Raw genomic sequence first — 57,671 nt, 5'->3', positions numbered from 1 at the left:
AATTACAATTTTTGTATCTAAGATTTCTAAAGTATCCACTTTTTTAAAATAATCGATCAGTAAATTTCTCAACTTATAATCTAAATCATATTTGAGGTTACTATCTCTAAAAAAAGTCATATTGTCACCACCGTTAGAAAGATAATCAGAAGTGGCAACATTGTATATTTTAGTATCTTCAATAGTTTTTCCTTTGATTTCAACTTTAGTAACTTCGTTAGTTGATTTTGTATAAAATATCTGAATTCCATACATAGGATGTGGTTTTTTTTCAGTAAGAATGTAGTTGGCAAGTTGTTTTACCTCTAAACCAGTTAGCGCAACTACAATTAAACTGTTTTCAAAAGGCATTACATTATAAGCAGTTCTTGAAGTTACATTGCCTTTTGGAATTATGGAGCGAATTCCACCATGATTTAGTAAAACCATGTCTATTGTTTTTTGTTCTCTCTTTTCAAAAACAGGATTTCCTAAATCATAAGTGACTTTAGCCATTAATAAACCAATATTAGTTTCCCATTTTCCTGAAGATTTTTCCAAATTAATTGGAGAAATGGCTAAAACACTATCTAAATCTTTGGTAATATGATTTCGATAAGGAGCAATGTATTGGTCAATTTTTTCGTCAGAAGTGTAAGTTTGATTTACATTAATCTTCTTACCTTCGATTTTATAATTGTAGTACTTTTTTGATTGACATGAGACTAAACTTATAAATGTTAATAATATAACAAAATAAATAGAATTTGCGTTTTTCTTTTTTACTTTTACGCTCATAATGCGAGTGGAATAATTAAATTTGTACTTTGTAAAAATACTATGTTTTATAGAACTATTAAGCGTTTTTTTCTAAAAAAATACATTAAAAAAAGGTTAAGCCAGGGTTTGACTGATGTTAATCAAGATTCCATAAAAACAATTGGGGTTTTAGTTGATGAAACTGTTTTTTTTGAAACTGAAAAATTGATTCAAGAATTTAAAAAATATAGTGCAGGTCAGTTTAAAATTAACTTGTTAGTTTACAGAAAAAAACCAAAAAAAAATGAGAAAGTAAATCATGCTTTCTACACTTTTTCAAATGTTAGTTTAAGTGGTGAAATTAGAAAGACTGAAGTAGATAATTTTGTTAATTTTCCTTTTGATATGCTTGTGAGTTACTACTATTTTAGTAATTCAGATCTAGAGTTGGTTACATTAAAATCAAAAGCTAAGTTTAAAGTTGGTTTTGAAAATATAAACAACCAACTAAATCATTTTTTTATAAAAACACAAGTTGAAAAGTATGTTGAATTTATAGAAGTACTTTTTAATTATTTAAAAATTTTAAAGAAAATATAATATGCAAATGTTTGTAGGAACTGGTGTTGCATTAGTAACTCCATTTAAAAAAGATTTTTCTGTAGATACAGAAGCTTTAACTAAAATAGTCAATTTTAACATTGAAGGAGGAGTTGAATATTTAGTAGTTTTAGGAACAACTGCCGAATCGGCTACTTTGTCTTCAGCTGAAAAAGAATTAGTTATAGAAACAATTAAAACAGCCAATGCTGGACGATTGCCATTGGTTTTAGGTGTTGGAGGAAACAATACAGCTAAAGTAATTGAAGAACTTCAAACTAGAGATTTTACTGGTTTTTCGGCAATATTATCAGTTTCTCCATATTACAATAAGCCTACTCAGGAAGGGATTTATCAGCATTTTAAAGCTATTTCGCAAGCATCACCATTGCCTATTATTTTGTACAATGTTCCAGGAAGAACTGCAAGTAACATGCTGCCTTCAACGGTAGTTCGTTTGGCAAATGAGTGTAAAAACGTAATTGCAATTAAAGAAGCAGCAGGTGATATTGTTCAAGCTATGAAGTTAATTCAGCACAAGCCAAGTGATTTTTTAGTGATTTCAGGTGATGATATGGTTACTTTACCCATGGTTTTAGCTGGTGGAGCAGGAGTTATTTCTGTAATTGGTGAAGGATTTCCTAAAGAATTTTCTGAAATGGTTCGTTTTGGTTTGCAAAGAAAAATCAACGAAGCCTACCAATTGCACTACCAATTAGCAGATGCAATTGATATGATATTCGAGCAAGGTAATCCTGCAGGAATCAAAGAAGTCTTTAAATCAAGAGGTTTAGCTGAAAACACAGTACGCTTACCATTAGTAAATGTAAATGAGGATTTAGCCAATCGATTAGAAAAGTTCACAAAAAACTTATCTTAAAAAAGATTTTCAAACTAGATAAATAATGTCTAAATTTGCCGACTACTTTTTAAGGTCTATGAATTTAGAATTTAATAAGTTAAAATATATTTGATGAATAAAATAGTTTACATATTTTTAGTACTAATTACAATAGTTTCTTGTAGTCCATACCAAAAAGCACTTAAAAGTGATGATTCTTCTGAAAAGCTAAAAGAAGCAATGGCATTATACGAAAAAGGAAAATTTGCTAAAGCAATTACCCTTTTTGAACAAATTGCTCCAGCTTATAAAGGAAGACCTCAAGGTGAGCGTATGTTTTATTTTTATGCCATGTCAAATTATAATTTAGGTAAAAAAGTTTCTGCCTATTATGTAACAGCAGCTTATCAATTTGAGAGTTTTGCTGCTGGTTATCCTTTAAGCGATAAAAGAGAAGAAGCCCGATTTTTAGCAGGTGAAAGTTTGTATTATTTGGCCCCAGTGTACTCTTTAGATCAAAATGGAACTAACAAAGCCATTGATAAATTACAACAATTTATTGACAGCTATCCCAAATCAGATTACTTGCCAAAAGCCAATCAATACGTTAAAGATTTAAGAGAGCGTTTAGAAAAGAAGGCTTTTGAAAACGCAAAACAGTTTAATACCATTGCCGAATGGGCTGGTGATTTTAAAGCCCCATTAAAAGCATTAGATAATTTTCTTTCTGATTATCCGGGAACACCTTACAAAGAAGATGCTTTGTTTTATAAATTAGATACAGTTTATAAATATGCAATAAATAGTATTGAATCAAAAAAAGAAGAAAGACTACTGAGTGCTAAAGTCGCTTATGATGCTTTAATAAAATTTAACAGCGAATCTAAATACAAAGAACAAGCTGAAAAAATGTTAAAAAATATAGATAAAGAATTAACGCAATTTTCAAAATAAAATGGATTTAAAGAAAACAACCGCTCCTGTTAATACAATCACTTACAACAAAAATGTAATTGAAGAGCCAACCGGAAATGTGTATGAAGCTATCACAATTATAGCAAAAAGAGCTAATCAAATTAATGCTGATATTAAAAAAGAATTAATTGAAAAGTTAGAAGAATTTGCTACACACAATGATAGTTTAGAAGAAATTTTTGAAAATAAAGAGCAAATCGAAGTTTCAAAATTCTATGAAAAATTACCTAAAGCACATGCTTTAGCTGTTCAAGAATGGCTAGAAGGTAAGATTTATCACAGAGATTCAAATAAATAATAATTAAAATGTCTGTACTAAACGGTAAAAAAGTTTTACTAGGTGTTTCTGGTGGAATTGCCGCTTATAAAACAGCTTCTTTAGTTAGATCTCTCATCAAAGCAGGTGCACATGTACAAGTAGTCATGACACCTGCTTCTAAGGATTTTGTAACTCCATTAACATTATCCACTTTATCCAAAAATCCTGTTTTTTCTGAGTTTTATAATAAAGACGACGAAAATGAACAATGGAATAATCACGTTGAATTAGCTCTTTGGGCTGATTATATTCTAATCGCTCCTGCTACTGCAAATACATTGTCAAAAATGGCTAACGGAGTTTGTGACAACCTTCTTTTAGCTACTTATCTATCTGCAAAATGTCCTGTTTATTTTGCTCCTGCAATGGATTTAGATATGTACAAACACCCAACAACTTTAGACAATTTTAAAAAATTAGAAAGTTATAAAAACATTATGATTCCTGCGGAAAGTGGAGAATTGGCTAGTGGTTTATCTGGAGAAGGAAGAATGGCTGAACCCGAAAATATAGTTTCTTTTCTTGAAAAACATATTTTAGAGGCTTTACCACTTTACGGAAAAAAAATTCTAATTACAGCTGGTCCAACTTATGAAGCCATTGATCCTGTTAGGTTTATAGGAAATCACTCTACTGGAAAAATGGGTTATGATATAGCCAATGAAGCTGCAAATTTAGGTGCAAAAGTGTATTTAGTTTCTGGTCCATCGCATCAAAAAGTTAACAATCGCAGTATTGAATTGATAAAAGTTACTTCTGCTGAAGAAATGTATCAAGCTTGTCATGAAAAATATGCTTTAGTTGATGTAGCTATTGCTGCTGCTGCTGTTGCAGATTATAAACCAAAAAATGTAGCACAACAGAAAATAAAAAAGAGTGATGCTGCGTTCTCTATAGAATTGGAAAAAACAAAAGATATTTTACAGTCTTTAGGAACACAAAAGAAAAATCAATTCTTAATAGGATTTGCTTTAGAAACTGAAAATGAAATTGAAAATGCTAAATTGAAAATTCAGAAAAAAAACCTAAATTTGATTGTTCTAAATTCATTAAATGACAAAGGAGCTGGTTTTGGTCAACCTACCAATAAAGTAACTTTTATTGATAATAATTTTCAAATTGAACCAAAAGAATTGAAATCTAAAGAAGATGTCGCTGTTGATATTGTTGAAAAAATAATATCGCATTTTAAAAATAAATAAAATATGATCAAGAAAATTGCCTTTCTGTTTATTGTTTTTTTATCACTTAACACAAGTATTGCTCAAGAGTTGAATTGTACAGTCACTATTAATTCTGATCGAGTTACCAATGTGAATAAGCAAATATTCATTACCTTACAAAATCAGGTAAGTGATTTTTTGAATAATACCAAATGGACCGATAAAGAGTACAAGCAAAACGAAAAGATAGACTGTTCTTTCTTTTTAAATATTTCAAGTTTTGATTCTAATGATTTTGCTGGAACCTTGCAAATACTATCTTCTAGGACGATTTTTAATTCTAATTATGCTACACCAGTTTTAAACTTAAATGATAATGAAATTGGATTTAGATATATCGAATATGAAAACTTTATTTATGACCCAAACAGTTATACATCCAATTTAGTCTCAATTTTGTCTTTTTATGCCAATCTAATTATTGGAGTTGATAATGATACTTTTCAAGAATTAGGAGGAACAAAACAACTCCAAATAGCCTCTAATATTGTAAATTTTGCTCAATCTGGTGGATATGCTGGTTGGAATCAAACAGGTGTGAAAAATAATAATCGTTATTTTTTGGTTTCAGATATGATTTCCAACACTTTTGAACCTTATAGAAAAGCTATGTACCAATATCATTTAGGTGGATTGGATTTAATGTCTGATGACTTAAAAGCGGCAAAAGAAAAAGTAACACTTGCTATAAAAACACTTTCACAATTGAATAATATACGTCCAAATGCATTATTAACTAGAACTTTTTTTGATGCCAAATCAGATGAAATTGTAAGTATATTTAGTGGTGGACCTGCAACTTCAAACTCAGAATTAATTGCTATTCTTAGCAAAATTTCACCGCTAAATTCTGCCAAATGGGAGAATATTCGTTAGCCTTTTTTTTATCAGTTCTTTTGACTAATTTTGAGGGACTTTAAAAACTCAAATGCTACAATCGCTACACATTAAAAATTTTGCACTTATTGAATCTTTAGAAATTAATTTTTCTTCGGATTTTTCTATTATTACTGGTGAAACTGGTGCCGGAAAATCAATACTTTTAGGCGCTTTAGGGTTGGTTTTGGGTAACAGAGCCGATTTGTCTTCACTAAAAGATAAGGAACAAAAATGCATCATCGAAGCTGTTTTTTCTATTGAAAATTATGCGCTTCAGTCACTTTTTGAAACTTTAGATTTCGATTACGAATCCAAAACCATCATCAGACGTGAAATACTTCCTTCTGGAAAATCAAGAGCTTTTGTAAATGATAGTCCAGTGAACTTGAGTGAATTGCAACAATTAGGTAATTATTTACTGGACATACATTCGCAATACCAAACCAGAGATTTGATTAATGAGGAATATCAAATTGAAATTTTGGATAAAGTAGCACAAAATTCAACCTTAATTTTAGCTTATAAGTCTGAATTAAAAAATTATAAAAAATTACAATCTGATTACAAAAAGATACTTTTAGAAAAAGAAACTTTAGCCAAAGAGCAAGAATATAACTTGTATTTATACAACGAATTAGAAAACGCAAAACTACAACCTGGTATTCAGTTGGAATGGGAGGAAGAAGTTGAAAAGCTTAGTAATATTGAATTTTTGAAAGAAAATTTGAGTAAAATTATTACCGTTTCTAATCAAGAGGAATTGGGTTTGTTTGCTAATTTGAATGAAATTAAAAGCAGTCTTCAAAAGTTAGCAGCTATTTCTCAAGATTTTAAAAACCTTAATGAAAGAATAAATATTAGTATTTTAGAAATTGAAGATATAATCTCTGAAAATGAAAAATTAGCCGAAAATCTGATTGATGATCCAGAAAAATTAGAAAAGTTAAATAATAAATTGCAAACTATTTATGATTTGCAAAAAAAGCATCAAGTAAATTCAGTAGAAGATTTGATTCAGATACAGAATGATTTGGAGCAAAAAGTCATCAAGTTTGATGATATTGACACATTAATTAATAATATGGAAGTATTGATTAATGAATCAAAAAATATTTTGGATGCAAAAGCCAATGAAATCCATATTTCTAGAGTCAAAGCATCGGAAGTATTTATAAATGAAATTACTGAAATTATAATTCAATTAGGAATGCCAAATGTTCAGTTTTTATTTCAAATTGACGCTACCGAAAATTATTTTACCTCTGGAAAAGATATGGTAAGTTTATTGTTTTCTGCAAACAAAGGATCCAATTTAGAGCCCATTAAAAAAGTAGCTTCAGGTGGAGAGATGTCACGCATTATGTTGGCTATTAAATCGGTTTTAACACAATATTCTAAATTGCCTACTATACTTTTTGATGAGATAGATACTGGTGTTTCAGGAGAAATAGCCTTAAAAATGGCAGAAATCATGAAACTTATGAGTAAAAAGATGCAAGTTTTTGCTATAACGCATTTGCCTCAAATTGCTTCCAAAGGCAACAATCATTTTAAAGTGTTTAAGACCTCTTCCGATAATGATACTATCTCAGAAATTGTGCTTCTATCAGAAGAAGAGCGTATTATTGAAATTGCAGAAATGTTATCAGGTAAAAATATTTCAGAATCAGCCATCAATCATGCAAAGGCTTTGTTGAACTAATTTTTACTACTATATTTGTTAATCTAAACTAAAAATAAAATCAATTTTAAATCAAACTAAAATGATAATAGAACCAAGAATGCGAGGATTTATTTGTTTAACAGCTCATCCAAAAGGTTGTGAACAAAGTGTAAAAAATCAAATAGAATACGTAAAATCCAAAGGAAAAATAGAAGGTGCCAAAAAAGTTTTAGTCATTGGCTCTTCTACAGGTTTTGGCTTGGCTTCAAGAATAACAAGTGCTTTTGGATGTGATGCAGCAACAATAGGAGTTTTCTTTGAAAAACCACCGCAAGAAGGAAAAACAGCTTCTCCAGGTTGGTACAATTCAGCTGCTTTTGAACAAGAAGCAACAAAGGCGGGTTTATATGCAAAAAGTATCAATGGAGATGCTTTTTCAAATGAAGTGAAACAACAAACTTTAGATTTAATTAAAGCCGATTTAGGCAAGATAGATTTAGTAATTTATAGTCTAGCTTCCCCAGTTAGAATGCATCCTGAAACTGGAGTTTTGCATCGTTCAACTTTAAAACCTATTGGAGCTACTTTCACTAATAAAACAGTAGATTTTCATACAGGTAAAGTTTCACAAGTAACAATAGAACCTGCTAATCAAGAAGATATTGATAACACTGTTGTGGTTATGGGTGGAGAGGATTGGGCCATGTGGATGGAAGCTTTGAAAAAAGAAAATTTATTAGCCGATAATGCCATGACTTTAGCTTATTCGTACATAGGACCAGCAGTTACTGAGCCCGTTTATAGAAAAGGAACTATTGGTAGAGCCAAAGATCATTTAGAAGCAACAGCTTTTTCTATTACAGATAGTTTAAAAGAAATAGGAGGTAAGGCCTATGTTTCGGTTAATAAAGCATTAGTTACTCAAGCAAGTTCAGCAATTCCTGTAATACCTTTATATATATCTTTATTATACAAAATCATGAAAGCAGAAGGAATTCATGAAGGATGTATTGAACAAATGCAACGTTTGTATAGTGAACGACTTTATAATGATTCAGAAATTCCTTTAGATGATAAGGGTAGAATTAGAATAGATGATTGGGAAATGCGTGCCGATGTTCAAGAAAAAATCGCCAAACTTTGGGAAGAATCTACCACAGAAAATTTAATTGAATTAGGAGATTTAGAAGGTTATAAACAAGATTTCCTAAATTTATTTGGTTTCGGATTTAAAGAAGTAGATTATTTAACTGACACTAATGAAATGATTGGTGTACCAAGTATATAAATTGAACAAAAAATCATATTTGTAAGAAGAAGCGTATTAACGCTTCTTTTTTTTGTTACAAATGCAACATTTATGTAATTAAGTGTGATATATTGATTATGTTAAAAAAATATTAATATTTAATTAAATTATTTGTAATATATTTATCATCACAAACATTAAAAAACTATTTAAATGAAAAAAATTACTTTATTAATTTTACTTTTATTTTCTGTTTTTGAGCTGAATGCTCAAATCTGGACAATAAATTCGTGTTCTAACCTTGGTTCCACAACTTATGGACCAATGTACAGCACAGCTACTGCAAATGCAAACAATAGGACTGCAGTTATTTATCCATCAAGTCAATTAGTTACTTTGGCAGGACAAACTTTAAATTCTATTTATTTTAATAGAACTAGTACAACTGGTACAATGGCTGGAACTCCCAATTTTAAAGTCTACATGAAAGAAGTTTCTGAAACTGACTTTGGATCAACCGCTTTAGATTGGACTACTGGAATTACAGGTGCTACACTTGTTTACGATTCCAATCCAGCTGCAGCAGTTGGAACAGATGTAGGTTGGAAAGAATTTGAATTTACTACCAACTTTTTGTATTCTGGAACTCAAAATTTAGCAGTTTTTTATGAGTATGTAAATACAACTGCAAGTTCATCAATTTCTTGGAGTTATGAGTATACGGCTCCATGTTCGGATATTTCAAATAGTAATACAACTAAATACAATAACAATACTACAGGTACTTTAGCAGCTTCTTTATCAAGTACCAATTATAGAAGACCATTAATTGGCTTTGATTTTGTAGTAACATGTCCAGCACCTTTAGCGTTAACAGTTTCAAACATTACTACAAATAGTGCAAATGTAAGTTGGTCTCAAGGTGGTACAGAAACCGCATGGGAATATGCTATTCAACCAGCAGGAACAGGTATTCCTTCAAGTCCAATTTCTACAACATCTACTACTGTAAATCCAACTACTTTAATGTCTAACACCAATTACGAAATTTATGTTAGATCCAATTGTGGTGGTACTGATGGAGATAGTTATTGGATAGGTCCAGTGAATTTTAAAACATTATGTGATGATGTGGCAGCATTTGTAGAAAATTTTGATGCTTGGCCAACAGGTTCAGCAGCTGGTATGCCAGACTGTTGGAGTAAATTAGGAACTGGAAATACTTATTTAACTACAGCCAGTAACACACCAATGTCAGCACCCAATAGATTGTATATGAATATTTCTGCAACAACAGATGTGTATGCAGTAATGCCTCCAGTATCTAACTTACAAGCAAATACGCATAGGTTGAGATTTAAGGTTTATTGTACAACAGCAAATAAAACATTAAGAGTAGGGTATTTTACCGATGCTACGGATTCTTCAACTTTTGTAGAATTACAAAGTTTTACTATGCCAAGTACAACTTTAGCAAGTACTTTAGAATTTGAAGTTGTACCTACAACTGTTCCATCAGGAGTAAATCAATTAGTATTTAGTATAACACCAGGTACTTCAACAACTGCGTATATTGATGATGTTAAATGGGAATTAAATTCATCATGTGTAGAACCAAACACTTTAACTGCTTCTTTTATTACTAACAACTCTGCTACATTAGGTTGGACTCCAGGTGGGACAGAAACATTATGGGATATTCAATATGGAGAGCCTAATTTTGCTTTAGGGTCTGGTACATTTGTTAATGATGTTAATTCAAATCCATATTTACTAAGTGGTTTATTAGGCAATACGTCTTACCAGTATTATGTTAGAACGAAATGTTCTGGAAGTAACAGTTCTTGGTCTGGTCCTTATACATTTAAAACCCAATGTGATTATGTTACAGAATTCGTAGAAAATTTTGATAGTTATCCAACGGGAACAACAAGTTTGCCTGATTGTTGGGCTAGAGGTGGTACTTCAACATCAACGTATATCACTACAGGTGGAGCAGCTCCTATGTCTCCTGCAAATAGATTATATATGTTTGCTAGCGGAACAACACCTACTGAAGGGTATGCAATATTACCTGGTGTTTCAAATTTAGCAGCAAATACACACAGATTAAAATTTAAAGCATATGCAACTGTAGCAGGTAGAACTTTAGAGGTTGGGTATTTAACCGATCCATCTGATGTTGCAACATTTATTCAATTGCAAGAAATAACACTACCTGGAACTGCCTTAGCTTCTACTGAGGAATTTACAATAGTACCTGGTGCTTTACCAGCTGGGATTTATCATTTGTGTATCAAAAACCCAGGATTTCCATCAGCATCTACAACTGCATATATTGATGATGTAAAATGGGAAGCTATTCCAACTTGTGTGGAACCTAATACTTTAACTTCAAATTTAATAACAAATAATACTGCTCAAATTAATTGGGTAGAAGGGAACACTGCAACTGCATGGGAAATTGAATATGGACCTGTTGGTTTCGTACAGGGTTCTGTTGATGGAACTATTGTTGCTGCTCCAACAAATCCTTTTACATTAACAACTTTACTAGCAAATACTAGTTATGATTATTATGTAAGAGCAGTTTGTAGTACTTCAGATTCTAGTCCATGGACGGGTCCATCAACATTTAAAACATTATGTGATGATGTAACAGAATTTTATGAACCTTTTGAAGGATATGCAACAGGATCAGCAAATCCTTTAGCGGACTGTTGGAATAAAGGTGGAAATGGATTAGTTTATTTAACAACGGGTTCAGTAGCACCAATGTCACCTACAATACGTTTATATATGACTGCAAGTGGAACAGCTACTGTACCAACTCAGTCTTATGCAATTTTACCTTCAGTATCTAATTTACAAGCGAACACACATAGACTTAAGTTTTTTGCCTATGCCACTGCAATAGATAGAACTTTAGAAGTGGGTTATTTGACTGATGCATCAGATGTTAATACTTTTGTACAGTTACAAGAAATTAATTTACCTAGTACTGTTGCTGCTAATGCAATTGAATTTACTATTGTTCCTGGAGCCTTACCTGCTGGTGTTAAAAATTTATGTATTAAAAATCCTGGATTTCCAACAGGTTCAACTACAGCATATTTAGATGATTTTAGATGGGAAGCTATACCAGCATGTCCTGAACCTATTTCATTAGTGGCTGGAAATGTATTAACTTCAAGTGTTGATTTGAGTTGGACAGAATTAGGTACAGCAACTGCATGGAATATTGAATATGGTTTACCTGGATTTATCCAAGGTTCAGGTACTTTAGTTTCAGGAGTTACTACAAATAACCCTTACACGTTATCAAGTTTAACACCTGCTACAACATATGAAGTTTACGTTCAATCTGATTGTGGAGGTATTTCAGGTACAAGTCCGTGGATTGGACCTATCACTTTTACAACTAGTTGTGTTGCATTTGTGGCTCCATACACTGAAAATTTTGATAGTTTAGCATTAGTTTCTCCTTATACAGATTTACCTAACTGTTGGGAATCACAAGTTGGTCCTGATTTTTGGGACGTAACAAATGATGCAATAAATACAGGGCATACCTATTTACCTAATTATGGTGATCATACAACAGGAACTGCAAATTACATGTGGATTGATTCTTCATCGGATATTTTAGCAAACGAAATGGTTACTCCATTAATTGATATGAGTGCTTTAACAAATCCAGTTGCGGGATTCTGGTTTGCTTCAAATAATGTAACCAATACAATAAATCATTCTATTGCTTTAGACGTTTGGGATGGTGCTGCATGGTTAAATATTCAAACCCTTACTGGAAACTTTACTGGATGGGTTAAAGTTTCTGCTTCTGTTCCTTCGACTGTGCCAACTATTACTAAATTCAGAATTTATGCTATTGCAAATCCAAATGGTACTACTTCAGATTATTTTTATAATGATTTAGGTGTAGACGATTTCTTTGTTGAAGAAGCTCCTGCTAATGCTCCTGTATGTGCAACAAATATTTTAGCAACTCCAGATGCATCATGTGGAAATGAACCAACAGTATTAAGTTGGGATGCTACTCCATTAGCAGATGGATATTATATTACAATAGGTACCACTGCTGGAGCTAACAATGTACTAGATAATTTTGATCTAGCAAGCGCTTTAACCTATTCATTTGTAGGTACTATTAATACAACATATTATTATACTATAACACCATACAATTCAGTTGGTTTAGCTACAAATTGTGTAGAGCAAAGTTTTACAACTGCTGTTAATGGCTGTTATTGTTTTCCTACAGGAACAAGTAGTTTATCTTATGTTGACAACTTTTCAACTACTTTAGCATCCACAAACATTACTAATAATGCTTCTGGATTTTCAACAGGAAATTATGGTGATTTTACAAATTTGAGTTTAACATTGGGATCAACTCAAAGTTTTGATTTTAATGTTGGTATTGTTGGAGCTACTGTTGGATGTGCAATTTGGATTGACTGGGATAATGATTTAAGTTTTGATTTATCAGATATGGTATATTCAACTACATCTTATGGTAGTGGTCCATTTACAGGTTCTATAACTATTCCTGCAACGACTGCAAACGGAAATTATAGAATGCGTGTGTTGATTGATTATAATGATTCAAATCCAGGAAATGATGATGCATGTAGTTTTTCTTCTGGTAGAGGAGAAGCTGAAGATTATATAATAACTGTGGATAACACTTTAAGCACTAATAGTTTTGATGATGCAAACTTTGTATTTTACCCAAATCCAGTAAATGATATATTAAACATATTTCATACGTCAGAAATTTCTTCTATTTCTGTTGTTAATTTGATAGGTCAAAGTATAATGCTTCAAGAAATTAATTCAAATAACTACCAATTAGATATGTCGAGTTTGAATACTGGAGTTTATTTAGTAAAAGTTAAAGCCAATAATACTGAGAAAACTATAAAAATTACCAAGCAGTAAAATGTTTAAATGTTAATTTTTAAAATTTTAAGCTACTCTTAACCGAGTAGCTTTTTTTTTGAAAATTATATTCCTATATTAGCACTTTATTAACAAACAAATAACTTATTATGAAAAAAATTACTTTATTGTTTATTGCTATGCTTTCGTTTTGGCAAATAAACGCACAAGTAAGTTCGTATTCGTTTGTTGCAGGTACTAGTGGAGTATTAGATCCAATGGCATCTTCAACACAATTGGTAGCTTCAGCTTCAGATGATGGAGTTTCACCAGTTACGAATATTGGATTTACCTTTAATTACGCCGGAGTAGATTACACAGAGTTCTCTGCAAATGCTAATGGTAACCTTAGATTAGGTGCTACAGCTGTTACAAGTCAGTGGACAAATACTGCAGCAAATGCAGCAACTACTTCTCCTGTGATCATGACATATTGGGATGATTTAGCAACAGGTTCTGGCAAAGTACATTATGTATTAACTGGAACTGCTCCTAACAGAAAATTAATTGTAGAATGGTTTGTTACAGTACCTAGAAATACCAATACAGGCGCTGTAGCTAACGCTAAATTTCAATGTATTTTAAATGAAACTACAAATGTTATTGAATTTGTATATGGAACAGGTTTAGTTTTAAATTCTGATTTTAGTGGGTATACAATTGGTTTAGCAACTTCTGCAACTTTGTTTACTAATGTTGATGCTTCTACAAATACAGTTTCTCAATCTGTTTTTAAAACAGACAATACTGTTGCAATACCAGAAGGTACAACTTATACTTGGACACCTCCAACTTGTCCTGGTTCAACTGGTTTAACAACAACTGATATTACAGCCAACTCTGCAACTGTTACATGGACACCTCCAAGTAGTGTTCCTGCAAACGGTTATGAATATGTTGTTTCATCTTCTGCAACTGCTCCAACAGGTTCTGGTACTCCAGAAGCTACAAATTCAGTTTCTGTAAGTTCATTGACTTCCAATACTGTTTATTATGTATATGTACGTTCAGTATGTGGAAATGATTTTGGAAATTGGGTTTCAGTAGGTACATTTAAAACATTATGTGATCCTCTTGACTCATTTGTAGTTAATTTTGAAGGTTTACCAACAGGAACAGGTAATTTACCTGATTGTTGGGAAAGAGCAGGAACTTCAACGGATGTTTACACAACTACTGGTTCCGTGGCTCCAATGTCACCAGCTAACAGGTTATATATGAATATTGGTACTACTACAACAGCTTTTGCACTGTTACCAAATGTATCAAATTTACAAGCGGATACGCATAGATTAAGATTCAAAGCTTATGCAACTTCTGCAAATAAATCTATAGATGTTGGTTATTTTACTGATCCTTCAGATGTATCTACATTTGTAGCAATTCAAAACGTAGCATTACCCTCAACTACAGCAGACACTGCTACTGAATTTTCAATAGTTCCAACTGCTATTCCTGTTGGAGTTACTAGGTTGGTATTAAGTTTAGTAAATACATCTGCATTTACAACAGCTTATGTTGATGATGTTAAATGGGAAGTTAACTCATTATGTGCTGAACCAAATACATTAACTGCAACAAATATAACTAATGTTGATGCATTATTAGGATGGGTTAATGGTGGAACGGCTTCTGAATTTGAAATTCAATATGGAGTTCCAAACTTTGTTTTGGGTACAGGAACTTCTGTTGCTGGAATCATGACTAATTCTTACACATTGGGTGGATTAACGGCAAATACATCTTATTCATATTATGTAAGAGGTGTTTGTGCTGGTCCTGAAAATAGTTCTTGGGCTGGTCCATTTACTTTCAAAACACAATGTGATGATGTAACTGATTTCTTTGAAAACTTTGATTCATATACAACAAATTTTTCATCTACAATGCCAGATTGTTGGTCTAGAGGTGGAACTTCTACTTCAACATATATTACTACAGGTTCAGCTGCTCCAATGTCTGCATCTAACAGATTATATATGTTTGCAAGTGGAACAACACCAACCGAAGGTTATGCTATTTTGCCTCCAGTTTCTAACTTAGCTGCTGGAACCCATAGACTTAAATTTAAAGCCTATGCTACTGCAATTGATAGAATTATACAAATTGGATATTTAACAGATGCTGCTGATGTAACTACCTTTGTTCAATTAGAAGAAGTTTTATTACCAAGTGCTAACCTTGCTAGTACACAAGAAATTATTGTAATACCTGCTGGTGTTCCTACTGGTGTCAGAAACTTAGCAATATTAAACCCAGGATATCCAGGATCTTCAACTACAGCTTATATTGATGATGTTGCTTGGGAACCAATTCCAGATTGTGCTAATCCAACATTAGTAAATGCAACTGCTGTAACAAGTAATTCTGCTGTTATTGGTTGGACTGGAAATGCTTCAGATGTTACTTGGGAAATTGAATATGGTGCACCAGGATTTACATTAGGTGCTGGAACAATTGTACCTGCATCTACAAATCCGTTTACTTTAACATCTTTAACACCTGAAACAGCGTATCAGTTTTATGTAAGAGCCGTTTGTGCTTCATCAACAAGTACTTCCTCTTTATCAGGCAGTTTTACAACTGCATGTGCTGCTGTAACTCCAGATTATACTCAAGATTTTGCTACTTTCCCTCCAAACTGTTGGAATAGATCAGACGCAGGAACACCAGCAACTGGTCCGACAGGTTCAGGTACAGGGATTTGGTTTGCGGATGGATTCTTAAATTCAGGTTCAACAGGAGCTGTAAAAGTTAATTTATATACTACTGGTAGAAATGCTTGGTTAATATCTCCGTTTATTGATTTAACAGGAGGTGGTTTCAGAGTTAGATATGACGTTGGTGCAACTACTTGGGGAGGTACTGCTACTACAACAATGGGTAGTGATGATCAAGTTGTGTTTCTAATGTCGATTGACGGTGGAGCAACTTGGACTTCTATGGAAACATACGATACCACAAATACACCAACAAACACATCTACAACAAAAGTTTATGATATAGCTGCACAAACTTCTGCAACTACTTTGTTTGCTTTTTATGCAACTGATGGTACTACAGATGATGCTCCTGATTATGATTTCTTTATAGATAATTTCGTAGTTGAAACTCCTCCAGCTGCGGCTCCAGGTTGTGCTACTAATATTGTGGCTACACCAGACGCTTCATGTGGAAACTTCCCATTCAGTATTTCTTGGGATCCTACGCCAACAGCTACAGGTTATAAAATTTCTGTTGGTACTACTATGGGTGGTACAGATATTGAAAATGATTTGGATTTAGGTTTAACTACTTCTTACTCTTATGCTACTCCAAATGTTAATACAACATACTATTACACAGTAAAACCATACAATACTGTTGGAGATGCTACTGGATGTGTTGAACAATCATTATTAACTGTAGCAACAGGATGTTATTGTCCTTCTGAACCAGGTTCTGTTGATGGAACAGGAATTACTAACGTTCAAATGGGAGCTATTGATGTTCCAATTTCTGTAACTGCGGCACCTTACTATTCAAATCAAACGGCTACAGTTTATAATATGAATCAAGGAATTTCAAACAATGTAAAAATATCTTTCAATACTTCTATATTTGATTATAATACTTATATCTATGTAGATTTGAATGATAACTTTACTTTTGAAGCTTCAGAGTTATTATTTACAGGGGTATCATCAAGTACAAGTCCTAATGTTTATGATGCATCATTTGTTATGCCTGCTACTGCACCATTAGGAAATCACAGAATGAGAATTGTAACAGCTGATTTTATGCCAGTTGGTAATGAGGATCCATGTTATAGTGGTTCTTACGGATTTACTGTAGATTTTACTATTAACGTTCAAGTTCCTTCTTGTACTCCAGGGGCTGCAACTGCAACTTTATCTCCAGATTGTGCTAATGGTCAATTCTATGTTGATATTGATGTAACTGCTTTAGGAAGTGGAACTCCTTCTATTTCTGATGGGACAGTTTCAACTCCAATCACAGCAACAGGAATGGTACAGGTTGGTCCATTTGCTAATGGTTCGTCGGTTACTTTAACTTTGTTACATGGTACAGATCCAGTTTGTGATTTAGGTTTAGGTACTTTTGATTACACTTGTCCTCCAGCTAATGATGACTGTACTAATGCAACACCTTTAACTGTTGGTGGAGTATTTAATGATAACGCTGTTACATCTACTAATCTTGCAGCAACTAATTCTAATCCTCCAGCTCCTGGATGTGCGTCTTTCTCAGGTGGCGATGTTTGGTTCTCTGTTGTTGTACCAGCTTCTGGTTCACTAACTATTGATACAAATACAGTATCTGGAAGTTTTACAGATTCTGGAATGGCAGTATACAGTGGAACTTGTACTGCATTAACTTTAGTTGAATGTGATGATGATGATTCTGATAATGGTGCCATGTCAAAAGTTGTTTTATCTGCTCAAACTCCAGGTGCAACTTTATATGTAAATGTTTGGAAATATAATGGTGGAACAGGTGGAGAATTTGTTGTTTCTGCTTTTGATGCTTCATTATCAAACGACACTTTCGATAACGCAAGTTTTGTTGCTTATCCAAATCCAGTTAAAGATGTATTAAATTTATCTTATTCTTCAGAAATGTCTTCTGCTAATGTAATTAATTTACTTGGTCAAGTTGTTCTTTCAAAAGAATTAAATAATACTAATGCTCAATTAGATTTAACAAGTTTACAAGCTGGAACTTATTTAGTTCAAGTAGCTGTTGACAATCAAGTTAAGACTATCAAAATTGTTAAACAATAATTTTAGATATAGTTGTTAACATAAAATTTTTAATTAAAAGGCTACTCATTTGAGTAGCCTTTTTTTATTTAGAAATTAGTTTTACATTTGTTTCATATAAAATATTAATAATGAAAAAAATTACGCCCCTAATTTTATTTTTCATGTGTATAGTTGTGAATTCTCAGGTAACTATTTCGGAAAGTTTTGATTCTTCAACTTCTTTACCATCTGGTTGGTTGGCAAGTCGTTTTTCAGGCACTTCAATTCAGTCATGTAATGGTAATTCCTTTAGAACTAATTTGCGTTCAGGAACCACTACCTCTTCAGGTTGGTTGTCAACTCCAAACTTCACAAATGTTTCTAGTGGTAATAATTTAGTAGTAACCTTTGATTATAAGATAATTAATTACTTCACAGGTTCCAACCCAACAATAGTTCCTACATCATTAGGATGGGGAAACATACAAGTTCAAATTTCTCAAGATAATGGAGTAAACTGGACTACAGTTTATACCGTTGATCACTCAAATCATATCACTAGTATAAATTGCACAAATAAGTCATTTACTATAAATTCTTCATTACTACCTAACGGTTCAGATTTTAAAATGAGATTTCTAGGAACATGGAATTCGGGAGATTATTATATTTATATTGATAACGTTAATGCTTCTCAATCTTCAGCAGCACCAAATTGTAACACTATACTTTCAATTCCTGCCAATAACGCTTCTAATGTTAGTGTAACCTCTGATCTAAACTGGACAGCAGCTACTGGTTTTCCTACAGGTTATAATTTAACAATTGGAACAACTCCATCAGGAACTAATGTTCTAAATAATCAAAATGTAGGAAATGTTACTTCATACGATTTACCTCAATTATTATTTAATACTACCTACTACGTAACCATTATTCCTTACAACGGAAATGGAACTGCAACTGGATGTTCGCAATATAGTTTTACAACTATAGCAGCACCTCCAATTGGTAATGTTTGTGAAAATCCAATAATTATTTCATCACTACCTTTTTCAACAACTAATAATACTTCTAATTTTGGTGATGATTATAGTGGAGGACAAGGAACAAATTGTGGGAGTAATACTCAGTTTTATTTAGACGGAGATGATGTTGTTTATAAATATTCAGCTACATTTACAGGTAATATTAATATAAAACTAACCCCATCAACAACTGCAGATGTTTATTCTGGTATTTTTGTGTATGGAAGTTGTTCAGATATAGGAACAAATTGTTTAGCTGGTGTAGCAAATGGAACGGCAAATATTCGTGAAATTAATTCGTTTTCAGTAACTTCGGGTGAAGATTACTTTATTGTAATTTCTTCATACGCTCCTCCTCAATCAATTGGTTATACTTTGAATATAGTTGAGAATACTTGTACTAATCCGACGGCTAATTTTTCGGTAATTCCAAACTGTGTGGCAGGAAATCAATTTTTTGTTAATACAGAAATTACTAATTTTGGAACAGCTTCATCTGTAACAGTTTCCGATAATTTTGGAAGTACACCAGTCGTTTTAAATACAACAAGTAATGTACAATTTGGTCCATTTCAAAATAACAATTCTGTAATTATTACAATTCAAAATAATCAAGATTCAAATTGCACCTTAAATAGTTCTTTCATTACACAACAATACTGTCCACCTTCTAATGATGAATGTACTGGAGCAATAAATTTAGCAATAGGGAGTAATTTTAATTCCAATTTGATAGTTTCAACAAATCAAGGAGCTTTGATTTCTTCAATACCAAACCCGTCTTGTGGAGGTTCTGTTTTTAAAGATGTTTGGTATAATACAGTGGTTCCCAATTCAGGAAATATTACTATTGAAATTAATCAAGAACCTGGTGGTTTAACCGATACGGCACTTCAATTATATTCAGGTAATTGTTCAAATTTAGAAGCACTACAATGTGGAGATAATGAGAGTTCAAGTTCGGGTCATCCACTAGTAACTTTAACAGGGAGAACTCCAGGCGAAGTAATTTACATTCGAGTTTGGGATTTTAGTGGTAATAATGAAAATTTATTCAGAATTTCAGCTTATGATTGTTCACTTGGAACTTCTGCACCAACAGGTTCAGCAACACAGAGTTTTTGTTCAGGAGCTACAGTTGCGTCACTCTCAGCTACTGGAACATCTCTAAAATGGTATTCGGCAGCAACAGGAGGAACACTTTTAACAGGAACAACTGCATTAGTCAATGGAACAAGTTATTATGCTTCTCAAACTATTTCAGGATGTGAAAGTAATTCAAGATTACAAGTTACAGCGACCATAAATCCTAATTCACCAACACCCACAGGTTTTTCTTCTCAATCTTTTCCTGTGCAAAATGCTTCAAATGCAGTTATTGAAAGTATTCAAATAAATCCAACCAACGTTACTTGGTATGCAACATTTTCTAATGCTTTAAACGGAATTAATCCTTTACCTTCTGGTACAGTGCTCGTTAACGGAGCTACATATTATGCTGTGAATTTTGCTACAGGTTGTAAAAGTTCTCCTTTTGCAGTTACAGTTATGGTTAATTTGGGCAATGATGAATTTGAATTTAATGAATTGAACTATTTTCCTAATCCAGTTACAGATTATTTTTATATTGAAAATAGCAGTTTAATTACTAGTTTAAAGGTGATTAATTTACTAGGTCAAGATATATTCAATGTTTCTTTAAACAATTATATTACGTCTGTTGATTTATCAACTTTAGAAAAAGGAACTTATTTTGTAGTGCTGAATTCCGATGAAAAGACTAAAATATTTCCAATAATAAAAAACTAAAAACAAGAAACCATTCCTAACCGAATGGTTTTTTTATAAATAGAAGTATCTTTGTAGTATGAAGTTTTCATTTATTATACCAGTATTTAATAGGCCAGATGAAATTTTGGAATTATTAAATAGTCTTCAAAATCAAACTCAAAAGGATTTTGAGGTTGTAATTATTGAAGATGGTTCCAATTTAAAATCAGATGCAATTGTGAAAGATTTTTCAACGGAACTATCTATTTTATACCTTGAAAAAGAAAATTCTGGTCCAGGTGATTCAAGAAATTTTGGTATGAAAAATGCTTCAGGCAATTATTTTATTATTTTAGATTCTGATTGTATTTTACCCAAGGATTATTTTGAAAACGTAATAATTCAACTAGAGCATGATTTTGTTGACTGTTTTGGAGGTTCTGATAGTGCTTTAAATTCTTTTTCAGAGATTCAAAAAGCCATAAACTACAGCATGACTTCATTTTTAACCACTGGCGGTATTAGAGGTGGAAGTGAAAAACTAGATAAATTTCAACCTCGAAGTTTCAATATGGGACTTTCTAAAAAGGCTTTTGAAGCTACAAACGGATTTGGAAATATTCATCCTGGTGAAGATCCAGATTTGTCCATGAGATTATGGAGACTTGGATTTAAAACTAAATTATACAATAAAACGTATGTATATCATAAGCGTAGAATTGATTGGAAGAAATTTTATATACAAGTCAACAAATTTGGTAAAGCAAGACCAATTTTAGATTCTTGGTTTCCTGAATATGTTAAGCTAACCTTTTGGTTTCCAACATTGTTTTTAGGTTATGTTGTGTTTACATTAGGTTTGTTTTTTATGGAAATTTATATGCCTTTCCTTTTTTTAAGTTTCTATCTGTTAGTGGTTTTTTTAGATAGTACTTTTAAAAACAAAAGTTTAAAAATTGGAGTGTTAACATTATGGGCACTTTTGATTCAGTTTTACGGATATGGAATTGGTTTTATAAAGTCATTTATCAAGATTAGAATTTTAAAAAGAGAACCTAAAAAGGCGTTTCCTGAATTATTTTTTAAATAAGATGACAAAAATTATAGGCTTAACAGGTGGAATCGGAAGTGGAAAAACAACCGTTGCAAATTATTTTGAACAACAAAACATTCCAGTTTATGTTGCTGATGATGAAGCTAGAAAGATTACCAATTCAAAAAACGTTTTAAAAAAAATTGTTGCTGTTTTTGGAAGTGAAGTTCTTGAACATAATGTTTTGAATAGAAAAAAAATGGGAGAAATTGTCTTTAATGATAAAGATAAATTAAATCAACTTAATGCAATAATCCATCCTGAAGTAAAAAAACATTTTAAAAAGTGGCTTAAAAGTAAGATAGATTACCAATATGTAATAAAAGAATCTGCAATTTTGTTTGAATCTAAGACCAATTTAGACTGTGATTTAATAATTTTGGTAACTGCCCCTTTAGAATTAAGGATTGAAAGAACAATGAAAAGGGATAATTGTGATAGAGAATCGGTTTTGCAACGCATTAAAAATCAAATTTCTGAAGATGAAAAAGCCCAAAAAAGTGATTTTATCATCAACAATATAAATTTAAATGACACGTTTAATCAAGTAGATATTCTGTTAAAAAAATTAATTTAATTTATTTTGAGTCTTAATTGTTAATGTTTGGTTAATATATATTTAATAAATATGTTAAAATACTAATTTTGTATAGATGAACAAAGTAAAGTTTAGAATACTAGTTTTTTTTATGAGTGTTTCTCTTATAGGACTTATTCTAATTAAGTTTTATTGGATCAACTTGTTGCTTCAAAAAAGTAATGAGCAATTTAAACAAAATGTTCAGCAAATTATTGGTAATGTTTCAGAAAAAGTTAACGAAAGAGAATTTCGAAATTTTTTTGCCACATATAAGAAAATTGCAGATAGTTTGGGTGTAATGCCTAATCAAAAAGACATCAAAAATTTTCTCTATATTTCTAAAAATGAAGCCACTAATGAAACTATAATTTATTCAAATTCTATCATTGCACAGGATTATGACATAAATGCAACGTTCTTTAACAAATTAGCAGATTCTGTGCCCATTCAGAATTTTTTGGCAGAAAGAAAAACAAAAATATACAAGTCTACAGGATTTGATAGAGCTGGCATAACTTTGAAAGATAAACCCGATATTTCAATTGAAAATAAAGGAAATTTAGATCGATTAGATAAAGTGCAGCTAGAAATTGTTTATTATGATGTCATGAGCCAAAAAACACTTGCTGATAGAATTAGCAAAGATGATTTGGAAAGAATTTTAAGAAAAGAGCTCATTAAAAATGAAGTAAAAACACCTTTTGAATTTGGTGTATACAATAACGGATTAGCTACTAAAGTTACTTCTGAAAATTTTGAATACGATACTAAAAACACGTTTGGTGTGCCAATTTTTCAAGATATTGATGGAAATAGTCGTTATGAATTATTAGTCACTTTTCCTCAAAAAAGCAAATACGTTCTTTCGTCTATTATTTGGGTAATTATGTTGTCAATTATGCTTACAATGATTATAATTTTTACTTATTTAAGTGCTTTACGACAATTGATTACACAAAAGCAAATTTCTGAAATTAAATCAGATTTTATCAATAACATGACGCACGAATTTAAGACTCCAATTGCAACTATAAACTTGGCGTTGGATGCTATTAGAAATCCTAAAATTATTGACGATAAAGAAAAAGTACATCGTTATCTACAAATGATTAAGGATGAAAATAAAAGAATGCACGTTCAAGTTGATAACGTTTTAAGGATATCTAAATTAGAGAAAAAAGAACTTGATATTACTAAAGAACCACATGATTTGCATGAAATTATTGAAGAAGCAGTGGAACATATCAGTTTAATTGTAGAAGATAGTCAAGGTAAAATAACAACCGATTTAAAAGCAACTAATACAAACGTTTTATTAAATGATTCTCATTTTGTAAATGTAATTGTAAATATGTTGGATAATGCTGTAAAATATTCTGTAGATAAACCGATTATCGAAATTGCTACAGAAAATAGTGCTGTTGGTTATGTATTAATAAAAATAAAGGATAATGGTATAGGAATGTCCAAAGCAGCTCAAAAAAGAGTGTTTGAAAAATTCTATAGAGAACATACAGGAAATGTTCACAACGTTAAAGGACATGGTTTAGGTTTGTCTTATGTTAAACAAATTATAGACGATCATAATGGATTAATTTCCGTTGAAAGTGAAAAAGGAAAAGGAAGCGTTTTTACCATAAAAATGCCACTCATAAACTAAAAAAAAATAATTATGGAAGCAATGAAAAAAATATTATTAGTAGAAGATGATCCCAATTTTGGTGCTATATTAAAAGATTATTTAATGTTAAATGATTTTGAAGTAGTGCATGCCAAAAATGGAATGGAAGGTTTTGAAAAATTTAAAAAAGACACTTACGATTTGTGTATTTTGGATGTAATGATGCCTTACAAAGATGGTTATACTTTAGCAAGAGAAATTCGTGAAAAAAACCAAGAAGTGCCAATTGTATTTCTTACAGCAAAAACCATGAAAGAAGATGTATTAAAAGGATACAAAGTAGGAGCAGATGATTACCTAAATAAACCTTTTGATAGTGAAGTTTTACTAATGAAAATTAAAGCTATTATTCAAAGAAAAAGTAGTGAAGTAAAACCAGAATCTATCATTTTTGAATTTCAAATTGGAAAATTTCATTTAAATTCAAAATTAAGACAATTATCTTTTGATGGTCAAGAACCTGTAAAATTATCACCAAAAGAATGTGAGTTATTAAAAATGTTAGCACTACATGAAAATGATGTAATGCCAAGAGAATTAGCACTTACCAAAATTTGGAGAGATGATAATTACTTTACTTCAAGAAGTATGGATGTTTATATTGCTAAACTAAGAAAATACTTAAAACCAGATGAAAATGTAGAAATACTAAACATTCACGGTGAAGGATTTAGATTAGTAATAAAAAAATAATTGTTTTCAAACAATACAATAAAGCTCTAAGAAATTAGAGCTTTTTTTATTTCCACTCAATTTTTAATGCGTAAGCCACTTTATCTTCTTTGGAAAGTGTAAAAATACTTTCATTTTCAATTGAATTGGATTTAATTTCAGCTTCATCATTTAAGTTCAATTCAAGCATAAAATTCATATCAAACGATTTGACTTCACTTAACAACAGTTTTTTAGGATTTTCAACATCCAAACACCATTCCAAATATTTAACGTTATTGGCGTGATTTACAATGTCTAAATCAGAAAAAACAACTTTTCTATTTCCAATTTTTTCTATAACTTCATTGGTATTTATTTTTTCTGTGGGTTGTATTGTTGCATTTGTGTCAAATCTTTCAAAATGGTCATGACTTAAAGCTAAAGTATCTGGTCTTCTCGTTTTCGTATTTATGGTAACCCAATACGTTTCACAACCTACAATTTTTTCTCCATTCAAATACATTTCTAAGCAACGAGTCGAACGTGAATTTTCTAGTGATTTTATCCAAGTTTTCATAACAATTTTATCACGCCATTTGGGTAATTTGGTAATTTCAACACGCATTCTACTCAAAACCCAAGCTTGGCCATGTCTTTGTAAATCCGAATAACTAATACCACCTAAATCGGCATGATTTCCAGCAGTTATTTGAATAAAATTGCATATATCAGTATATTTTAGTAAACCGTTTGAATAACAATTTAAAAAGGTAAGTTCAAATTCTTGTTCGTATATAGATGTAAAATTTGGGCTAATTGACATTATTTATTTTTTCTGAAATTGTATTTATAATTGTTAAAGTTTCCGTTTGAAAATCAAACCAAATGGTATTTTCATTTCGTTTAAACCAAGTCAATTGACGTTTGGCAAATCTTCGTGTATTCATTTTTATTTGTTCGACAGCAAAATCTAAAGTTGTTTTTCCATCAAAATAGTCAAATAATTCTCTATAACCAACTGTTTGCAAAGCATTCAATTCTTTGTTTGGATAAACATTTTTTGCTTCTTTGAGTAAACCTTCATGTATCATGATATCAACTCTTTGGTTGATTCTGTTGTAGATGATTTCTCTTTCAGCTTCTAATCCAATGACAATTGGAGTGAAATTTCGTTCATTTTTTTTCTGATTCAAAAAGGAAGAATAAGGTAAATTGGAAGTCAAACAAACTTCCACAAAACGCATCATTCGTTGTGGGTTTTGAAGGGTTTGAGGATTTTTATTTAAAAGAGTAGAGTAGTAGTTAGAATCTAATTCTTGAAGCTTTTGTTGTAAAAATTCAAGACCTTTTTGTTCATATTGATTTCTAACATTTTCACGAATTTCAGTTGGTATTTCAGGAAAATCATCAAAACCTTGTAAAATGGCATTCACATATAAACCTGAACCACCAACTACAATTTGAATATTATTTTTTTGGAACAATTCGTCTAATTTGGCAATCGCTTCTTTCTCAAAATCACCAACAGAGTAATTCTCAAAAATAGATTTATTTTGGATAAAATGATGAGCAGCAGCAGCCAATTCTTCTTCATTTGGTACAGCTGTACCAATTTTCATTTCCTTAAAAAACTGACGGCTATCACACGAAAGTATCTCACAACCATAATGTTGCGCTAAATTTAAGCTCAAAGCAGTTTTCCCAATAGCTGTTGGACCAACGATTATAATTAGATAGTTTTTCAATTTTTATTTTACTTTAGCTATGGATTCAAATACGTTATCCCAATCACTATATTTTCCGTAATTTTTCCCTAATCTTACAATAATAGTTTCTGTTTTTGGATTTACATAAATGTATTGACCTAAAATTCCTTGAGCATAAAAACTCATATCATCTTTGTTTGAAATCCACCAGTGATTCTGATAATACCAAACACCACTTAAGTTATTTTCTGCTTTAGTTGTTTTTTCAACCCATTCTTTTGAAATGATTTGTTCACCATTCCAGTTTCCATTATTTAAAAATAAACGTCCTAATTTGGCATAATCAATGGCAACCGAATTTAAACAACAAAACGTTTTTTCAACACCATCTTTTTTATCTAAACTCCAACTTGCATTATATTCCATACCTAAAGGTTTCCATATTTTTTCTTCAAGATATTCACTGATTTTTTTTCCTTTTAGACTTGATTCTAAAATCAAACCTAAAATTTGCGAATCACCACTACTGTAACTAAAAGAATGGTTGTGATTTTTTTCTAATTTAAGTTTAGAAATTTCTTTTTTAAGATTTCTTCCATAATAGACACTTGCAGCATTTCCAAATGGATTGTAATAACTTTCATTAAATTCAATTCCAGAAGTCATGTTTAATAAATGGGTTATAGTAACTTTATCAAAACCATTTTCTTTTAATTCTGGAAGATAATTGGTTATGGGTTCATCAACAGATTTAATCAAACCATCATCAATAGCACAACCAATTAACATTGAAATCACAGATTTTGCCATGGAAAATGAAGGCACGATTTTTTCTTTATCATAACCATCAAAATATTTTTCATAGATTACCGTATCTTTTCTAATTACAACAAAAGCAACCGTTTTGTTTAGTTCTAAATACTCATCAAAAGAATAGATTTTTTCTTTTCCTTTTATGTTTAAAGTAACCGTTTTTGCGATTTGTTCCCTTAAATTATAATGAAATTTAAAAGGTTCTTCAGACTTTTCTATGTCTCTTTTTGGGAATTTTTTGTGATCATTAATATCAGCAAAATTATAAATTACAAATCGACCTAATTTACAAGAAGTAAAGAATACTAAAGTAAAGATTAAAATAAAAAAACTCTTTTTAGTCATAAGAATATATTTAAAATTATTAATCAGTTTCTAAATTATTTCCACAATGATAACAAAACTTAGCATTATCTCTATGGTCTTCAGTTCCACAACTTGAGCATGGATTTTTAGCATTTGAATTTCTAGTTTTATTGGCAAATTCAGCAGAAACAATTCCGGTTGGAACAGCTATAATTCCATAACCTAAAATCATTACTAAAGTAGCAATTATTTGTCCAATAGTAGTAACTGGAGCAATATCTCCATAACCAACAGTTGTTAGTGTTACAATGCACCAATAAATACTTCTTGGAATACTGGTGAAACCACTTTCAGGACCTTCTATAACAAACATTAAAGCTCCAAGTAAAATAGAAATTACAAGCACAAAATAAATAAAAACGATGATTTTAGATTGACTAGCTTTTAATGCTAATTTTAAATTGGAAGCTTGACCCGTAAAGTGAGCTAAATTTAAGATTCGGAACAAACGTAGCAATCTTAATGCTCTTACGATGGATAAGATTTTCGTTTGAGGAAAGAAGAACGACAAATACATCGGTAAAATCGAAATCAAATCGATAATTCCATAAAAACTAAATATGTAATTTAGAGGTTTTTTTATAGAAATAATACGAAGAATATACTCAATAGTGAAAAAAACCGTTATAATCCATTCAGAGTAATAAAGTAAATCATGGTATTTATCATCTAATTCTTTTACAGATTCTAGCATAACTAAAACCACACTTAAAAGGATAACTCCTAAAAGTACTAAATCAAAAAGTTTACCTGCAAAAGTGTTGGTTCCATAAATAAGTATGTGAACTCTCTTCTGAAATTTTTCCCAATTGGAGTTAGTTTCTTCCATAAAAACAAATATACAAAAATTAAAATTTTACAATTTTAAGATTTTTACTTTTTCGCATATAAGATTGAATAATAGAACGAGTGTCTCTATTATTTTGCATTGGAATAATGAGGTTTCTGAGGATTTCTATATTACTGATTTGGTAATTTAAATCATAAAAACAATAGCCTTTATAAATTCCTTTTTCGATTAAAATAGCACTTCTTTCGTCATGAGTTCTTCCTTTGTCAATAATAACCATATTATTACTTTCAAACGAGTTGTTTTTAATAAAATCTTTAACTCGTTTGTTGTATTCTTCTGAATTTTCCTTGCCAATACAAGCTCCAAAACATTGTTTTATATCGTATTGAAAACAACTTTTTTTGGTATCATAAATGCCATTAATTTTTTGACAAAGTTGGTACTTTTCAGTAATTTTAAACAAAGCAGTTTTACCTTCTTGAAGCGAAGTAAAGGAAGTTATTTCTTTTTTTCTTCCATCTGATTTTTCAACTTTTAAAGCAGTATATCCCTCTTTTGTTTTTTCTGAATATAATGCCCAATTGAATAAGGTTTTGCGTTGAGCTCTATTATGAATTGGTTTATTAATTTTAATTTCTTCACTTTCTTTTAAAAGCGCAATGAGTTCAGAACCTGTTTCTTCGTAAGTTACAGCATAGACTTGGGATTGAATTTTTAAACATTTTGAAGTTTTTCCGGTAAAATGTTGATTGATTCTATTCTTAATGTTTTTACTCTTTCCAATATAAATTAAATCACCTTTTTCGTTGTGAATGTAATAAATTCCAACTTTATTGGGTAGACTTTCCACAATATCTAGAAGTTTTGGAGCCATTCCTAGTTTAACTTCTGTTTTAATGTATTCTTTTACGATTTCTTTGGTAGAATCTTTGGATAATAAAAGTTTGAAAAGTTTTACGGTTGCCAAAGCATCACCACTTGCTCTATGTCTGTCAGTTACCGGAATTCCCAAAGAACGAACTAATTTACCTAAACTATAAGAAGGTTGTTCAGGAATTAATTTCTTAGATAATTCAACGGTACAAATAGTTTGACGAACAAATTTGTATCCCAAGCGATCAAATTCATTTCTTAAAATTCTGTAATCAAATGACGAATTGTGAGCCACAACAATACAACCTTCAGTAATTTCTATAATTCGTTTGGCAACTTCATAAAATTTGGGAGCAGAACGCAACATCGCATTGTTAATTCCAGTCAATTTAACCACAAAAGGCTGAATTGGTTTTTCAGGATTAACAAGACTGATGAATTGATCAATTACTTCGTGACCATTGTATTTATAAATAGCAATTTCGGTAATTCCTTCTTCGTTAAATTGTCCACCAGTGGTTTCTATGTCTAGGATTGCGTAAATTTTCTTTTCTTTTAAGTTTCAAAGAAACAAAGTTACAAACTTGGAAAGTATTTTGTTTTCTTTTTTATATTTTCTTTTTTCAATTATCTTGAACCAAATATGCTGCTTCCAATTCTAACCATCGTACTGCCACATTCGATGGCAAGTTTATAATCACCAGACATTCCCATTGAAAGAGTTGTTGGTTGGTAGTTGTTGGTTGTTGGTATAGTTTGTAATCTATCAAAAATGGATTTTAAATGTAGAAATTCTTTTTTAATTTGGGTTTGATTTTCGGTAAAAGTTGCCATTCCCATCAAACCAATAATTTTGATATTTTCAAATTTGTTGAGTTTGACTTGTTCCAAAATCTCATCTAATTCGTTATTATCTAAACCAAATTTAGTTTCTTCTTCAGCAATGTGCATTTGCAGTAAAACATCAATAACTCTATTGTGCTTTTGAGCTTGTTTGTTGATTTCGTTTAATAATTTCAAACTATCAACACCATGAACTAAACTCACATATTCAGCCATGTATTTCACTTTATTGGTTTGAACATGACCAATCATGTGCCATTGAATATCCTTAGGCATTTCTTCCCATTTTTCAGTCATTTCTTGGATTTTGTTTTCTCCAAAAATGCGTTGACCAGCATTGTAAGCTTCCATCAAATCAGACACAGGTTTTGTTTTTGAAACGGCAACAAGTGTTACGTTTTCAGGAAGTTGGGATTTTATAACTAGTAGGTTATCTGTTATTTGCATTTTTTTGTTTTTTCGAAACACAGATTTAAGAAATTTCAAAAATTTTTATATTTTCTTAAATCAGTCTTGCATTTTATTTGTATTATCTAAGTCTCAATACTTAAATCTTATCTCTTAATACTTTCTTACAACTCATAAACCATCAAACCACTTCTGAATTTAGGTTCGATGTATGTACTTTTTGGAGGCATTATTAAATTGTTGTCTGCAAAGTCTTTAATTTCATTGATATTTGAAGGATAAAGCATAAAACCAACCTCAAATTCTCCTTCATCAACAACTAATTTTATAGCTGTAATAGGTTGTTTTCCAGAAATATAATCGATTCGTTCGTCGTTTCTTAAATCTCCAATTCCTAATATGGGATTTAAAACTTTATCATATAAAATTTGAGCATCTAAGTTTTCTAAAATACTGATTTCATCATTACTTTTTTTATAAAATAAAGCATAGAAATCACCATCTAAATACATTCCAAATTCGAACTTATCTTGCGGTTTCCACAATTCTTGTTCTTTGATTTTTATGATGAAATTTTCTTGTAATTTTTTTAAAAATTCAGTTTTAGAATTCCCGTTCAAATCACGCACAATACGATTGTATTCATAAATTTTGACATTACTTTCTGGAATTAAAAAACTCATAAAATAACTTAGATTATAGTTTTTTAGATGTTTATTTTCTTCGTAAAGTAATTCTGCTGAAGCTGAACGGTGATGTCCATCAGCAATATATAAATTGGGAATATTTTCAAAATGAGTTGTTAACCAATTGATGTCGCTATTAGTATCGATCTTCCAAAGGGTGTGTTTTTCTTTATTTGTGGTTGAAAATCTATACAAAGGTTCGCTTTGTTTTTTAAATAAAATCCACGTGTTTAATTCAACGCTATCTGGATAAGTAATCAAAACAGGTTCCGTGTTGAACTGGATTTGATGCAAATAATCTTTAAACAATTCTACACGATATTGCAAAGTGTCTTCGTGTTTTTTAATCACATCATTTTGGTAATCTTCAACTGAAGTTCCTGCAATTATTCCTGTAAATTTCTGATTTTTTGACTCAATTTCATACACATAAAAAACAGGATTTTCTTCTTGAACAAAAATATGTTCATTTTTAAAGTCTTGATATTTTAACGCAACACCTTTAAAACGTTTGTCTAAACTGATTTTTTGAACGTGAGCAAAAGCAGGATTTATAACATGTAAAAAAGAATAAGGATTGAAGTTTAGCCAAGCAGCAAGCTCAGCAGCACTATAATCATCATAATTTCTACAAGAAACCAACCCAACTTTATCAGGTGCAGGACGAACGGCTTTAAATGGAATTATTTTACTCATTTTAGGCATTAGGCATTAGGCATTAGGCAATAGTATAATACTTTTGGCTAATGGCTTTTGCCTTTTTACTTATTAAATTGTTTAGAAACTTTCTCTGCTTTTTTACTTTCGGAATAATCGTAAAAACCTTCACCAGATTTTGCACCGAGTTTTCCAGCCATTACCATATTCACTAATAAAGGACAAGGAGCGTATTTTGGATTTTTGAAACCATCATACATTACGTTAAGTATCGAAAGACATACATCTAAGCCAATAAAATCAGCTAATTGTAATGGTCCCATTGGGTGTGCCATTCCTAATTTCATCACGGTATCAATTTCTTCAACACCAGCAACACCATTGTATAATGTTTCGATGGCTTCGTTAATCATTGGCATTAAGATTCTATTGGCTACAAAACCAGGATAATCGTTAACTTCTGTTGGTGTTTTTCCTAATTTAATGGATAAATCCATGATGATTTTAGTTACTTCATCAGAAGTGTTGTAACCACGAATGATTTCGACTAATTTCATGATTGGCACTGGATTCATAAAATGCATTCCAATAACGCGTTCTGGATGAACTACTTGTGCTGCAATTTGCGTGATAGAAATTGAAGAAGTATTGGAAGCTAAAATCACATTATGATCACAAGTATCACTCAATTGTTTGAAGATATTCATTTTTAAACCCACATTTTCAGTAGCAGCTTCTACCACTAAATCGCAACCTACAACACCATCTTTAATGTCTGTGTATGTAATTATATTAGAAATTGTTTTGTGTTTATCTTCTTCAGATATTGTTCCTTTGGAAACCATTCTGTCCAAGTTATTAGCGATAGTTGCCATTCCTTTTTCTAATGATTTTTCAGAAATATCGATTAATTTTACAGTAAATCCTGATTGAGCAAACGTATGAGCAATTCCGTTACCCATTGTTCCAGCTCCAATTACAGCTATTTGTTTCATTTTAATTTTTATTTTTTTTTCGTGAATATGATGAAATAAGAATCATTATTGAGATTACAATAAATTCAACTATTTTATTTTCAGTTAAAAAATAAATTGCTAATCCAATTAGAGCTATTCCACTGGTAATTTCAATTATATTAGAGGTTATTTTAAAAAATGTTATAAATTTTTTGGTCATTTTAGATTTTAAATAATTCAAAATTAAATGAACTATTCCTAAAAACAAGACAAAAGAAGCTACACAAATTAAAGTCAGGAATAAATTTCTTTCATTTCCATTTTTAACCAAAGCAACTTCTGTAAAGAAATATATGGAATAAGTTAAAACAATCAAGTACAATGATGGTTTTAATCTCTTATCTAATGAAAATATTATAAAATCTTTTCTTGTCATATTATTTCTCGTTCATAGAATCAATAATCATATAAGCAACTCTCAAAGCTTCAGTTCCATCTTCTAATGTTACAATTGGAGTTGTGTTATTATTGATAGCATCAGCAAATGATTCCAATTCATCTAAAATGGCATTGTTTGGAGAAACTTCTGGATTGTCGAAATAAATTTGTTTTTTCTCACCTTCAGCATTTTGTAATATCATATCAAAATCACCTGGAACTTCTGGAGCATCTTTCATTTTTACTACTTCGCAAATTTTCTCTAAATAATCCACAGAAATGTATGCGTCTTTTTGGAAAAAACGGGATTTTCGCATATTTTTCATCGAAATTCTGCTTGAAGTAATATTGGCAACACAACCATTTTCAAATTCAACACGAGCATTTGCAATATCTGGAGATTGACTCAAAACAGAAACACCACTTGCATGAACAGCTTTTACTTTTGATTTTACTACACTCAAAATGGCATCAATATCGTGAATCATTAAATCTAAAACTACAGGAACATCTGTACCTCTTGGATTGAATTCAGCCAAACGGTGCGTTTCAATAAACATTGGACTTTCAATTTGATTTTTCACAACAATAAATGCAGGATTGAATCGTTCTACGTGTCCAACTTGACCTTTTACATTATATTCTTTGGCTAAAGAAATGATTTCTTCAGCTTCTTCAACTGTGGTTGAAATTGGTTTTTCAATAAAAACATGTTTACCACTTTTGATAGCAACTTTAGCACATTTATAATGAGAAAGAGTAGGAGTTACAATGTCAACAACATCAACAGCATGAATTAATTTGGCAATTGTATCAAATTGTTTGTATCCAAATTCAGCCGCAACTTTTTTTCCATTTTCTTGATTGTCATCGTAAAACCCAACTAATTCGTATTTTTCAGATTGTTGTAATAATCGTAAATGTATTTTTCCTAGATGACCAGCACCTAAAACGCCGATTTTTATCATAAAAATTAAATTTTATCAAAAGTAAGAATAATAGAATAAATTCCAATTTTTTTAAATCCCAAATTCCAAGTATTGTTTATAAAATCGATTAAATTATAAAATTGGAATTTGGAATTTATTTTTTGGAATTTGTTTTTATTAGGTATATTTTTACCAAACAAATTTTAGCCCCAATTGAAAAATACTGCCAAACATCAAGGACTTCGAAATCAATTAGCCAAACTACTTGAAGAAAAAGGAATTACAGATAAAAATGTTTTAGAAGCTATAAAAATTATACCTAGACATTTGTTTTTGAATTCAAGTTTTGAAGATTTTGCTTACCAAGACAAGGCATTTCCTATTGCAGCTGATCAAACTATTTCACAACCTTATACAGTAGCTTTTCAAAGCCAACTTTTAGAAGTAAAAAAAGAAGATAAAATTCTTGAAATAGGAACAGGAAGCGGTTACCAAACAGCAGTTTTATGTACAATGGGAGCAACGGTTTACACTATTGAAAGGCAAAATGAATTGTTTAAAAAAACTTCCCTTTTATTACCAAAATTGGGCATAAGACCTAAAAAAGTAATTTTTGGAGATGGCTACAAAGGTTTGCCAGAATTTGCACCTTTTGATGGAATTATTGTAACTGCTGGAGCACCATTTATTCCGCAACCTTTAATGGCTCAATTGAAAATAGGAGGAAAACTAGTTATTCCTTTGGGAGAAGAACATCAAATCATGACGATGTTGATTCGTAAAAATGAAACTCAATTTGAAAAACACGAATTTGGAGAGTTTCGATTTGTACCTCTTTTAGAAAATAAAAATTAAAAAAGCGAACTCGTTTAATTGAATTCGCTTTAAATTATTGCTTAATTATTGAAATATATCGTTCTAAACTTTCTTTTTCTGTTTGGGCAATAAATAATAAAAAATCTTCTTTATTATTTGATGTTTGAGCTATTTCTAAAGCTTTGTAATACCTTATTCTTGTGTCATAATCACCTTTGATATTAGCAATTACATAACCATGTTGAAGAAGAATTAGATTCATGACCAAACGAGAAGTTCTTCCATTTCCATCTATAAAAGGATGAATTTTTACCAATCTTTCGTGCATTTCTGCTGCAAGAATTATAGGATGCATCTTATTTTTGTTTTCTAAAAACCAAATAAAATAATCTTCCATAGCTTTAGCAACTAAATACGGTTGTGGTGGCAAATGAGAGCTTCCTTTTATCATCACTTGAACTTTTCTATACTTGCCAGCATCTTCTTGAATAATTCCACGAAGAATTAAATTATGAATGGACAATAATTCTCTTTCATTTATTGAAAAATTGCGTTCTTGTAATTGCTTTATATAGCTAATGGCTTCTTGATGATTTATAGCTTCAAGATGTTCTCGCATGCTTTTGCCAGAAACGGTTAATCCTTCGTTAACTACCAAATCTGTTTCTCTTAGTGTTAAAGTATTTCCTTCAATTCTATTACTTTCAAAAGTATATTCTAATTCTAAAGCTTGTGCAATTCTAAAACTATCAAACTGACGAAAATTATCTAATTCTTTTTTTAATACATCTATATCAACTAAAATAGCTTGTAAATTTTTTGAAAGAGGTTTTCTTTTAAAAGCTGCATCATAAATGGCTTCTGCTTCTGCTAATTGTAGTGCTTTTATTCCAAATTCTTCATCTTTTATTTCATATAGAATTCTTGCTTTAATCCATTCTATAATTAAAGTTTCGTAATTTATGTCTAAGAGTTCAGATAGTTTTTTTACTTGTTCTTTAGTAGGTTTTCTTGAGCCGTTTTCAAATTTACTTATCAATGCTTGGTCGATACCCATAAGTTGAGCTAACTCACGAGTTTTTAGATTTTTTTGCTCTCTAGCATTTTTTAATAAGGTATTCATAATATTGACAAATAAATTCTTGACAAATTTAGTCATAATTTTAGATAAAAAAAACCTAAAACGATTTTTTTATTCTATCAATATCTCTTTTTGTATCTTGTTCTTTTAAAGATTCGCGTTTATCGTAATTTTTCTTTCCTTTAGCTAAAGCAATTTCTAGTTTAGCTAATCCTTTTTCGTTAGTATAAAGTTTTAAAGGAACAATAGTTAAACCTTTGTTTTGACTGTCTTTTTCTAATTTTTTGAGTTCTTTTCTATTTAACAAAAGTTTACGTTCACTTTTTGATTTGTGATTGTAATGCGTTCCGTATTGATATTCTTCAATATGTGAATTGATAATAAAAAGTTCGTTATTACTAAATTCACAAAAACTTTCTGCAATAGAAGCTTTTCCTAATCGTATAGATTTGATTTCTGTGCCAGTTAACACAATACCAGCATTGTATTTGTCTAATATTTCATAGTCAAATTTGGCTCTTTTATTAAGTATGTTAATGGTTTTTTGCATAGGACTGCAAATGTAAGTTAAAACATTAAAAATGCAATTATTTTAGGTCTTAAAATATTTTTTAAACAATGATTTATGTCATTTATTTAGCTTTTTCTTGTTAATAAATTTGTCTTATAATTTTAAAACAAAAACAAAATGAAAAAATTAATTTTAATTGCAGTAGTATCATTATTTAGTATTTCAACATTTGCACAAGAAGGTTTACAAGGAACTTGGTGGGCAGCTGGTCAAGTATCTTTTGGTTCTGAAAAAACTGGAGATTTAAAATCAACATCAAACATGATTTTACCTATTATTGGATATTTTGTAGCGCCTACAACTACATTAGGATTAGGTGTTGGTAATATTTCAAATAAATCTGAAATAGGTTCTTTAACTACTGCTGAAACTAACACTTTTGTAGTTAAACCATTAATAAGAAAATATTGGAATGTTACAGGAAATCTATATTTTTATGGACAAGCAGCATTGCCAGTGATGTTTGGTAAAGACAAAATTACTGATGATAAAATGTCTTCCTTTGGATTAGAAGTTTCTCCTGGTTTTGATTACATCATAAACAAATGGTTAACGGTAGAGACTTCATTTACAATATTAAATGTGAATTCAACTACAACTACACCAACAGTTGGAGATAAAACAACAGAATTTAATTTTAACGCAAACCCAATGAATTCAGTTGCAGATAGAACATTTGGGAATTTACAAGTTGGTGTTAAGTTTCTTTTCTAAAAAAAATTAAATAATAAAAATAACCATCATAAATTATTTATGATGGTTATTTAATAAATTTCAATTGAAAATTCACAACTCAATTTTTCATTAGGGTTAATTGTTTGAATGGATTCTTTTTCAAATAATTTACCATTGGAATTACTCTTATCTGCATATCCCATCCAAGGTTCAATACATAAAAAAGGAGCATTTGGTTTTGTCCAAATTCCAAGATGTTTAAAATCCGAAAAGCTTATTTTTATATAAGGTTTATTGTTAAAATGCAATTCAAATTCTTTAGATTCAATGTTTTTAAAAACTAAGGCATCTTTGTCAAATAGTGTATAATTTAAGGCTAATTGTTGGTTTTTTGATTGAATTCCAATAGTTTTTCCACTAAATAAATCATTTTCTAATTGGTGACTTAGTAATTTTTCTTCTTTATTAAAATGCAATGAATATTCATTAAAATTAGAAGGAATTGAAAATGCAGGATGAGCACCAATATTAAAAGGCATGATGTTTTTTGAATTATTTTCTACAGAATAAATCAAACTCAATTTGTTTTCATTTAATACATATTTCAGTTGTAATTCAAACTCAAAGGGATATACTTGTAATGTTGTTTCGTTTTCTTTTAATGAAAAAGTAACAGAATTTTCAGTTGTTTCGATAACCTTAAAATTAAAATTTCTTGCGAAACCATGTCGAGGTAATTCATATTCATTACCATCAATCTCGTAAGAATTATTTTTTAAACCACCAACTATTGGAAATAATACAGGTGAAGTTTTATTCCAAAATTGTTCATCAACAGACCAAATATAGTTAGTATTATCTTTTGTAAATGATTCTAATTCAGCTCCAAAATGAAGTATTGAAGCTGAATAGTTTTTGTCTTTTATTATTGTTTTCATTATTCTTCAGGCATTCCTTTCCAATTTCTAATAATTCTACTCATTACAAAAATAACGATAATAGCAATTATAAAATTTACAGTTAACATTTCTAAAATATGGGTATTGAACCAATTGTATCCAGGAGAATTATAATTTCTATACAAGTTTCTTTCTCTTCTGTAACTATCGAGAATTAAAAAATATACTATTGGAATTAGGAATCCAAATGTCCATAAAAATAGATTTAAAGCTATTTTACTTAATTGAACACTTCTTTGGTTGAAATAAATTACAAAAAAGTAAATGATTACCCCAATAATTGAAAATAAAACAAAATAAAGGTAGGCCATTTCAGAAGATAAAACTGCTGTAAATACTCCAAAAATTATATTTAAAACCCCAAAACTCACTAAGGCAATCAACCAACTTTTACCTGAAGTAACTCGAAATGAAAATAGCAACAATGAAAAACCTAAAGCAGCAAATAAATAAGCTAAAATACCTTCAAATTCTATAAACGGATTTGCATGTGCTTTTGAAACGATTTGATATTTATTTTTTAAAACATCTTGTTGAACAAAATACTTTGAATATTTGTTATTGTTGGGATTTATATAACTTTTTGAATAATTACTATTGTAATTGTAAGAATCTTCAGTTTCGTATTCATTCAAAAAAGGAACAATATAAAGAAATTCAGTAAATTCGGGTTTGTTGTAAGTTATTTTAAACCATTTTTCAACATTTAAATTTGTCGCAAGTTGATGTTCTTTGATTAGGTTTAAGTATTTATTCATCAAGTTTTTAACTTCTTTTTGATTGTCTTCAAAAAGCCAATTTTTAACTTCTAAATTATTTAAAAAATCTTGTGCTTCATCAAACATATAAAATTCAAAACATTGACGATTCATTAAAGAATTTTCGTCATATTTTTTATTTTTAAACATCACATGATCTTTATAAACAAAACCTGAGTAATCAATCGTTTCTTCTGCATAAGTTTCAGTAACATCTTCAACATTATTTTGGTTTTGATTGCTTAAATCATTGTTTTCACTAATTTTTTCAATAAAATTTGAAGCTACTGAGTCAATTTCTGTTCTTTTAAAATAGCCGTCAATAAATACATCAGCTTGACTAATAATTTTACATCTTTCTTTTGTTTCTTGTAATGAATAGTAACTTTTCTGATGCAATTGTTCTCCAATTTGGAAGGAAACGAAAAAAGTAATTAGCAACAAACAAACTATAAAAATCTGAAGCCATTCATAAAATAAACTATTTTTTGATTTGGTATAAAATGTTTTTAACGAATTGTTTTTAAAGTAATTAACTAGCCACAAAATGGTGATTAAAATAATTAATAAAATTCCAAAAAGAATAGCACTGACTTCAATATCTACTTTAGTTTGGTTTGTAAAATCTATTGTTCCTTCATAATATCCTAAGGCAAAGAAAATGAGGTGTAGTATAACACCAATAAACAGCATTGGAACCAATTTAGTGTTCCAAATAATAGGATTTTTTAACAATAATTTTTTCTGAATATTTTTAAACATAGTGATTTAGTTTACAAAAAAACGTCTTGTTGAATTAGAAATATTACGCATATAACTAACAGTAACGTTTTGATTAATAATTGTTTTCATGAAATCATTGATGGTAATGTGGTCTGGAAAAACAGCAATTAGTGTTCCTCCATTTTGTTCCAAACTCACCAATTGTAAACTGTCAAAAGCTACTTTTAAATCACTTAAAGATTGTGTGCTTTCAAATTCAATTACAAAATGTTTTTCCTCGTTTTCTGAGGTAAAATTCAGATTTTTTTGAGCTCCATTTTTTAAGAAAACCACTTGATTTGAAGTTTTTTCTACTTCATATAATTGTTGTGAACTTAAAATTATGGCAATCGGTCTAAAAGGAGAATTTGCAATGTTTCTAAAATCATCTAAAATGGTTTGTTGAGCCAAAATATCTAGATTTGCCAAAGGTTCATCAATCAATAATATTTTTGGTTTCCTAAGCAACATTCGTGCTAATTCAAAACGCATTTTATATCCAGAAGATAAGTTATTCCAGCCGTGATTTCTGAATTTTCTTAATCCTAAACGCGTAATTATTAAATCAACAACCAAATTGTTTTCTTCAGGCACATAGCCATAACAACTTGCTGTAAACTCTAAATTTTGATACATTGATCCCCTCCAAGTTTCCGTTCTTTGAGGAATATAAACCAATTTTGTTCTTAGATCAAAAGTGTCATCATAATCAAAATTATAATTAATTTTTCCAGAAGTTGGATGCAATTCACCGCAAATACTTCTTAATAATGTAGTTTTTCCGTTTCCATTTTCACCAACTAAACCAATTATTTCTCCTGTTTTTATGGTCAAATTTATAGCACCAAGTTGAAAAGAGTTGTAAGACTTTGTCAAATTATCAACAGTAATTACATTTTGAGCTTCAATGGCAACTTTGTTAGATAAAAAAGCGTGAAGTTCCTTTAATAAATGAGTTAGTTTTTCTTTTTTTTCAGATTCATTGGTTTCATTTGCATCTAACCAATTTAAAAAAGCAGTCGTTTTTTCATAAAATGAAATGCTTTCGGTATCCAAAGTAAAATCGATGACTCTTTTAACAACTTTATTGAAATCGTTAAAATGTAAAAGTTCTTCTACTAATTGGAATTGTTTCTCAAATTCTGTCATATTTTATTTATAATTTCGTTTTAATAAGGAATAAATTATACTATCCAAAAAACTGCCTTCAAAGCAAATGTTTTCTTTTAAATGTGCTTCTTTAATAAATCTATTTTTTTGTAAAACTTTTTCAGATGCCATGTTTAAAGGATCAATTACAGCTTCAATAGAGTTTAAATTTAACACATTAAAACCATAATCTATTATCGTTTTTACAGCTTCAGTTACATATCCTTTGTTGTGGTATTCGGGTAAAATCATATAACCAATTTCAGAACGATAATGTTCAGGTTTTATGATATAATGTCCGACTAAACCAATCATTTTTGGATCATCTTTCAAACAAACTACCCAATTAATTCCTTCATTATTAGTTGTTTTTTCTTTGATCATTTTAATGTGCTCCAAGGAATCCTGATGATTTTTAAGCAAAGGTCTTGGTATAAATTTCATGTTTTCAGGATTGCTTCTCAGTTGAAAAACTTGTTCCACATCATTTTCGTTTATTTCTCGATAAATTAATCGTTCAGAAAATAAGGTTGGAAACGGTATGAAGTTGACAGAAAGCATTAACAAATATTTATGATGTGAAGATACTAATTATCTTATTTACTAAGTATTTTTTTTGTTAATTTGCTTATAATTATTCAAAAATAATAACAAAACAACCCTTTACAAATGAAAAATTTTTTCTCTAAAGCAATTACAATAGTAGCTTTATGTATTGGATTTTCTGGTATTCAGGCACAAGAAACTAAAGAATCTAATTACAGTTATGTAGATGCATTTGCACCTAATTTTTATAAAAAAAACGGCAATGATTTCCGCTCTGCAAGTGGAAAACCTGGACCAAAATATTGGCAAAACAGAGCAGATTATGCAATTGATGTCAATTTGAATGAAACTTCAAAGGAAATTAAAGGAACAGTAAATTTATCTTACACTAACAACAGTCCAGATGAATTAGACTTTTTATGGATGTACTTAGATCAAAATTTATTTGCTAAGGAATCTCGTGGGAATGCTGTAATTCCTGTAAGTGGTTCTAGAAATGGAGCTAAAGGAGAAGCATTTGATGGAGGAAACAAAATTTCTAAAGTACTTGTTGACGGAAATGCAGCAACTTACGAAATTGTTGATACTAGAATGAAAATTACATTAGTAAAACCTTTAAAAGCCAATGGTGGGAAAGTAAAATTAACGGTTGATTTCGCTTTCATTTCTCCAGAATACGGTTCTGATAGAATGGGATATTTACCTACTAAAAATGGAACTGTTTTCACAATTGCACAATGGTATCCAAAAATAGCAGTTTATGATGATGTTAGAGGTTGGAATACACAACCTTATTTAGGAGCAGGTGAATTTTACTGTGAATATGGCGATTTTGAAGTTGCAATTACAGTTCCTTCCAACCATTTTGTAGTTTGTTCTGGTGAAGTTACAAATGCTTCACAAGTCATGACAGCCTCTGAATTAAGTAATTGGAATAAAGCCAAAACTAGCGATAAAACAGTTATGGTTCGTTCTTCAAGTGATTTAGGTAAAGTTGCGGCAAACGGAACTAAAACGTGGAAATTTAAAATCAATAATTCTAGAGATGTAGCTTGGGCTTCTTCTGCAGCTTTTATTATTGATGCAGCTCGTATTAATTTGCCAAGTGGAAATAAATCATTAGCGGTTTCTGCATATCCAATTGAAAGTGAAGGAGAAAAAGCATGGAGTCGTTCTACAGAATATACAAAAGGAAGTATTGAAGGCTATTCAAAAAGATGGTTAGAATATCCTTATCCAGCAGCTATAAATGTGGCAGGTAATGAAGGAGGAATGGAATATCCTGGTATTGTATTTTGTAATTATAAATCAAAAGGTTCAAGCCTTTGGGGTGTTACGGATCATGAATTTGGTCATATTTGGTTTCCAATGATAGTGGGTTCCAATGAAAGACAATTTGCATGGATGGATGAAGGATTCAATACTTTTATAAATGGTGTAAGTGGTGAAGATTTTAATGCTGGAGAATATAATGAGAAAAAATTCAACATGCACAGAATGTCAAATACATTAACTGGTGATAATTTAGAGCCTGTTTACACAGCACCTGATGGCATGAAAGAGAGAAATATGGGAGTATTGGCTTATATGAAACCAGGAACTGCATTAGATTTATTAAGAAATGAAGTTTTAGGTAAAGAGCGTTTTGATGCTGCTTTTAAAGAATATGTAAAACGTTGGGCATATAAACATCCAACACCAGACGACTTTTTTAGAACTATGGAAAATGTTTCTGGGGAAGATTTAGGTTGGTTTTGGAGAGGATGGATTTTGAATAATTGGAAAATAGATCAAGCTATAAAATCAGTTAAATATGTTAAGAATGATCCTAAAAATGGAGCGCTTATAACTATTGAAAATCTTGAAAAAATGGCAATGCCTGTAGTTGTTGAAATTGAATTTAAAAATGGTGAAAAAACGACTGTAAAATTACCTGTTGAAATTTGGCAAAGAAATACTTCATGGACTTTCATGCACAATTCTTCTGAAGAAATTATGAAAGTTACTTTAGATCCTAAATTTGTTTTACCAGATTCGGATAGTGATAATAATGTTTGGAAATCTGAAAACATGCCAGCAGCTGCTCCTGGAAAATATGTCTCTTTTGTGGGTGATTACTCAAGTAAAGAAATTCCTGTAAAAGTTTCTTTATTTGAAGAAGACGGTGCTTTAATGATTTCAGGAAATGGCGATTCTGCACCTTTAGAAGATAAAGGTAATAATACATTTGTACTAGAGGCAGATGGTTTAGAAATCAAGTTTAATGAAGATAAAAAAGGATTTACATTAAAAGTCGGACCACAAAGTTTTTCTTTTACTAAAGACTAAGTCTTTAATTCAAAATATTTTATAAAAACCTCAATAGTAGTATTGAGGTTTTTTTTATAGTACAACTTTAACATAGTTTACTCATAATAGTATCAATATTTAAGGGATTTAAGAATCTATTTTCATAAATTTGTTTTATTAATTGATAATCGCTAAAAGTGAAAAAAAAATTACTTCTCTTATCGTTTTTTATTTCGGTATCTAGTTTTGGTCAAACTATTTGTACCAATGGTTTTGCCGGAATTTATCCTTGTAATAATATTGATTTATTGTCCAACATGACATTTACCCAAATTGGTGGAACATCTAATACGGAAGGCAATGATTGTTGGGGTTGGACTGATCCTTTGGATAATAAAGAATATGCATTAATGGGTTGTACTAGTCATACCGCTTTTATTGATGTTACCAATCCTGTCAATCCAATTTATTTAGGAAAAGTTGTTTCACACAATAACATTAATAGTCTTTGGCGAGATGTAAAAGTATACAACAATCACGCTTTTATTGTTTCTGAAGCTTCAGGTCATGGTATGCAAGTTTTTGATTTAACTCGTTTAAGAAATGTAACTTCACCTCAAATTTTTGCTCCTGACGCTCATTATGCAGGATTTGGAAATTGTCATAACATTGCAATTAATGAAGCTACAGGTTATGCTTATTGTATTGGAACTTCAACGTTTAATGGTGGACCACATATAGTAAACATCCAAAACCCAACAGTTCCTGTTTTTGCCGCAGGTTATTCGGCACAAAATTACTGTCATGATGCTCATATTCTGAATTATAATGGTCCTGATATTTCACATGTAGGAAAAGAAATTTTCTTTGGAGCTAACGAAGATAAGGTGGTTATTGTTGATGTAACTAATAAGAACAATCCTATTTTATTGTCTTCTTTTACTTATTCCAATACCGAGTACACGCATCAAGGTTGGGTTACAGATGACCATAAATATTTTATTCTTGGTGATGAAATAGACGAATCTACTTTTGGGTTTAATACTAAAACAATTATTGTTGATTTAACGGATTTAGATGCTCCTGTATTAAAGTTTAATAAATTTGGAGCAACAGCAGCTATTGATCATAACGGATATGCTTTTGGAAATGAATTTCATTTAGCCAATTATAGAGCGGGTTACAGATTGTTCGATATTTCCAATTTAAATGGAAATCAAATGAATGAAATTGCTTCTTTTGATACTTATCCAACAAGTAATAGTGCCCAATTTAACGGTGCTTGGAGTATTTACCCTTACTTTTCAAGCGGAAATATTCTCATCAGTGATATTGATAGAGGTTTATTTGTAGTAAAAAAATCAGCAGTGCTTTCAAATGAAACGTTTTCAAAAACCAAAGTAAGTCTATATCCAAATCCTACTAAAGAGATGGTAACCATTCAAATGGAAGATTTTATACATTCAATAGAAGTGTTAGATATGATTGGCAAAAGTATTTTGAAGATAGACCAAATTAATAACAATTCATATAATCTGAATTTAAATTCTTTAATTTCAGGAATTTATTTAGTTAAAGTCAACGACAAATTGGTTGAAAAACTGGTAGTAAATTAAGTTAAAAATGAAAAAATATTTATTTCTAATCATAAGCATCACTTTATGCTCTTGTAATAAAGATCAAGTCGATTTTCAGAGTGATTTTCAAGGGCAATTGGCTTGGGCTAAAACGTTTGGAGGTTCTTTAGAAGACAAAGCTACTTCGGTGGTTGCTACTCCTGATGGTGGTGTTTTAGTAGTTGGATATACCAAAAGTAATAATGGTGATTTTGTAAAAAATCATGCTGGAGCAGATGTTTTAGTTACTAAAATTGATGCCAGCGGAAATACGGTGTACAGTAAAACTATTGGTGGTTCATTGGACGATTTTGGTTACAGTATAATACGAACTTCCGATAATAATTATGTCATTTCGGGCTATAGTGGAAGTGCTGATTTTGATGTTCCAAGTAATCAAGGTTTTCATGATTTTTATATTGTTAAAATCAATGAAAATGCGGATATTATTTGGTCAAAATCATATGGTTTTTCTAGTCACGATCATGCTCATAAAATTATTCAAACACAAGATGGAGGCTTTTTTGTAGCAGGTTTTTCCGATTATTCTGGAATTATTGGAGCACCTGATAATGGAGAGGGACATACCATTGGACATAAAGCTACAAATTCTTATTCGGTGCAACATGGAGTGGGTGAGTTTATGGGAATAAAACTTGATGCACAAGGCGATTTTTTATGGTACAGATATTATGGCGGAACTCAAAATGATCGAGTTAATGATATTGTTGAAACTAATGATGGTGGAATAATAATGGTTGGATATTCTGAAAGTCAAGATTTTGATGTTGAAAATCCAAAAGGAAGTTATGATTATTGGGTAATTAATTTAGATAAAGACGGTCATTTGCATTGGAAAAAAAGCTTTGGAGGTAGTGATATTGATCAAGCTTATGGAATTGCTAAAACAGATTTTAATTCCTATTTAATTGTTGGTCAATCCAATAGTGTTGATGGTGATATTTCTTCACATATTGGAAACAGTGATATTTGGGTCATTCACATCAACCATCATGGGGATTTATTGTGGGAAAAATCTTTTGGAGGCGTTCAATTTGAAACAGCTTATTCCATTAAGAAAAACAAAAACGGTAGATTTTATATAGCAGGAAATTCCAGAAGTAACGATGTATTCAACAACAAAGGGCAAAATGATGCTTTATTAATTGAAATAGATGCTCATCCCAACACAGGAATTTATTGGAGTAAAACATTTGGTGGTTCTAGCTTTGATATTGCTTACGATTTTACTCAAATTACTGATGGAAGTATCATTTTGGTAGGTGATACAGAAAGTAACGACAACGATTTCTCATTAAACAAAGGAAATCTAGACCAATTTGTTATCAAAGTAGAATAATTTTATCCTTTTTTCTTGTAAACTAAAGCAGCAATTACTGAAAATAGAATTCCTATAGGTAAAATTTCCATATAAGTCATGGCAATCACTAATAATGAATTAGTATTGTAATTTATTCTAGTGGCTTCAATTTCTTTAGCTTTTGTTGCAATTTCTAATGTACTTAAACCACTATTATTCAATTCGTTTAGCTGAGCTTCAGAAAATTTATTCATGAATTCGGGAAAGAAAAATTTAAATTCTATCAACCAAACAAAAACATAGATTGATGAAATAATTAGTGCAATAAAAATTCCCACTTTAAAGGCTGTTCCAAATGTGATTGAACCATTATTTATTAAATCACGATATTGTTTAACTCCTTTAAATAAGAAAATATGAGCTAAAAATATTCCAGTAAAACCTATAATCATACTCAAAGAAAAATTTTCTTCTTTACCGTATGCAAAATAGGCACTAATTCCCATTATAATTGTAGTAATTAAACCGCCAATTAGTCCGTTTTTTAAAACAATGTTTTTCATAATTATGGCTTTAAATATTTTTATTTTATTTTTTATCTTTAAGTTGATATCTCCAAAAGTTCATGGAATTGTTGTAAACAGTTTGTTTATTTTCGTGTGAATTTTCAAACTGGCAAATGTACCAATAGTCTCCTTCTTCTTCAACCCAAGCATATCCATTGATTACAACTAAACTCATGTCAAGAGCATATTCAAAATCATCGTTATTTAAACTTTTATAAGAAACTTTACTTTCCATTAAGTCACTTACAATTCTAGAACGAAATTCCTTCCAAATTGCTGCAGGTTTTTTTGTGCCTTCTTTTTTAAGTTTATAAACCACAATATTAGAGTTTCGGGTATCTCTTCCTGTAAATACAATTTCAGGTGCTTCAGAAATCTTCATGTAATAATAACCGCTTGGCAACAAAAGTTGTTTGGTTTTACTAATTGAAATCAAACTGTCCGATTGCATTTTTAAAATTCCAAGATCATTTCTCGTTTCTCTATCAAGGTCATTGATTTGGTCACGGTATTTATTTTGTCTCTGAATTTGTTCTATCATGCCATTCATTTCTGAATCGAAATTATTTCTTGAACTTCTGTTGTCATTAATTTTACTACAAGTTGAAGCCAAACGAATTAACGCAATAACCATTAGTATTACAGATAAAACAGTACGCCAACCTGGACCAGAACTATCGTCGGAATTATTGTATTTTGGCTTTGAATCATTTTTGGATTTAGCAAATTCATCCAATTCAAAAGTCGGACATGTATTTTCAAAAGTCGGAAAATCATTAGTTAATTTACATTGCATTCCTTTTTCAAAATCCAGTTTTCTATGAATACAAATTTGACAATATTTTAGTTGTTCAGGTTTTATCATTTTTTCTTTTTTTTATGTAAGAGGCAATAGTTTGTAAATTTCAAATTTAAAAATTTATTTGTAGGAAATAATTAATTTAAAAAATAAATGTATTTTTTATTTTATAAGTTCCAAAACTCCTTTTCTTTTGACAATATTTTTGTAATCCCATTGAATTTCTTTCGATTTTTGAAGCCATCTAAGCAAATCAACTTCATTTAATTCGTCTATTGAATTATACGTTTTTGATGCATCTTTAAACTTTCCTGAACCCGCTTTTAACTGATTTTCTTCAAAACTTATTCCACTCCAAAATAACAATCTTAAACCAGTTTTTAATTTGTCATAACCCACAATTGGATTACCATTTAAAAACCAAACGGGATGTCGGTGCCAAATTTTGTTTTCAGCTTCGGGTAAATTTTCAGTAATAAGAAGCGCTAATTTATTACAAATGATTTTGTACTCCTCGGATTGATTGTTGTTGTATTCTTGAATTTCTGGCAGCATAAATTGTTGTTATTTTATGAAAAAGGATTAATATTTATCTTAATTCAACTTATGCGAAAACAACCATTTTGGAACCGCATCACCCAAAAATGGAGCACTAATTATATCTTCATGTCCAACACCATCTAATTCCCAAAAACGAATTTTAGGATTGTATTTCAGCTCTTCAAAAAATTGCAAATCACTTTCCATAGTGTTATCAGTATCTTTATTTCCGTGAATCAACCAAATAGGTTTGTTTTTTAGAACCTCAATTTTATCAAACTGAGGAATTCCTGCAAAAGCCACACCAGCTGCAAATAAATCTGGTCGTAATGAAAGCGCATTAATTGTTGTAGAAGCTCCCATAGAATATCCTATAACATAAATTCTTTTGAAATCAATAGGTAGTTTTGTTTTCAAAGAATCAACCAATTTAAAAACGGTTTCTAAACAAGGTTCTGATTTTGAAGTTAATACATTTCTTGTAGTATCCAAACTATAATTGGAAGAACGAGTAGCGAATTGTGGTACCACAACAAATGCTGGATAATTGGATTGAATTGTAGGTTCTGCCCAAAGTTTTGCCATCGTCCAAAGTTGTTTTTCATTATCTGTACCAATTGCTCCTGAGCCATGAAAAACTATCACCAAAGGATATTTTTTATTGGTTTCAGTAGTTTTGGGTTGCAAAAAACGATAGTTAATTGTGGTATTGTTTGTGTATGTTTTGGCTTCAAAACGGTTTTTATTAATACCTCTTATTTTGGCTAAAAGATTTTTGGTTGCAGTTGTGTCTGTTTCTTTTGGAATGAGTTGTTTGTTCAATTGTTTTTCAACAAATAAATAGATGGCTGTTTCATCTAAATAAAATACAATTTTTCCTTCTTTTGAACTTACTTGGATGCCCATTATGCTAAAGTTATCCTTTGTAGTACCTATTTTGATTAAGTTTTTTTCTGAATCTACTTTCCATTTTGATTTAGCAGTCATTCCTGTTATCATTTTAAAAACCTTTGAAGATTTTGTAGTTGAAATTTGGAAATCTCCGTTTTCACTAAATAGGAAAGTACTATTATTGAAGCCATCTACTAACTCTTTAATTTCCTGATTGCCTCTTGAATCAAAAGGAAACATACTTGTGACTTTCCAAGTACCAGTTACAAAATCTTTAGTTATGTTTTGTCCAAAAAAAAAGGTAGTCACAGATAAAAGTAGTGCAAGAAATAACGTTTTTTTCATGAATTTAATTTTGAAAAGTAAATATAGAAAAAATCCTTCACGTTGATTTGAGTGTTTCGTATAATAATACTAAACTTATCCTAAAATCTTTTGAAAAATGATTAAATAGCTTTAATTTTAAAGTATTAATTTAAAACTAAAACCTTATGCAAATACAAATTAATACAGACAATCATATTGAAAGTAATGAACGATTAGTAGCCTTTTTTTCAAATGAAGTAGCCACTGAATTAGAACGTTTTGATAAATTTGTTACTAGAGTAGAAGTTCATTTTGGTGATGAAAACAGTGAAAAGTTCGGGATAAATGACAAAAGATGCTTAATTGAAGTCAGAATCGCCAAAAAAGATCCTATTGCTGTTACCGATCACGCTGAAACTATTGAGAAAGCGTTTAATAATGCTATAACAAAAGTAAAACGAGTCTTAAATGCGACTCATGAAAAAATGAGAGAACATTAGAACGATATTTTTACTAATAGTACCCAATTGAATTTTTGATTGGGTTTTTTTATGTTTTTTTAATTCATTTTATTTGTTTAACATTTTATTAATAATGTTAAACAATAATAGTTTTATATTTACAGTAATATTAATATTTAAAACAAAAAAAAATGAACTTAGTAAAAAGAATCAGTTTTTTATCATTAGCGGCAATTGTATTGGCTTCATGCGGTGAAGGAAACAAAAAAGAAGAAGAAACAACTACAGAATCAACAGAAGTAGTAATGGAAGAACCAACTCAACCTTCTACAATTGTGGATGTTGCTGTAGGAAATGAAAATTTTTCAACATTAGTAGCAGCAGTAAAAGCAGCCGGTTTGGTAGAAACTTTAAGTAGTGAAGGACCTTTCACTGTATTTGCACCAACAAATGATGCATTTGCTAAATTACCAGCTGGAACGGTTGATAATTTATTAAAACCAGAAAATTTAGAAACATTGAAAAGTGTTTTAACGTATCATGTAGTTGCTGGGAAATTTGAAGCAGCAGCTGTGATTGAAGCCATCAACAACAACAATGGTAAATTTACTGTAGAAACTGTACAAGGTGGAAAAATAGATTTAAGTTTAGTAGACGGAAAAGTGGTTTTAACAGATGCTAATGGAAAAACATCAACGGTAGCTATGCCTGATGTAGCAGCTTCAAATGGTGTTATTCATGCTATTGACACTGTTGTAATGCCTAAATAATTTTTAGATTAATTATTGGTTAATTAATTCACTAAAAGCTGACCTTAACGGGTTGGCTTTTTTTATATGCAAAAACACCCAACATGATAAATGTTGAGTGTTTTCAAACAAACAAACTAATTTAATTAACAATTAACAATTATTCATTATTTCTAAAAACTAACTTTCCATCAAAACTATCTAGTAAAATGATGCTATCAGTTGTTACTTTTCCGGATAATATATCTTTAGACAATTCATTTAAAACTTCTCTCTGGATGACTCTTTTTACAGGTCTTGCCCCATATTGCGCATCAAATCCTTTTTCCGCTAAATAATCAATAGCTTCTGGAGTTGCATCTAAAGTTATTTGTTGATGAGCCAGCATTTTGGTTACACCTTTCAGCTGAATGCTTACAATTTGTCTAATATCAGTATTTGTTAGGGGTGTAAATAATACAATTTCATCTATTCTGTTGATAAATTCAGGACGAACCGTTTGTTTTAATAAACCTAAAACTTCTACTTTAGCAGCTTCTGTTGCGGCTTCAATACTTCCTTTTAGATTATCGAATTTCTCTTGAATAATATCACTTCCCATATTTGAAGTCATGATGATTATCGTGTTTTTGAAATCTGCAGTTCTTCCTTTGTTATCGGTTAAACGGCCTTCATCTAACAATTGTAACAAAATATTAAACGTATCAGGATGAGCTTTTTCAATTTCATCTAACAAAATCACAGAATATGGTTTTCTTCGAACTGCTTCGGTTAATTGTCCACCTTCATCATAGCCAACATATCCTGGAGGAGCACCAACCAAACGACTAACGCTATGTCTTTCTTGGTATTCACTCATATCAATTCGTGTTAAAGCACTTTCATCATCGAATAAATACTCAGCTAAAGCTTTTGCTAACTCGGTTTTTCCAACACCAGTTGTTCCTAAGAATAAGAACGAACCAATCGGTTTTTTCATATCTTGTAAACCAGCACGACTTCTTCTAACGGCATCACTAACAGCCACAATAGCTTCTTGTTGACCAACCACACGTTTATGCAGTTCGTTTTCCAAATTTAATAGTTTTTCACGTTCTCCTTGAAGCATTTTCATTACAGGAATTCCTGTCCATTTTGCCACAACTTCAGCAATATCTTCACGAGTTACTTCTTCCTTAATTAGAGAATCACCTGCTTGATTTTCCGCTAATTGTACTTGTAAAGCATCTAAATTTTCTTGAGCTTCTTTGATCTTTCCATAACGAATTTCGGCTACTTTTCCGTAATCTCCATTGCGTTCAGCTTGTTCAGCTTCCAGTTTTAAATCTTCAATTTCTTGTTTTACAGTTTGTATGTTATCTACAACGTCTTTTTCGGCTTTCCATTTGCTGTACATTTCGTTGCGCTCTTCTTTTAAATTGGCTAAATCCAGACCAAGACCTTTTAGTTTAGATTCATCATTTTCTCTCTTAATCGCTTCAATTTCGATTTCCAATTGCATGATTTTTCGATCCAAAACATCTAATTCTTCTGGTTTTGAATTGATTTCCATTCGTAATTTTGAAGCTGCTTCATCCATCAAGTCAATGGCTTTATCTGGCAAAAATCGATTTGTGATGTATCTTTGAGATAATTCAACAGCACCAATAATAGCGTCATCTTGAATACGAACCTTATGATGAGTTTCGTATTTTTCTTTAATTCCACGTAAAATAGATATCGCACTTTCTGTATCAGGTTCGTCCACCATTACTTTTTGGAAACGTCTTTCAAGGGCTTTATCTTTTTCAAAATATTTTTGATATTCATCTAAAGTCGTAGCACCAATGGCACGAAGTTCTCCACGAGCTAAAGCAGGTTTTAAGATATTGGCTGCATCCATAGCACCTTCACCGCCACCAGCACCAACTAAAGTGTGAATTTCATCAATAAACAAAACAATATCACCTTCAGCGGAAGTCACTTCTTTAACAACAGCTTTTAAACGTTCTTCAAATTCTCCTTTGAATTTTGCACCAGCAATTAAGGCACCCATATCTAAAGAGAAAACAATTTTATCTTTTAAGTTTTCAGGGACATCACCATCTACAATTCTGTGTGCTAAACCTTCTGCAATAGCTGTTTTACCAACTCCAGGTTCACCAACCAACATGGGATTATTTTTAGTTCTACGTGTTAGTATTTGTAACACTCTACGAATTTCTTCATCGCGACCAATTACAGGATCTAGTTTACCACTTTTAGCTAATTCGTTGAGGTTTTTGGCATATTTGTTTAAAGCATTATAGGTTTCTTCGGCAGATGCTGAGGTTACTCGTTCTCCTTTACGCAATTCGTTAATAGCACTTTCTAACCCTTTTTCGGTTACACCTTGATCTTTTAAGATTTGGGCAACTTTACTTTTTGATTTGAAAATAGCTAAAATTAAATGTTCGATGGAAACGTATTCATCTTTCATTTTTTTTGCAATAGCAATGGCTTCGTTCAACATGTGTGAGGCATCACGAGACCATTGTATTTCACCACCAGTTACTTTTGGAAAACTTTGTAATGTACTGTCCAATACTTTTTTGAAAAGTTCGATAGTCACATTAAGTTTCTTTAAGATAAAAGGAGTTACATTCTCATCTACTTCTAGCAAACCTTTGAAAATATGTTCATTTTCTATTTGTTGATGTCCGAGACTTTGTGCAATTTGCTGTGCCTGTTGTAAAGCTTCTTGCGATTTGATGGTTAAATTATTTAGGTTCATTTTGATTTGATTTTTTCTTTTTAGATAGGTTTCAATAAGTGTTCCTTTGTTGTTTTAGTGACGAAATGACTGTTTTTACGTATTTAAGATTGTTTTTTATGACGAAATGTCTTGAAATATGTCAAAATCCAACTGTTTTTTAGATTCTTTTTTTTAAGGAAGTTTTGAAATCGCTTTAAAGGAATCAGGAAAGAATACCCTTTTTTCAATGAGTTTAGGTACCACAACCATTACGATGCTATGAAGTATCTATACAGCATCCATATAGCATCCCTACAGTTGCTATACATTTACTATTTGTATAACTTTGTTTTAGTTTTGTTTGTATCTGGTTCGTATTTGGTTCGTATTTGGTTCGCAAAAGTGTTTATTTTTGGCAAATGCATTTGAATTATTTACCAAATACGAACCAAATACGAACCAAACACGAACGAAATACGAATGAATTAAGGTAACCACTTATTTTTTATTTATGGCTCGAATACTACTTACTGGTGATGAAGGTAAAATACCTAAAAGGATAGACAATTATGTGATTTATAAATTGGATGATGCTTTGATTATTAGAGCGAATAGTGGTTTTACTTCTTCTGAATTAAAAAATCATCCTAAATATGCCAATTGCAGAAAAAATGCTTCAGAGTTTGGAAAAATTTCTAAAACGGGTAAAGCTATTAGGATTTTACTGGCAGATTTGTTACCCAAAGAAAACAATTTAGCATTGGTGAATCAGTTGACCAAAAAGTTACGGGCTTTGTTGGACTTTGATTTAATTCATGCTAAAGGAGAGCGGATTTTGCAAGAGGCTTTGTTGCACACCAATGCCCGAACCGCTTTGAGATTTTATGATTTTAATCCGAACGGGATTTTTTATTTAACAAATAAGGAAAACGATTTGTATGTTGGTTTTGAGGCATCTAGTTGTAAACAAAATGACAATAGCGTAGGGATGCGTTGGCATACTATGCATTTTGATTTTGAAACGTTAACAGGAGTTGTAAACAGTGAGGTTTGGCAAATTAAATTGTTACAATCGCATGAAATAGCGTTGCAATTACCAGAATTAAAGAGTGCATCACATGGTGTAACTTTTTCTATACTAGAAGTACAATTTTTTAGAGCAGAGGAAGGTTCTTTATTGCCAGATGCTTTGGGACTAAAGTCGGTTTTTATTGTAGATTATACTTTTTGAGGTTGATTTTGTGAGCTCTATATTACTTTTTTATTAGTCTTTTTAATGAAATTAAGGAGTATTATTTTAATACAGACAGAAATTTGCAGGATTAAAACATGAATTGAAATTGTTTAATTATATTTGTTAAGCAGTTTATTGTGGGTAGGGTTTGTAAATTTGTGCTGACGGCTGAATATTCTACATGTAACTTCGTTAAAGCTAAAAAATTAAAAATAAATAAAAATGAATAAACTAATAATACTGATTTTTGTCTTATTTATATTTAATTGTAAGGCTCAAGATAAAGATGTAATAATCACAGATACAATTGTGGTTGATACTTTGAAATTTCATAATATAGTTTTTAAAAAATGTCCAGGAATAATGAGTGGCATACCTTGTTTACGATATTTACAATTAATAAATGGGAGTGTACCTAAAAGAAAAAATATAATTAATGAATGTGATAATATAATCTACCAGATGGATAATCAGAATTTAATTTTAAATTTAAATGATTATGAATATAATCCACTTTTTAAAGATTTTATTTAAATAGATAAAAAAGGAATTAAAAGTGAGTTATTCTTGTTAACAAATGTAGACTCTAAAAGGAAGTGGCAATTAATAGAGGGAATCTATGTTAATGCAAAAATATACATAGTAAAGATGAAGTTGACCTTAATCAACAAGATATTAGAAAATAATATAATGATTAATTTGTCAAGTGATTATGCAGATGTATACTTAATCGTTAATTCTACAGATTAGGTAATGAATACCATCGGACAAAAAGTAAACAAAAACGTTCGCTCAGGCAATAATTACATTTAGTTATCGAGTTTTAGCGGGTTGTATAAATAAATATTCCTCAATTAGAGAATTTTTGGAGTGGATGGAACACCCCGCCCTTTGGGCACCCCTCTTGGGAAGAGGGGATGGTAGGTACTTTGCACTCATTTCGTAAAAGGAGAGAATATTTTAATACTATTAAATTATAAATTTCACAAAGCATAGGATTCACAATTAAATTCCCCTCTTTTTAAGAGGGGTGCCCGAAGGGTGGGGTGTTAAAAAACATTAACATGAACTCTGAAATCGTAACTTACACTAACCAAAAGTCAATTTTTAGAAAAAAAAGTGGTACTACACACGCTACCGCACAAATTCTTTCGTGAGCTTTTAATTTATTTTGAAATGGAAACTCAATTTTTTACTTTTACAATGTTGTTGGACAAAAAGTAAACAAAAACGTTCTATGCCAAAGGATTCGCGTGGGAGCGGGATATTGATTGTGATATTGTTGCGAAGTCTGGAGACATTCGCAAAGCCGCCGTTATTATTGAACACTTCGGACAGCTGGGATTCTCGCAGGAGCTTGGAGCTAGGAAATTATTAAATGAATTAAGTAAAAAATGAAAAAAAAAGAATTTTATTATGATATATTACGTTCGTTTTCTTCATTAAAAATATTAAAATATTTAATTTTATTGTATTATTATTTTTCTGACACTAATTTTTATTCAGAAAATTTTACACCCACTACAAGCCTACAAATAAAATTAATTATTTTAAAAATTTTACCAATTCTATTTTTTGTTATTATTTCTTTATTTACTACAAAATTTAAAGTATCGAAAAGGCTTATATTAATTATTTTGATTAGTGCTATTTTATTTTACTTTTTGGATACAAAATATTTGTTTTATTTCATAGATAATAATATTTACAGAACTATAACAGCTTTAGGCTTTTTTATTATAACATACATATATATATCTATGAATAAAAAATCCGGTAATGCTACAAATTAGTTGATTACCAATTTTTAACAGTCAAATCATTTAAAAACAGTTGTCAAGTTTACTGACTTTGAGGTAATCTATTTTGCAAATGGAAACAGAATTCACTATTTTTACAATGCCATCGGACAAATAGTAAACAAGAACGTTCGCATAGGCAATGAGTACAAAGAGCTATCGTGGTTCAACGGGTTGAATTAATAAATATTTCTCAAATTAAGTGAATTTGTGGAGTAGGTGGAACACCCCGCCCTTTGGGCACCCCTCTTGGTAAGAGGGGATGGTAGGTACTTTGCACTCATTTCGTAAAAGGAGAGAATATTTTAATACTATTAAATTATAAATTTCACAAAGTATAAGATGCACAATTAAATTCCCCTCTTTTTAAGAGGGGTGCCCGAAGGGTGGGGTGTTAAAAAAAATTAACATGAATTCTGAAATCGTAACTTACACTTACCAAAAGCCAATTTTTAGAAAAAAAACAGTGTTACTACCCCGCTACCGCACGGATCTTTTTGAGTAGTTCTAATAAGTTTTGAAATTGAAACTAAATTTTTTACTTTTACAATGTTGTTGGACAAAAAGTAAACAAAAACGTTCTATGCCAAAGGATTCGCGTG

46 protein-coding genes (1 of these 46 running past the window's edge) are annotated in these 57,671 nt (G+C 30.6%); 24 read left to right on the top strand and 22 right to left on the bottom strand.

Annotation, left to right across the window (positions count from 1 at the left end):
• Nucleotides 1-777, bottom strand: the 5' portion of a protein-coding gene (locus tag ACTF56_RS08825; RefSeq protein WP_438966533.1) for a 5'-nucleotidase C-terminal domain-containing protein. The gene continues 9 nt to the left of window position 1, outside the view; only the first 777 of its 786 coding nucleotides appear in the window; it begins with the start codon at nucleotides 775-777; its stop codon lies off the left edge, out of view.
• A gap of 42 nt (nucleotides 778-819) precedes the next feature.
• On the opposite strand from ACTF56_RS08825, the gene ACTF56_RS08820 reads away from it, so the two are divergent.
• The 15 genes from ACTF56_RS08820 to ACTF56_RS08750 all read left to right on the top strand — a co-directional run bounded on the left by ACTF56_RS08820 (nucleotide 820) and on the right by ACTF56_RS08750 (nucleotide 25,039).
• The gene (locus ACTF56_RS08820; protein WP_438966532.1) at nucleotides 820-1,338 is read left to right on the top strand and encodes a DUF6913 domain-containing protein; all 519 of its coding nucleotides are present in this window, start codon (nucleotides 820-822) and stop codon (nucleotides 1,336-1,338) included.
• Between the two features lies 1 nt (nucleotide 1,339).
• The gene (gene dapA, locus ACTF56_RS08815; protein WP_438966531.1) at nucleotides 1,340-2,218 is read left to right on the top strand and encodes a 4-hydroxy-tetrahydrodipicolinate synthase; all 879 of its coding nucleotides are present in this window, start codon (nucleotides 1,340-1,342) and stop codon (nucleotides 2,216-2,218) included.
• A gap of 93 nt (nucleotides 2,219-2,311) precedes the next feature.
• A complete protein-coding gene (locus ACTF56_RS08810) occupies nucleotides 2,312-3,133 on the top strand; it encodes an outer membrane protein assembly factor BamD (RefSeq protein WP_438966530.1) in 822 nt (273 codons plus the stop codon).
• A 1-nt stretch (nucleotide 3,134) separates the two neighbouring features.
• Nucleotides 3,135-3,452 (top strand): DNA-directed RNA polymerase subunit omega, encoded by a 318-nt coding sequence (locus tag ACTF56_RS08805; protein WP_438966529.1) that lies wholly within the window; start codon nucleotides 3,135-3,137, stop codon nucleotides 3,450-3,452.
• Nucleotides 3,453-3,460: 8 nt separating this feature from the next.
• Nucleotides 3,461-4,675 (top strand): bifunctional phosphopantothenoylcysteine decarboxylase/phosphopantothenate--cysteine ligase CoaBC, encoded by a 1,215-nt coding sequence (gene coaBC, locus ACTF56_RS08800; RefSeq protein ID WP_438966528.1) that lies wholly within the window; start codon nucleotides 3,461-3,463, stop codon nucleotides 4,673-4,675.
• A gap of 3 nt (nucleotides 4,676-4,678) precedes the next feature.
• The gene (locus ACTF56_RS08795; protein ID WP_438966527.1) at nucleotides 4,679-5,572 is read left to right on the top strand and encodes a DUF4835 family protein; all 894 of its coding nucleotides are present in this window, start codon (nucleotides 4,679-4,681) and stop codon (nucleotides 5,570-5,572) included.
• 52 nt (nucleotides 5,573-5,624) lie between these two features.
• Complete coding sequence (recN, locus tag ACTF56_RS08790; RefSeq protein WP_438966526.1) at nucleotides 5,625-7,277, top strand: DNA repair protein RecN; 1,653 nt, start codon at nucleotides 5,625-5,627, stop codon at nucleotides 7,275-7,277.
• 61 nt (nucleotides 7,278-7,338) lie between these two features.
• The gene (gene fabV, locus ACTF56_RS08785; protein ID WP_438966525.1) at nucleotides 7,339-8,526 is read left to right on the top strand and encodes an enoyl-ACP reductase FabV; all 1,188 of its coding nucleotides are present in this window, start codon (nucleotides 7,339-7,341) and stop codon (nucleotides 8,524-8,526) included.
• A 174-nt stretch (nucleotides 8,527-8,700) separates the two neighbouring features.
• The gene (locus ACTF56_RS08780) at nucleotides 8,701-13,449 is read left to right on the top strand and encodes a fibronectin type III domain-containing protein (protein WP_438966524.1); all 4,749 of its coding nucleotides are present in this window, start codon (nucleotides 8,701-8,703) and stop codon (nucleotides 13,447-13,449) included.
• Nucleotides 13,450-13,559: 110 nt separating this feature from the next.
• On the top strand, nucleotides 13,560-18,233 hold the full coding sequence (locus tag ACTF56_RS08775; RefSeq protein ID WP_438966523.1) for a fibronectin type III domain-containing protein: 4,674 nt from the start codon (nucleotides 13,560-13,562) through the stop codon (nucleotides 18,231-18,233).
• Between the two features lie 110 nt (nucleotides 18,234-18,343).
• Nucleotides 18,344-21,031: a T9SS type A sorting domain-containing protein gene (locus tag ACTF56_RS08770; RefSeq protein ID WP_438966522.1), complete on the top strand. Its 2,688-nt coding sequence runs from the start codon at nucleotides 18,344-18,346 to the stop codon at nucleotides 21,029-21,031.
• Between the two features lie 58 nt (nucleotides 21,032-21,089).
• A complete protein-coding gene (locus tag ACTF56_RS08765; protein ID WP_438966521.1) occupies nucleotides 21,090-22,082 on the top strand; it encodes a glycosyltransferase in 993 nt (330 codons plus the stop codon).
• A gap of 1 nt (nucleotide 22,083) precedes the next feature.
• Entirely contained in the window at nucleotides 22,084-22,662 is a 579-nt protein-coding gene (gene coaE / locus ACTF56_RS08760) for a dephospho-CoA kinase (protein WP_438966520.1), read from the top strand.
• Nucleotides 22,663-22,738: 76 nt separating this feature from the next.
• Complete coding sequence (locus ACTF56_RS08755; protein ID WP_438966519.1) at nucleotides 22,739-24,325, top strand: sensor histidine kinase; 1,587 nt, start codon at nucleotides 22,739-22,741, stop codon at nucleotides 24,323-24,325.
• Nucleotides 24,326-24,337: 12 nt separating this feature from the next.
• Nucleotides 24,338-25,039 carry a response regulator transcription factor gene (locus ACTF56_RS08750; protein ID WP_438966518.1) on the top strand — a complete coding sequence of 234 codons (702 nt, stop codon included), beginning with the start codon at nucleotides 24,338-24,340 and terminating at the stop codon, nucleotides 25,037-25,039.
• Between the two features lie 46 nt (nucleotides 25,040-25,085).
• Here the strand turns inward: ACTF56_RS08750 and ACTF56_RS08745 are convergent, their stop codons facing one another.
• From ACTF56_RS08745 to ACTF56_RS08700, 10 genes are all read right to left on the bottom strand, one after another.
• On the bottom strand, nucleotides 25,086-25,823 hold the full coding sequence (locus ACTF56_RS08745) for an acyl-[acyl-carrier-protein] thioesterase (protein WP_438966517.1): 738 nt from the start codon (nucleotides 25,821-25,823) through the stop codon (nucleotides 25,086-25,088).
• On the bottom strand, nucleotides 25,813-26,745 hold the full coding sequence (gene miaA, locus ACTF56_RS08740; protein ID WP_438966516.1) for a tRNA (adenosine(37)-N6)-dimethylallyltransferase MiaA: 933 nt from the start codon (nucleotides 26,743-26,745) through the stop codon (nucleotides 25,813-25,815). The genes ACTF56_RS08745 and miaA overlap by 11 nt, the downstream gene beginning before the upstream one ends.
• Before the next feature lie 3 nt (nucleotides 26,746-26,748).
• Nucleotides 26,749-27,864 carry a serine hydrolase domain-containing protein gene (locus ACTF56_RS08735; RefSeq protein ID WP_438966515.1) on the bottom strand — a complete coding sequence of 372 codons (1,116 nt, stop codon included), beginning with the start codon at nucleotides 27,862-27,864 and terminating at the stop codon, nucleotides 26,749-26,751.
• A gap of 19 nt (nucleotides 27,865-27,883) precedes the next feature.
• Nucleotides 27,884-28,714 (bottom strand): ion transporter, encoded by an 831-nt coding sequence (locus tag ACTF56_RS08730; RefSeq protein ID WP_438966514.1) that lies wholly within the window; start codon nucleotides 28,712-28,714, stop codon nucleotides 27,884-27,886.
• A 19-nt stretch (nucleotides 28,715-28,733) separates the two neighbouring features.
• Nucleotides 28,734-30,095, bottom strand: coding sequence for an exonuclease domain-containing protein (locus ACTF56_RS08725; protein ID WP_438966542.1), 1,362 nt, complete (start codon nucleotides 30,093-30,095; stop codon nucleotides 28,734-28,736).
• Nucleotides 30,096-30,178: 83 nt separating this feature from the next.
• The gene (locus ACTF56_RS08720) at nucleotides 30,179-30,841 is read right to left on the bottom strand and encodes a YggS family pyridoxal phosphate-dependent enzyme (RefSeq protein WP_438966513.1); all 663 of its coding nucleotides are present in this window, start codon (nucleotides 30,839-30,841) and stop codon (nucleotides 30,179-30,181) included.
• A 125-nt stretch (nucleotides 30,842-30,966) separates the two neighbouring features.
• Complete coding sequence (locus ACTF56_RS08715) at nucleotides 30,967-32,184, bottom strand: DUF1015 domain-containing protein (RefSeq protein ID WP_438966512.1); 1,218 nt, start codon at nucleotides 32,182-32,184, stop codon at nucleotides 30,967-30,969.
• 65 nt (nucleotides 32,185-32,249) lie between these two features.
• Complete coding sequence (locus ACTF56_RS08710; protein WP_438966511.1) at nucleotides 32,250-33,140, bottom strand: 3-hydroxyacyl-CoA dehydrogenase family protein; 891 nt, start codon at nucleotides 33,138-33,140, stop codon at nucleotides 32,250-32,252.
• Nucleotide 33,141: 1 nt separating this feature from the next.
• Nucleotides 33,142-33,537 carry a hypothetical protein gene (locus ACTF56_RS08705; protein ID WP_438966510.1) on the bottom strand — a complete coding sequence of 132 codons (396 nt, stop codon included), beginning with the start codon at nucleotides 33,535-33,537 and terminating at the stop codon, nucleotides 33,142-33,144.
• A 1-nt stretch (nucleotide 33,538) separates the two neighbouring features.
• Nucleotides 33,539-34,507, bottom strand: a complete 969-nt coding sequence (locus ACTF56_RS08700; protein WP_438966509.1) for a Gfo/Idh/MocA family protein — start codon at nucleotides 34,505-34,507, stop codon at nucleotides 33,539-33,541.
• Nucleotides 34,508-34,681: 174 nt separating this feature from the next.
• On the opposite strand from ACTF56_RS08700, the gene ACTF56_RS08695 reads away from it, so the two are divergent.
• Nucleotides 34,682-35,323: a protein-L-isoaspartate(D-aspartate) O-methyltransferase gene (locus ACTF56_RS08695; protein ID WP_438966508.1), complete on the top strand. Its 642-nt coding sequence runs from the start codon at nucleotides 34,682-34,684 to the stop codon at nucleotides 35,321-35,323.
• Between the two features lie 34 nt (nucleotides 35,324-35,357).
• Here ACTF56_RS08695 and ACTF56_RS08690 read toward each other — a convergent pair whose 3' ends face one another.
• Both ACTF56_RS08690 and smpB read right to left on the bottom strand, forming a co-directional pair.
• Complete coding sequence (locus ACTF56_RS08690; protein ID WP_438966507.1) at nucleotides 35,358-36,407, bottom strand: Fic family protein; 1,050 nt, start codon at nucleotides 36,405-36,407, stop codon at nucleotides 35,358-35,360.
• A 55-nt stretch (nucleotides 36,408-36,462) separates the two neighbouring features.
• A complete protein-coding gene (gene smpB / locus ACTF56_RS08685; RefSeq protein ID WP_438966506.1) occupies nucleotides 36,463-36,915 on the bottom strand; it encodes an SsrA-binding protein SmpB in 453 nt (150 codons plus the stop codon).
• A gap of 138 nt (nucleotides 36,916-37,053) precedes the next feature.
• Here smpB and ACTF56_RS08680 point away from each other — a divergent pair, with 138 nt between their 5' ends.
• Nucleotides 37,054-37,650 (top strand): outer membrane beta-barrel protein, encoded by a 597-nt coding sequence (locus tag ACTF56_RS08680; protein ID WP_438966505.1) that lies wholly within the window; start codon nucleotides 37,054-37,056, stop codon nucleotides 37,648-37,650.
• Nucleotides 37,651-37,700: 50 nt separating this feature from the next.
• On the opposite strand, the gene ACTF56_RS08675 is transcribed toward ACTF56_RS08680, so the two are convergent.
• Genes ACTF56_RS08675 through ACTF56_RS08660 form a run of 4 tightly spaced genes read right to left on the bottom strand, consistent with a single transcriptional unit; the run spans nucleotide 37,701 to nucleotide 41,800 of the window.
• A complete protein-coding gene (locus tag ACTF56_RS08675) occupies nucleotides 37,701-38,549 on the bottom strand; it encodes an aldose 1-epimerase family protein (protein ID WP_438966504.1) in 849 nt (282 codons plus the stop codon).
• Nucleotides 38,549-40,090 carry a hypothetical protein gene (locus ACTF56_RS08670; RefSeq protein WP_438966503.1) on the bottom strand — a complete coding sequence of 514 codons (1,542 nt, stop codon included), beginning with the start codon at nucleotides 40,088-40,090 and terminating at the stop codon, nucleotides 38,549-38,551. Before ACTF56_RS08670 ends, ACTF56_RS08675 begins: the two co-directional genes overlap by 1 nt.
• Nucleotides 40,091-40,096: 6 nt before the next feature.
• The gene (locus ACTF56_RS08665) at nucleotides 40,097-41,239 is read right to left on the bottom strand and encodes an ABC transporter ATP-binding protein (protein WP_438966502.1); all 1,143 of its coding nucleotides are present in this window, start codon (nucleotides 41,237-41,239) and stop codon (nucleotides 40,097-40,099) included.
• A 3-nt stretch (nucleotides 41,240-41,242) separates the two neighbouring features.
• On the bottom strand, nucleotides 41,243-41,800 hold the full coding sequence (locus ACTF56_RS08660) for a GNAT family N-acetyltransferase (RefSeq protein WP_438966501.1): 558 nt from the start codon (nucleotides 41,798-41,800) through the stop codon (nucleotides 41,243-41,245).
• A 108-nt stretch (nucleotides 41,801-41,908) separates the two neighbouring features.
• Here ACTF56_RS08660 and ACTF56_RS08655 point away from each other — a divergent pair, with 108 nt between their 5' ends.
• From ACTF56_RS08655 to ACTF56_RS08645, 3 genes are all read left to right on the top strand, one after another.
• The gene (locus ACTF56_RS08655) at nucleotides 41,909-44,113 is read left to right on the top strand and encodes a M1 family metallopeptidase (RefSeq protein ID WP_438966500.1); all 2,205 of its coding nucleotides are present in this window, start codon (nucleotides 41,909-41,911) and stop codon (nucleotides 44,111-44,113) included.
• Nucleotides 44,114-44,271: 158 nt separating this feature from the next.
• Complete coding sequence (locus ACTF56_RS08650; RefSeq protein WP_438966499.1) at nucleotides 44,272-45,690, top strand: choice-of-anchor B family protein; 1,419 nt, start codon at nucleotides 44,272-44,274, stop codon at nucleotides 45,688-45,690.
• 7 nt (nucleotides 45,691-45,697) lie between these two features.
• Complete coding sequence (locus ACTF56_RS08645) at nucleotides 45,698-47,050, top strand: hypothetical protein (RefSeq protein ID WP_438966498.1); 1,353 nt, start codon at nucleotides 45,698-45,700, stop codon at nucleotides 47,048-47,050.
• A gap of 2 nt (nucleotides 47,051-47,052) precedes the next feature.
• Here the strand turns inward: ACTF56_RS08645 and ACTF56_RS08640 are convergent, their stop codons facing one another.
• The 4 genes from ACTF56_RS08640 to ACTF56_RS08625 form a co-directional block, all read right to left on the bottom strand.
• Nucleotides 47,053-47,574 carry a DUF4199 domain-containing protein gene (locus ACTF56_RS08640; protein WP_438966497.1) on the bottom strand — a complete coding sequence of 174 codons (522 nt, stop codon included), beginning with the start codon at nucleotides 47,572-47,574 and terminating at the stop codon, nucleotides 47,053-47,055.
• Nucleotides 47,575-47,599: 25 nt separating this feature from the next.
• A complete protein-coding gene (locus tag ACTF56_RS08635; protein WP_438966496.1) occupies nucleotides 47,600-48,442 on the bottom strand; it encodes a hypothetical protein in 843 nt (280 codons plus the stop codon).
• A gap of 96 nt (nucleotides 48,443-48,538) precedes the next feature.
• Nucleotides 48,539-48,931: a DUF1801 domain-containing protein gene (locus ACTF56_RS08630; RefSeq protein ID WP_438966495.1), complete on the bottom strand. Its 393-nt coding sequence runs from the start codon at nucleotides 48,929-48,931 to the stop codon at nucleotides 48,539-48,541.
• A gap of 39 nt (nucleotides 48,932-48,970) precedes the next feature.
• Nucleotides 48,971-50,152 carry a dienelactone hydrolase family protein gene (locus ACTF56_RS08625; RefSeq protein WP_438966494.1) on the bottom strand — a complete coding sequence of 394 codons (1,182 nt, stop codon included), beginning with the start codon at nucleotides 50,150-50,152 and terminating at the stop codon, nucleotides 48,971-48,973.
• 146 nt (nucleotides 50,153-50,298) lie between these two features.
• Between ACTF56_RS08625 and ACTF56_RS08620 the strand changes: the two genes are divergently transcribed.
• Nucleotides 50,299-50,613, top strand: a complete 315-nt coding sequence (locus tag ACTF56_RS08620; RefSeq protein WP_438966493.1) for an HPF/RaiA family ribosome-associated protein — start codon at nucleotides 50,299-50,301, stop codon at nucleotides 50,611-50,613.
• Between the two features lie 152 nt (nucleotides 50,614-50,765).
• Nucleotides 50,766-51,344 carry a fasciclin domain-containing protein gene (locus ACTF56_RS08615; RefSeq protein WP_438966492.1) on the top strand — a complete coding sequence of 193 codons (579 nt, stop codon included), beginning with the start codon at nucleotides 50,766-50,768 and terminating at the stop codon, nucleotides 51,342-51,344.
• Between the two features lie 139 nt (nucleotides 51,345-51,483).
• Here the strand turns inward: ACTF56_RS08615 and clpB are convergent, their stop codons facing one another.
• Nucleotides 51,484-54,075: an ATP-dependent chaperone ClpB gene (gene clpB / locus ACTF56_RS08610; RefSeq protein WP_438966491.1), complete on the bottom strand. Its 2,592-nt coding sequence runs from the start codon at nucleotides 54,073-54,075 to the stop codon at nucleotides 51,484-51,486.
• Nucleotides 54,076-54,547: 472 nt separating this feature from the next.
• Here clpB and ACTF56_RS08605 point away from each other — a divergent pair, with 472 nt between their 5' ends.
• Together ACTF56_RS08605 and ACTF56_RS08600 are read left to right on the top strand one after the other, a co-directional pair.
• Nucleotides 54,548-55,267 (top strand): hypothetical protein, encoded by a 720-nt coding sequence (locus ACTF56_RS08605; protein WP_438966490.1) that lies wholly within the window; start codon nucleotides 54,548-54,550, stop codon nucleotides 55,265-55,267.
• A 225-nt stretch (nucleotides 55,268-55,492) separates the two neighbouring features.
• Nucleotides 55,493-55,804, top strand: coding sequence for a hypothetical protein (locus tag ACTF56_RS08600; protein WP_438966489.1), 312 nt, complete (start codon nucleotides 55,493-55,495; stop codon nucleotides 55,802-55,804).
• Nucleotides 55,805-57,671 lie beyond the last annotated feature (1,867 nt).

This window comes from Flavobacterium sp. (assembly GCF_965657075.1).
Taxonomy (GTDB): Bacteria; Bacteroidota; Bacteroidia; order Flavobacteriales; family Flavobacteriaceae; genus Flavobacterium.
The sequence above is the reverse complement of the archived record's forward strand: the minus strand, read 5'-3'. Positions and strand labels throughout refer to the sequence as shown.

Excerpts from the sequence above, each read along its gene's own strand:
- recN (WP_438966526.1), top strand. The coding sequence starts at position 5,625 with ATGCTACAATCGCTACACATTAAAAATTTTGCACTTATTGAATCTTTA.
- ACTF56_RS08745 (WP_438966517.1), bottom strand. The coding sequence starts at position 25,823 with ATGTCAATTAGCCCAAATTTTACATCTATATACGAACAAGAATTTGAA.
- clpB (WP_438966491.1), bottom strand. The coding sequence starts at position 54,075 with ATGAACCTAAATAATTTAACCATCAAATCGCAAGAAGCTTTACAACAG.
- ACTF56_RS08795 (WP_438966527.1), top strand. The coding sequence starts at position 4,679 with ATGATCAAGAAAATTGCCTTTCTGTTTATTGTTTTTTTATCACTTAAC.
- coaBC (WP_438966528.1), top strand. The coding sequence starts at position 3,461 with ATGTCTGTACTAAACGGTAAAAAAGTTTTACTAGGTGTTTCTGGTGGA.
- ACTF56_RS08675 (WP_438966504.1), bottom strand. The coding sequence starts at position 38,549 with ATGAAAACAATAATAAAAGACAAAAACTATTCAGCTTCAATACTTCAT.
- ACTF56_RS08630 (WP_438966495.1), bottom strand. The coding sequence starts at position 48,931 with ATGCTGCCAGAAATTCAAGAATACAACAACAATCAATCCGAGGAGTAC.
- ACTF56_RS08670 (WP_438966503.1), bottom strand. The coding sequence starts at position 40,090 with ATGTTTAAAAATATTCAGAAAAAATTATTGTTAAAAAATCCTATTATT.
- ACTF56_RS08605 (WP_438966490.1), top strand. The coding sequence starts at position 54,548 with ATGGCTCGAATACTACTTACTGGTGATGAAGGTAAAATACCTAAAAGG.
- smpB (WP_438966506.1), bottom strand. The coding sequence starts at position 36,915 with ATGCAAAAAACCATTAACATACTTAATAAAAGAGCCAAATTTGACTAT.
- ACTF56_RS08775 (WP_438966523.1), top strand. The coding sequence starts at position 13,560 with ATGAAAAAAATTACTTTATTGTTTATTGCTATGCTTTCGTTTTGGCAA.
- ACTF56_RS08660 (WP_438966501.1), bottom strand. The coding sequence starts at position 41,800 with ATGCTTTCTGTCAACTTCATACCGTTTCCAACCTTATTTTCTGAACGA.
- ACTF56_RS08600 (WP_438966489.1), top strand. The coding sequence starts at position 55,493 with ATGAATAAACTAATAATACTGATTTTTGTCTTATTTATATTTAATTGT.
- ACTF56_RS08705 (WP_438966510.1), bottom strand. The coding sequence starts at position 33,537 with ATGACAAGAAAAGATTTTATAATATTTTCATTAGATAAGAGATTAAAA.
- ACTF56_RS08620 (WP_438966493.1), top strand. The coding sequence starts at position 50,299 with ATGCAAATACAAATTAATACAGACAATCATATTGAAAGTAATGAACGA.
- ACTF56_RS08640 (WP_438966497.1), bottom strand. The coding sequence starts at position 47,574 with ATGAAAAACATTGTTTTAAAAAACGGACTAATTGGCGGTTTAATTACT.
- ACTF56_RS08625 (WP_438966494.1), bottom strand. The coding sequence starts at position 50,152 with ATGAAAAAAACGTTATTTCTTGCACTACTTTTATCTGTGACTACCTTT.
- ACTF56_RS08820 (WP_438966532.1), top strand. The coding sequence starts at position 820 with ATGTTTTATAGAACTATTAAGCGTTTTTTTCTAAAAAAATACATTAAA.
- ACTF56_RS08810 (WP_438966530.1), top strand. The coding sequence starts at position 2,312 with ATGAATAAAATAGTTTACATATTTTTAGTACTAATTACAATAGTTTCT.
- ACTF56_RS08805 (WP_438966529.1), top strand. The coding sequence starts at position 3,135 with ATGGATTTAAAGAAAACAACCGCTCCTGTTAATACAATCACTTACAAC.
- ACTF56_RS08770 (WP_438966522.1), top strand. The coding sequence starts at position 18,344 with ATGAAAAAAATTACGCCCCTAATTTTATTTTTCATGTGTATAGTTGTG.
- ACTF56_RS08720 (WP_438966513.1), bottom strand. The coding sequence starts at position 30,841 with ATGCAAATAACAGATAACCTACTAGTTATAAAATCCCAACTTCCTGAA.
- ACTF56_RS08735 (WP_438966515.1), bottom strand. The coding sequence starts at position 27,864 with ATGACTAAAAAGAGTTTTTTTATTTTAATCTTTACTTTAGTATTCTTT.
- ACTF56_RS08750 (WP_438966518.1), top strand. The coding sequence starts at position 24,338 with ATGGAAGCAATGAAAAAAATATTATTAGTAGAAGATGATCCCAATTTT.
- ACTF56_RS08680 (WP_438966505.1), top strand. The coding sequence starts at position 37,054 with ATGAAAAAATTAATTTTAATTGCAGTAGTATCATTATTTAGTATTTCA.
- coaE (WP_438966520.1), top strand. The coding sequence starts at position 22,084 with ATGACAAAAATTATAGGCTTAACAGGTGGAATCGGAAGTGGAAAAACA.
- ACTF56_RS08710 (WP_438966511.1), bottom strand. The coding sequence starts at position 33,140 with ATGAAACAAATAGCTGTAATTGGAGCTGGAACAATGGGTAACGGAATT.
- dapA (WP_438966531.1), top strand. The coding sequence starts at position 1,340 with ATGCAAATGTTTGTAGGAACTGGTGTTGCATTAGTAACTCCATTTAAA.
- fabV (WP_438966525.1), top strand. The coding sequence starts at position 7,339 with ATGATAATAGAACCAAGAATGCGAGGATTTATTTGTTTAACAGCTCAT.
- ACTF56_RS08700 (WP_438966509.1), bottom strand. The coding sequence starts at position 34,507 with ATGATAAAAATCGGCGTTTTAGGTGCTGGTCATCTAGGAAAAATACAT.
- ACTF56_RS08780 (WP_438966524.1), top strand. The coding sequence starts at position 8,701 with ATGAAAAAAATTACTTTATTAATTTTACTTTTATTTTCTGTTTTTGAG.
- ACTF56_RS08645 (WP_438966498.1), top strand. The coding sequence starts at position 45,698 with ATGAAAAAATATTTATTTCTAATCATAAGCATCACTTTATGCTCTTGT.
- ACTF56_RS08615 (WP_438966492.1), top strand. The coding sequence starts at position 50,766 with ATGAACTTAGTAAAAAGAATCAGTTTTTTATCATTAGCGGCAATTGTA.
- ACTF56_RS08665 (WP_438966502.1), bottom strand. The coding sequence starts at position 41,239 with ATGACAGAATTTGAGAAACAATTCCAATTAGTAGAAGAACTTTTACAT.
- ACTF56_RS08715 (WP_438966512.1), bottom strand. The coding sequence starts at position 32,184 with ATGAGTAAAATAATTCCATTTAAAGCCGTTCGTCCTGCACCTGATAAA.
- ACTF56_RS08730 (WP_438966514.1), bottom strand. The coding sequence starts at position 28,714 with ATGGAAGAAACTAACTCCAATTGGGAAAAATTTCAGAAGAGAGTTCAC.
- ACTF56_RS08635 (WP_438966496.1), bottom strand. The coding sequence starts at position 48,442 with ATGATAAAACCTGAACAACTAAAATATTGTCAAATTTGTATTCATAGA.
- ACTF56_RS08765 (WP_438966521.1), top strand. The coding sequence starts at position 21,090 with ATGAAGTTTTCATTTATTATACCAGTATTTAATAGGCCAGATGAAATT.
- ACTF56_RS08755 (WP_438966519.1), top strand. The coding sequence starts at position 22,739 with ATGAACAAAGTAAAGTTTAGAATACTAGTTTTTTTTATGAGTGTTTCT.
- ACTF56_RS08690 (WP_438966507.1), bottom strand. The coding sequence starts at position 36,407 with ATGAATACCTTATTAAAAAATGCTAGAGAGCAAAAAAATCTAAAAACT.
- ACTF56_RS08655 (WP_438966500.1), top strand. The coding sequence starts at position 41,909 with ATGAAAAATTTTTTCTCTAAAGCAATTACAATAGTAGCTTTATGTATT.